We start from the raw sequence: 56,153 nt of genomic DNA, 5'->3' as shown, positions 1-56,153 counted from the left end.
CCGCCGCGACCAGCATGGCGCGCACCTTGGCGTAGCTCGCGAGCGCGAAGCACGCGGCGGCGCCGGCCCCGCCGAGCACGACGAGCGGCAGCTGCTGCGGCGTCGACCCGGTCACTTCGGGCAGCGGGGTGCGCGGCAGGCCGAGCATGACGGCGATCCGCAGGGCGAGCACGACCCCGGCGATCAGGCCCGCCGACATCAGCGCGGTCTCCATGGTGCGGCCGGCGGCGGTGACGTTGTAGCCGGTGATGGCGTCCTGCACGGCCGAGACGGTGGACAGCCCGGACAGCAGGACGGTGACCGCCGCCGCGACGACCAGCGTCGGCTTGTCGGTGGTCAGGACGTTGCTGCTGACGATGACCATGGCCGACAGCGTCGCGACCAGGCCGCCGACCACCTGCTGGAAGAAGAACGGCAGCCCGTAGCGGTTCACCACCCGGCCGACCCGGTCGATCACGCCGCTGATGACGAAGGCGACGAGCGCGATGTCGAAGCCCCCGCCGAGCAGGATGGTGACGAACGCGGCGACGCCGCCCCAGGACAGCGTCGCGACCCAGCGCGGGTACGGGTGCGGGGCGGAGGTGATCCGCTCCAGCTCGGTCTGCGCCTGCTCGGCACCCATGTGCCCGCGGACGATCTTGCGGACGAGCTTCTCGGTTTCGGTCAGCCGGGTGTAGTCGAGGCTCCGGCTCCGCACGACGCGCAGCGCGGTGATGGGCGTCAGGTCGGTGCCGCGGTGGCAGGTGACGGTGATCGACGTGAAGATGACGTCGACCTCGCAGTGCGGCAGCCCGAGCGCGCCGGCGATGGCGATGATCGTCGCGGTGACGTCCGACGCGCCCGCGCCGCTGGCCATCTGGACCTCGCCGATGCGCAGGCTCAGGTCGAGGACGAAGTTGACGGTGGCCTCGTCGGGCAGCTGCGGCCCCATGGCCTCGTCGGCGTCGACGGCGGGCAGCTCACCGGTCGGCGCTTCGAGGACGTGCCACGGACGGCGCTTGAGGAGGTTGGGCCGGTGCGCGCGGGGCCGCTGGGTCTGCTCGGGTGGTTCGAGGAGCGGCCATCTGGTCGCCCGGCCCCCGTTGGTGCGCTCGCTGATCTTCATGATCCATCCACCTCCTCGCTCTACTCCTCCCGGACCATCGACGGCTGCGCTCCGACCGTTGCACGGATCATGGAGTGGCGTCCACCACGTTGCCCCATGGTGACCTGGACCTGCGGATCCTGCCTCCCGAACGGATCACGGGAGGCGGCTCGGTACACTGTGTCCGGCGCCTCGGTGCCAGGCCGCTATAGCTCAGCTGGTAGAGCATCTGTCTTGTAAACAGAAGGTCAGGGGTTCGAGCCCCCTTGGCGGCTCCGCAAGGCACGCCTGACGCGCCCGGATCCGCGGCGCCGGGCGTCCGGGTCGATCGTGGTGCAGGTGAGCTTGCCGTCGGGCGATGCCGGCGCGCATTCTGTTTCCGGGTCGGCGCGTGAGCGAATCCGGCCACTGGCGCTTGCGGACAGGTCCTAAATGCGTTGACGCTCGTGGCCGGGTGCCCGATCATGGTTTCACCGGAACGAACCAGGAGTGATCATGACGCATAGGTGGACGCGAGAGACGTGGCGCACCGCGGCGGACGCCGCCACGCGTGCGTCGATGGCCGTCCTTGTCCGGCGGCATGGTCTTCCGGGCTTCCTGACCTGACGTAGTACTCGTCGCGTCACGGGAGCCGCCCTTCGGGAAACCGATTCGGGCGGCTTTCTCTTTTTCGTGCGGTCGCAATTCTCTATCGGCGTGCTTCGGAAGCGGCGCGGTCTCCAAAACCGTGACCCGGGGGTTCGACTCCTTCCGCCGGTGCCTTTTTTCCGCGCTCGTCTCGGCCGCAACAGTGCGGGCGATGCGGGTGCGCCCCCGTGGCTCAGTGGAAAGAGCAGCGGCTTCCGAAGCCGCAGGTCGCAGGTTCGATTCCTGCCGGGGGCTCGCTCGGCGCGTCCCGGACGCGCCGCCCGGGAGACGCGCCGGAGCGCGGGTGATCCTTGCACGATCGCCTCGGTGGGTTCGACACCCACGTCTTCCACCGTGGCCGATGCCGAAGGAGACGAGGCCCCGGGCTGTGGCCCCGGGCGAAGCCGGTGCGAGTCCGGTCGGCCACTCACGCGCGCGGTTCGGCAACCAGCGGGGCCTCATAAGCCCCGCCGACGTGGATCGACACCACGGCGCGCGACTTGCTCCGGCAAAACTGTCGGTGCCCCGGTCTAACGTCCCGAGGAGACCTGAACGGGGAGGAACCATGGCCACCACACACACGCTGGAAACACCCGGAGCCGACATCGTCTACGACGTCCACGGCCCGGCGCCCGCCGAGAGCCCGAGGCCACCGCTGCTCATGATCGGGCAGCCGATGACCGCCGAAGGGTTCAGCTCCTTGGCGGCGCACTTCGCCGACCGCACCGTGGTCACCTACGACCCGCGGGGGCTCGGGCGCAGCGTCCGCAAGGACGGGCGGGAAGACCACGTGCCCGCCGTCCAAGCCGAAGACGTCCACGCCGTCATCCAGGCGCTGGGGGCCGGCGCCGTCGAGGTGTTCGGGAGCAGTGGCGGAGCGGTCACCGCGCTCGCGCTCGTCACCGCCCATCCCGGTGACGTCCGCACCCTGGTCGCCCACGAGCCGCCGCTCATCGGGTCGCTGCCGGACGCCGCCGCGGCCGAGCGCGCCGGCCAGGCGATCCGGGACGCCTACCAGGCCAAGGGGTTCGGCGCCGGGATGGCGGCGTTCTTCGCGATGACCTCGTGGCAGGGGGAGTTCACCGACGCCTACTTCGCGCTGCCACCGGCGGACCCGGTGCAGTTCGGGCTGCCGGCCGACGACGACGGCCGCCGCGACGACCCGCTGCTGACCGACCGTTCCCTCGCGGTGACCACCTACCGGCTCGACGCCGAGGCGCTGGCCGCGGCGCCGACGCGCATCGTCGTCGCCGTCGGCGAGGAGTCCCGGGAAGTCTTCACCGGGCGGGCCGCGGTCGGGACGGCCGAGCTGCTCGGGCAGGAGGCGACCGTCTTCCCGAGCCACCACGGCGGTTTCCTGGGCGGCGAGTTCGGTTACGCGGGCCAGCCCGAGGCCTTCGCCAAGAAGCTGCGGGAGGTGCTCGAAGGCTGATCACGCTCTCTCCGGCGCCTGGCGGACACAATCAAACATTTGGTTGACAGAGTTGTATCTCTGGTTGACGATGGCTGCGTCACGGTCGTCGTGGGGAGAGAGGCAAGTCGTGGAGAAGCACGCGCTCAGGTGGTGGGCACTGGCGGTCGCGGTGCTCGCGGTGCTGGTGGACATGATCGACAACCAGATCGTCGCGGTGGCGCTGCCGACCATCCGGCGGGAGCTCGGCACCGGCGAGTCCGCGCTGCAGTGGATCTCGGCCGGGTGCGCGCTGGGGTTCGCGCTCACGCTGATCACCGGCGGCCGGCTGGGCGACCGCCACGGGCCGAAGAAGCTGTTCGTGGCGGGCATGCTCGTGTTCACCGCGGCCTCGCTGGCCGCCGGTCTCGCCGGGCACGTCGGCGTGCTGATCGCCGCGCGCGTGGTGCAGGGCGTCGGGTCCGGGTTGATGGTGCCGCAGGTCCTGTCGTTCGTCCACGCGGAGTTCGACGAGCGGGAGCGGCCGAAGGCGATGACCTGGTACGCGGCCGCGTTCCCGGTCGGCGGGCTCGCCGGGCCGCTGCTGGGCGGCGCGCTGACCGAGGCCGATCTGTTCGGCACCGGCTGGCGGGCGATCTTCCTGGTGAACCTGCCCATCGGCGTGCTCGCGCTGGCCGGTGCCCTGCTCACCATGCCGGGCCGGCCGGGGTTTCTCCGGCACCGCATGGACCCCGTCGGGCTGGCGCTGCTGACCGCCGCGCTGTTCGCGGTGTTCTACCCGCTGGTGCAGGGGCGCGAACTGGGCTGGCCGGCGTGGTCGATCGCGCTGCTGGCGGCCGCCGTTCCGCTGTTCGGCGTGTTCGCGTGGCAGCAGCGGCTTCAGTTCCGCCGGGGTGGGGAACCGCTGCTCCCGCCGGACCTGCTGCGGCACGTCGCCGGCAGCCAGGCCGTCCTGCTCTGCGTCAACACCGGGGTCGGCGTCTTCTTCGTCCTGACGTTGCACCTGCAGCTCGGGCTCGGGTTCTCGCCGTGGGAGGCGGCGTTGACGTTCGCGCCGTCGACGCTCGGCATCGTCGCGGGCAACGTCCTGGCCATGCGCCTGGCCCCGAAGTTCGGCCGGGCGTTCACCGCCGGCGGGGTCGCGGTGCTGCTGGCCGGGCTGGTGCTGCTCGCGGTCCTGGTGGCGCACGAGGACTCGGCGCTGAGCGGATGGGCGCTGCTGGTGCCCGTGATCGCCGTCGGGCTCGGGATGGGGGCGGTGCTGAACTCGTTGTTCGCCGCCTCGATGGCGGGGGTCCGGCCCGAGCGGGCCGGTGCGGCGTCCGGTGTCGTGAACACCACCGTCCAGCTGGGTACGGCCACCGGGATCGCCTTGTTCGGCACGGTCTTCTTCGCCCGGCTGGACAGCGGATCCGCCTCCGCGACGGCGGGCGCGCTCGCGGTCAGCGCCGGGGTGCTCGTGCTCGCCCTCGCCCTGACGGCCGCGCTGCCTCAACCTTCTGTTCCACAGAGTCAACCGGTTGGTTGACGTATAGTCGCGGCGTGACCGCGTCGAAGCCCCGCCGTTCGCCGAAGCCCCAGGAACGCCAACGGGATCCGGAGCGCACCCGCCGGCTGATCCTGGAGGCGGCGGGCGCGGAGTTCGCGGCCAAGGGCTACGCCGGAGCGCGGATCGCGGCGATCGCGGCGCGGGCCGGGGTGAACCAGCAGCTGATCTCCTACTACTTCGACGGCAAAGAAGGCCTGTACCGCGCGATGTCGGAGGCGTGGGGGGAGCGGCAGAGCGAGCTGATGGCCCCGGACCTGCCGCTGTCCGAACAGGTGCGCCGGATGGCGCTGGAGGCACTGGCGAGCCGCGACGGCGCCCGGCTGCTGGCGTGGTCGGGCCTGGAGTACGAGGGCCCGGACGCCGACCCGGACCACGCGCCGCGCACGCGGCGCCTGGCGGGGACGGTGACGCAGATCGAGGCGCTGAAGGCCGAGGGCCGCCTGCCGGAGTGGGTCGACCCGGCGTGCCTGACGGTGCTGCTGATGGCGGCGGCGATGGCCCCGGTGACGTTGCCGCACGTGGTCGACGGGCTGACCGGCACCGACGGGGACTCGCCCGAGTTCGTCCGGCGTTACGCCGACCAGCTGGCCAAGCTGGTGGAGCACCTGGGGCCCTGACGGTCTTCAGTGCGTGACGGGTTCCGCGGTGGTGGCGGGGGACCCGGCCGGCCCGGAACCGGGCGTGCTCGACGGCGCGGCGAGCGCCAGCCCGGCCACCAGCGCGAGCATGACGACGAACAGGGTCGTGCGGACGAGAGCGGAAACGGAACAGACGACCACCATGGCAGGCTCCTCGGAATTCCCCGTCGAACGGGATGCGATTGATTTCGCGGTATCCGCGAAATCCGGTCTGCATTGATGGTGCGCCCCGGAACCGGTGGGCGACAACCCGTTTCCCGTTGCCTGGCAAGGCTTTCCCGGGAAACCCGGTCGGTGGCACGGGCCATCGGCCGGGCACTGCGGCTGCCCGGTCTGCGGAACTCAATGCGTAGTCATGATGACCTCACCACGGTTTCGGCTTCCCGGCGTTGATCGCCGCGCGGGGTGCCTTCGCTACCTTGATGAGTGCCGTGGCCGGTAAGTGTCCTGCTTTTGACCCGTTTCCGGCGGCCCGGGTGGGCCACCCGCCGGTCACTCCGCGAACGCCGGCCGGTTCCGGTATTCGGCCTCGCCGAGCACGGCCGGGTCGAGCTTCACCCGGTACGCGGCCGCCTCCGCCCACCAACGCCGTGCCTCCGGCCGGTCGCCGCGGGCGGCCGCCGTGTTGCCCCGGCCCGTCAACGCGCGAGCCCGTTCGTACTCGCTTCCCGCGTCGTCGGCCACTTCGGCCGCTCGCCGGTAACTGCGCGCGGCTTCGTCCCAGTGGCCGGCGCGGAAGTGGACCCAGGCCTCGCAGTTGACCGCCATCGCCAGGTCGACCGGCAGCTGGGCGAGCCCGGTCGCCTCCTGCGCGGCGGCCAGCGCCTCGGGGAAGCGGTCCAATGCCGCGGACGCCAGGGCGAGACCCCGGAGCGCGATCACCACGTTCCGGGTGCGGCCGGTCCGGCGGTAGCCGGCCAGCACCGTCGTCAAGTCGGCCACCGCCGGCTCGGCTTCGCCGCGGTACAGGCGCGCCCACGCCAGGCTGGACAGCGCGTCGATCGCGCCTCGGTCGTCGCGGGCCAGCGCGAACTGCTCCTGGGCCTGCTGGTGGAAGCGGACCGCGTCGCCGGGGCGGCCCGCCTCGACGTGTGCCATGCCCAGGTTGTTGAGGATCATGCCCGTCGCCCCCGGGTCGCCGGCCGCTCGCGCGGCTTCGAGCGCGCGCTCGTGCGTGCGGATCCAGGGTTCGAGCAGCCGCTCGCGGAAGAAGAACGCGCGGAGCACGAACGCCAGCTGCCAGCAGCGGTCGTACAGCCGGTGCCGGGCCGCGGAATCGACGATGTCCGCGAGCGCCGGCCACTGCGCACCCAGCCAGGCGAGTGCGCCGTCGGCGTCCGAGAAGGGCACGCCCGCCGGCGCCGGCAGGCCGGTGGCCGGGCGGAACCGGTGGGGTTCGGCGAGCTCGTCGGCCGCCACCGCCAGCGCGACGAGGTGCTCGACCAGCCGGCGCACGGCGGCTTCGCGGTCGTCCGGCGGCACCTGGGGCAGCGCGTGCTTCGCCGCGAAGGTGCGCATCAGGTCGTGGAGCTCGACGTACCCCCGTTCGTCGCGGACGACCAGGTGCGCGTCGTGCAGCCGGTCGACCAAGCGGTCCGTTTCGCCCGCGCCGAGACCGGCGAGCGCTCCGACGGCGCCGGTTTCCGCGGCGGCCGCCGGGTGGAGGGAGAGCAACCCCAGCAACCGCTGCTGGTCGCCGGGCAGCGCTTCGTACGAGACGGCGAACGCGGTCGCGACGCTCCGCTCGCCGTCCTCCAGCGCGCCGAGCCGGGTGGTCTCGTCGGCCAAGCGGTCTCGCAGCTGCGCCGCCGTCCAGCCGCCGGCGACGAACCGGGCGGCCACGATCCGCACCGCGAGCGGTAACTGCCCGCAGTGCCGGACGATCCCGGTCGCCACCGTGTCGTCGTCCGGTGCGTGGTCGCCGGCGACGGACCGCAGCAGCCGGACGGCGTCGCCGAGCGGCAGCACCCCGACGGGGAAGTGCCAGGCGTCGTCGAGCGCGGGCAGCCGGCCCCGGCTGGTCACCAGGATCCGCGACGACGTCTCGCCGTCGGCGATGGCCCGGATCTGTTCGGCGGACCGGACGTTGTCGAGCACGAGGATCATCCGGCGTCCGCGCAGCTGGTCGCGGACCAGGTTGGCCAGGCCGTCTTCGTCGGCGGGGAGCTGTTCGGCCGAGACGTCCAGCAGCCGCAGCAGCCGGTGCAGGGCCTCGCCGGGCGAAAGCTCGACGGCGCCGGGGGTGTGGCCCCGGAGGTCGAAGAAGAGACAGCCGTCCGGGAAGGCGCCGGCGACCTGCCGGGCGGCGGCGACGGCCAGTGCCGTCTTGCCGGCTCCGGCCATCCCGTGCACCACGCCGACCCGGGCCTCGTCCGGCCCGAGGAGCAGTGCGGACAGCGCTTCGAGTTCGGTTTCGCGGCCGACGAAGTACCGGCCGTTGTCGGGAAGCCCGACGATGCCGCCGGCGCTGCGGCGCGCGGGAAATGCCGATTCCGCGACCAGGGCGAGCAGTTCTCCGCCGGCACCCAGTGCCAGGTCGCAGGCCTTGGCGAGGTCCCGGTTCACGCGGACCTTGCCGTTCTCCACCTTGCTGAGGTAACCCTTGGTGAAATGGACGGAGGCAGCGAGTCCGGTCAGTGACATGCCGACCGACATCCGTCGACGTTTCAATTCCGCTCCAAAGTCCGGCATGGCTCGATCATCCTGTAATCGGCGAACGGGGGGAAGGTCCGCCGGCGGCCCGGGCCCGCCGGCAGTACTGGTCAGCCCAGCAGGGAGACCAGCTGGCCGAGCACGATGACGAGGTGCGTGTGCATCGCGTTCCCCTTTCCGGATCGCCGTCACCGCGGTTTCGCCGCGGTGACTTCCTTGGTTCGCCGAAGGATTTCGGCGAACCAAGCTTGACCCGGTGAATTGGCCCGCGACAGACGTTTCCCGTTGCCACTCGGGAGAAATCGCCGACCTGCGCTGTTTCCCGGATCCGGAAACGGCCGGAAACGGATGACGGCGTCGTGCGGCGCGGCGAAGGTGGGTAGACTTCCACGAAACGAGCAAGACGGAGGTGACGGCTTGGCTCAGGAGGCGGCCGAAGCGAAGATCAACGCTCTCTCAGCGGAGCTGAAACTGCTCCGCAAGGGGCTGGGCATCCAAGCGAAGACGCTGCCGGGGCTCGTCGGCGAACAGTTGCGCGAAGTGTGCGGTGTCCACGAAGACGACAGCCCGGGAACGGTGCGCGGCAAGGTCGTCGAAACCCTTCGCCGCTTGATCGAAAAGCTGCCCGAATCGCACCGCCGGACGGCGCGGATCGTCCTGGGTTTCGGCACCGGCGCGAACGAGCGCTACACCCAGCGCCTCGAACTGCTGGGCACGGGAGCCGACCGGAACGTGCGGACGATGCAGCGCCGCGCCGACGACGTCATCTACCTGATCGCCGAGGCCGCGTACGGGGCGCCGTCGCCGTACGGGGGCGCGGCCACCAGCGACGACGGCCCCTGGCACACGTCGGCACTGGCGGTCCGGCTGACCTTGACGGGCGTGGCCGCCGCCGAGGTCTTCGAGACCCGCCGGGTGGTCAGCCACGTCGCCGGGCTCGCCGACGTCGAGCACGCGATCTCCCTCGCCCGCCCCGCCAGCACCAGCGGCCAGCCGGACCTCTCGGGTCTCGGCATCGACGTCGTTGCCGGCGGAGAGGTGCATTCCGTGCGGATGGTCAGCTCGTCCCGGGTCGCCTTCAGCCTGCGGCCGCCGCAGCCGCTGGACGCCGGCGACGAGCACGAGTTCTTCTTCCGCATCCGGGTGGACGAGCTGCCTTCGCCCTTCTACTGCTGCACGCCGGAATTCCCGTGCGAGCGCTTCGACGTCAACGTCCGGTTCGACCGGCGGCAGCCACCACAGCGCGTCTGGCGGATCGACGGCGAATTCTCCAAGGACGCCCAGGACCCGCTGACCGCGCGCAAGCCGCTCTTCCTCGACAACGCGGGCGAGGTGCACACCGGCTTCCGCGACCTGCGGTCCGCGCGGTCCTACGGCGTGGGCTGGCAGCCCGCTTCTTGAGCCACCAGCCGCCGCGTCCCCGCGAGCCGGAGCGAACAGCCGGCTGTGCGGTGTCCGCTCCATGCTCCTCCTCGCCGTGACCGCCACCGTCCACGATGCCCTATCGGGCGGTGGCCGAACGCGACGAATCGTGGACAAAAACCTGCCACTTCCCCGCCCGTGCCGGACCGGCTGATCAGCGGCGTCCGTGCCATCATCGGGCATGGTCACCAGTGAACCCGAGCTCAACAGCGGGGTGCTGCCCGGGAACGTGCGCGCCGACGACTGGCTCATGCTCGTGCTCGCCGCCGGTTCGGTCGGGTTGCTGGGGTTCATGGTGCTCAGCCCGCCCGCGCGCGACGCCGGGCTCGTCATCTTTTACATCGACTGCGGGATCTGCGGGATCTTCCTGCTCGAGTTCCTGTGGCGGTGGCGGAAACGGCGGTGGGCCAGGAAGTTCCTCGTGCGCAACTGGTACGAGCTGTTCGCCATGATCCCGGTCGCCCACCCCGCGATGGCCGCGCACAAGTTCGTCAGCGTCGTGCTGCTGCTCGTGCGGATCGGGCGGGCCGCCGACCGGGCTGTCGGCGAGCAGTTCACCTACCGGCTCGTGGACAAGCTCTCCGAGCCGATCGTGAAGGCGATCAAGAAGCCGGTGACGATCGCGGTGCTCGACGAGGTCGTCAAGGTGCTGGAGACCGGCAACTACCCGGAGAACCTGGCCAAGTCGCTCGGGGCGCACAAGGACGAGCTGCGCACGATCATCGCCGAGAAGATCGCCGCGGACCCGCAGCTCGGGAAGCTCAAGCGGCTGCCGTTCCACGACGAGATCGTGCGTGCCTGCGTCGACACGTCGTTCCGGGTGCTGCTCGAAGTCCTCCTCGACCCGCGGATCGACGACTTCTTCTCCGCCGTGGTCCGGGAAAACCGCGAGCAGATCCGGCTGGCCGTGCAGCTGGGGCTCAACGAGGTCGACGACGAAGCCGGGGAGACGGCGCTGCCGGTGCGGACCCAGCGCGCGGCCGCGCACGAATACGACCGGCTGCACCCGGGCTCACGGCCGTGACGCCAGGTACGCGCTGAGCCGGCCGGCCGCGTCGAGCATCGCCAGGCCACGCGCGGTCAGCCTGTCCTGCCAGGTTTCGAGCGCCTCGGCCAGCGACTCGGTGCCGCCCGCGGTGCGAACCTGCTCGACCACCGTCGCGATGTGTGCCAGGGGGTAGCCGCCGCGGCGGAGCAGGTGGGTCAGTTCCGCGTCCCGGATGTCGGCCGCCTGGTAGACCCGGTAGCCGGTCGCCCGGTTCCGCGAAGGCACCAGGATGCCGGCGCGTTCCCACGCCCGCACGGTCGCCGCGGTGACGCCGAGGCGGTGCGCGAGTTCGCCGATCGACCAGCCGGCCGTCGCCGGTTCGGGTGCCGTCCCGGTCGTCAGGTGCCCGATCGCCTTCCGGACCGTGTTGAGGGTTTCGCGGTCCCGGAGCAGCTGCTCGTGGCCGCGGTCGACGAGCGTGAGCGCGCGGCCGAGGTCGTCTTCGTTGACGGCGTGCATGATCCCGCCCGCCGTCGCGTGTCCGTAGGCCGGGACCAGGGCGAGGAAGGAACGCAGGGCCGCGGCGTGCGTCTCGGTGTAGACCCGGTAGCCGCTCGCGGTGCGCGCGGCCGGCGGGAGGAAGCCGTCGCGCTCGTAGTTGCGGACCGCCTGCGTGGAAATGCCGTGCTCGCGGGCGAGGTCAGCAGGTCTCAATCGGGTCTTCAAGGATACGATTCAACCACATGGACATCACGGACTTCACCGCCGAACTGCTCGCGTTCGGGGAGCCGACGCACTTCGAACCGGCCTTCGCGCGGATCCGCAACGAGCTGTTCGCCCGGCTCGTCGAGCACGGCTTCCGGTCGATCGCGCTGGAGACCGACCGCGTCGCCGCGCTCGACGGCGGGTTCTCGCACGGCTTCGGCGAAGTGGCCGCCAACCGGCAGTTGCTCGACTGGCTGCGCGAGTACAACGAGACCGCCGGCGAACCGCTGACCTTCCACGGCTTCGACGCCCCGACGGAGATGTTCAGCGCGCCCAGCCCGCGTCGCTACCTCGAACACGTTCGCGACCACCTGGGCCTCGACGTCGACATCGCGACTCTGACCGGCGAGGACGAACGGTGGAGCCGGTCCGAAGCGATCCTCGACCCGGCCGCGTCGCCCGGCGCGTCACCCGAGGCCCGTGAGCTGCGGGTCATCGCGGACGACCTGCTCATGGCCCTCGACGCTCGCGCCGAGACGACCTCGGACGCCGAATGGAACCGTGCGCGGATCCACGCGACCGCCGGGCTCGATCTGCTGCGCTACCACGCGGCCTCGGCGCTGCCCGGGGACCGGGACACGAGGATCGCCCGCCTCGCGCGCGCCCGGGCGGTCATCATGGCCCGGAACCTCCTGGACATCCACGGTTCGCAGCCCGGCCGGACCCTGGTGTTCGCGCACAACGCCCACCTGGGCTCCGGCGCGGGGGCGATCGTCGCGGCGCGGCTCGGCGACCGGTACGCCTTCGTCGCCGGCAGCCTCGGCCACAGCGAAGCCCTCGGCCTCGGCGAGCCGGCCGCGGACACCTACGAGGGCTCGCTGCAACGCGAAACGAAGACCTGGCGCCTGACCACGGAGATCCCGGCCGGTCGCACCCGGGAGGACACCGACCACCGGTACGCACCGCTCACCCGGGAGCTGCTCGAGAACGCCGACGCGGTCCTGCACGTTGCCTGAAAACAGCGAGGCCCCGCACCGGGTCGGGTCCGGTGCGGGGCTCGCTGTTCACCCGGGTTACGGGTAGCTGACCACGTTGACCGGCACCGTGCCCGAAGGCGTGACGCCGCCGGTGTCGTTGATGACGTGCGTGATCGTGCCGCGGTAGTTGAGCGACACCGTCAGCAGGCTGTGGAACCGGACGCCGCTGTTGTTCGGCACCTCGAACGCGTGGTAGCTGGACACCGCCGGGTTCGTGTCGAAGAAGCAGTAGCTCCCGAGTCCCCAGGCCTCGTGGGACGTCACGTTCGATGCGACCTTGTACGCGGCATACCCGGCGACGCCCGATGGCGCGTTCCACGACGCCTGGTTCGGCACGTCGTAGGGCATCTCGTTCTGGAAGAAGATCGTCCGGCCGCCCTGGCCGTTCCAGATCACCTGGTACTTCTGGTAGTGCTCGACGAACAGGCCGGTGGCCAGCACGTTCGCCCCGTTCACGACCAGCCCGGTGTCGGCGGTGTTCGTGTTCCAGCCGACCGTGCCCGCGTTGCCGTGGTCGGCCCGCCACGCCCAGATGTGGTCGATGATCGTGTTGGCGCTGTTGACGATCAGGCTGTTCGTCGCCTTGCCGGCGATCGCGCCGCCGATCCGGAAGAACACGTCCTGGACCGTCGTCGGGTTCGACGCGTGCGACGCCGACGACCCGGACTGGCCGACCGTGAGCAACGCCTGCGAGTTCGTCGTGCCCGCGTCGAACAGCAGGCCCTTGAGCCGCACGCCGTCCACATCGGACACCTGCATGGCGTTGACGCCGTTGTCGGGCACCAGCGTCGGGTAGCCGATGCCGAGGATCGTCGTGCCGGCCTTGGTCACGTTGAGCGTCTGGTTGAGGTGGTAGACGCCCGGCGTGAAGAACAGGTTGCAGCCCGCCGCGAGCGCGTTGTTGATCGACGAGGCCGTGTCACCGGACTTGACGACGTAGAACTGGCTCATCGGCGCCGACGTGCCCGGGGTGCTGCCGTTCGCCCAGCTCGGGCCGGACGCGTTCGTGCGCAGGGAAGGCAGGAACACGCGGTACTTGCCGGTGCCGTCGACGTAGAGGTAGGGGACGTCACGGGAGACCGGCGTCGTGGCCAGCGTGGTCTCCGGCGGGTTCGGGAACGTGGTCGCCGGCGCGCCGCTGGTGCCGGAGAAGACCATGTTCCACACGCCGCCGTTCCAGCTGCCCAGCGCGGAGTCGCGGGTGTACCACTGCTGCTGCGACACCGACGCGGCTTGGCCTGCCACCTTCGTGTCGGCGATGTAGCCGCCGCTGGCGTAGCCGTAGCTCGCCGGGTACAGCTGCAGCCCGCCGCGGACGTCCATCCGGCGGAACGGCGCGGCCTGCGCGACCGCCCAGCGTTCCTGGCCACCGGAGGGGTTGACCGCCAGGTTTTCCGCCGAGCGCCAGAAGTTCTGCAGCGCGACGCCGTTGTCGGAGGCGTTGAAGGCGTCGACGGTGACGTCGCCGTTGATCAGGACGTCACCGGGGTTCTGGCCGAGGCCGGCCACCGAGGTGTAGAAGCCGACGTTGTCGTGCACGCCGTTGTAGGTGCCCGGCTTGAAGAGGTGGGCGACGCGGCGATCGGCGAACTGCGCGGTGAGAGTGTCCTTCTGGTTGTTGAAGTCGGTGTCCAGCTGGGCCTGGATCGTCGCCGCGGACATGCCCGGGTCGAAGATCCGCACGTTCGGCCCGAAGTTCGGGGTGTCGGACTGCGTCGGGCAGCCCGCCTGGGTGCCGATCGTGTAGCTCGCGCTCGACACCGGCGAGGTCGTCGACCCGGACTTGAGTGCGATCGCGTTGACCGTGCGGGAGTTCGGGACGCTGATCGGTCCGCTGTAGAGCGCCGAGGACGCCGTCGGCGTCGAGCCGTCCACGGTGTACCGGATGGTGGCCCCCGCGGTGGCGCTGCTGATCGTCACCGTCTGGGCGGACGAGTACGTGCCGCCGGGCGGGCTGAACGTCGGAGCCGCGACCGTCGTCGTGCCGCCGCCGACGGTGTAGCTGAAGTGCGGGGTGTCGTACTGCGGGCCGTTCTTCTCGTAGGTGAACCAGTAGTCGAGAACGTTTCCGCTGCTCAGGCCGTTGACGGTCGTGCGCCAGGTGCCGGAGCCGTTGGTCATCCGGACGTTCTGCTGGCCGACGCCGGGCACGCCGGTGTAGTGGACGTCCACGTACAGCGCCGGGGTCGTCGGGGTGAAGTTGATCTGCGCCTGCGTCGAACTCGGCTGCGTGACGCTCTGCGTGTAGTCGTCCGCGGCGAGCGCGGCGGGGGCGGTGAGCCCGGCCGCCACCAGCAGTGCCGAGGCGACGAGCGCGAGCACCGGGCCGCGTCGTCGTAGCTTGTCCAAGGTCCGGTTCACGCCGTGACACCTCCGCCGTTGGGGATCCACGAGGTATTTGTTGCCAGTCGCAACAAAGTAGCTCCCAGTCAGCGGTGCTTCGGTCACGGTTGGATAACACTTGTCTGGACCAATGCGCAAATGAGTGAGGCGGTTCGTCACTCGTCGTCGGATTGCCGCCACGGTGGGCGATTGACTGAACCGAGAAACCTTCTTCTGTCGGGTGAACTCGATCTAGTGACATGCGACGATCCGCTGCCTCACCTCGTCCCCTACCGAGGAGTAGGCCATGGTGCCTCCACGGTTGTTCCGGTCCCTCGTCGTCCTCTCTCTGATCGCGGCCCCGCTGACGGTGGCCACGACCTCGACCGCCGAAGCCGCGCCGCTGCGGAGCGGCGGCGTCGTGAACTTCGGCTGCGCCAATTCCGGCAAGCTGCACTGCCTCGGCAAGGCGATCCGGTCGCCGAACGGCACCGGCCCGCTGGTCGTCTCGACCCCGGTCGGCTACGGCCCGGCCGAGATCCAGGCCGCGTACCACCTCGGCGGGCTGCACGCGAACGGCCGCACGGTGGCCATTGTGGACGCTCAGGACGCGCCGACCGCGGAAGCCGACTTGGCCAAGTTCCGGTCCGCGCGCGGGCTTTCCCCGTGCACGACGGCCAACGGCTGCTTCAAGAAGGTCAACCAGAACGGCGCGGCGAGCCCGCTCCCGGCGCCCGACTACGGCTGGGCCGAGGAGATCAGCCTCGACCTCGACGCGGTGTCGGCGGCCTGCCCGGACTGCCACATCCTGCTGGTGGAAGCCGACTCCCCGGACACCGACCCGCTGATGACGGCGGTCGACACGGCCGCGGCGACGCCGGGCGTGGTGGCGATCTCCAACAGCTACGGCGGTGCCGAGGACTCGACGATCCTCGCCGCGGACGCCCACCTGAACCACCCGGGCATCGCGGTCACGGCGTCCTCGGGCGACTCCGGTTACGGCGTCAGCTGGCCGGCGTCGTCGCCGTACGTCACGGCGGTCGGCGGCACGACGTTGAAGAAGGCGGCGACCACCACGCGCGGCTGGACCGAAACGGCGTGGAACGGCAGCGGCAGCGGGTGTTCGGCCCTGGAGGCAAAACCGTCCTGGCAGCACGACAGCGGGTGTGCGAAGAGGACGGTCGCGGACGTCTCGGCGGTCGCGGACCCGGCCACCGGGCTCGGCGTCTACGACACCTACAACAGCTGCGGCAGCTCGTCGTGGTGCGACTTCCTGCTGTCGCTGGGTTTGGCCCAGGGCGCGGACGGCTGGGTGCAGGTCGGCGGGACGAGCCTGTCGTCACCGGTGATCGCGAGCGTGTACGCGCTGGCGGGCAACTCGGTGACGTCGGGGTCGTACCCGTACGCGCACACCAGCGGGCTCTACGACGTCACGTCGGGCTCGAACGGCAGCTGCGGCGGGAGCTACCTCTGCACGGCCGGTGCCGGGTACGACGGGCCGACCGGGCTGGGCACGCCGAACGGCACCTCAGGGTTCTGAGCGCCGGATCGGCTCGCCGAGCGCCGCGCTCAGCTCGGCGTCGATCCGCGTGAGCAGGTCGCCGAAGACGCAGATCGTCGCCTCCCACGGGTGCCCGAAGGTGCCCAGGCGGAGGTCGCCGGTCAGGTAGATGTGGTAGTCCCCGTCCGGGAAGACGCCGCCGGGCCAGCGCGGTCCGGCGCCGTCGACCCGGGCGGGGTCGAAGCGGTAGCCGACGTGCTGCCAGTCGAGCCAGTACAGCTCCTCGCCTGGCTCGACTGACTCGCGAAGTCCCTTGTGGACGATGTCGTACAGCGCGTCCAGCTGCGGGTCGTCGAGGTCGCCGACGTGCCAGGTCACCGAGTGCGCGGGTTCGGTGATGCCGGGGAACTCCCGCGTGTCGGGCCGGAAGGCGAACCTCTCGCGGAAACGCGCCCAGATGTCGTCGTACTCCGGCTCGGAGAACAGCCGCCGGACCGGCCGGGTCCGCGCCGGTTCGCCGGGCGAGGCCAGGTGGTAGCGGGTGACCGTGGTGACCTCGCGCATCCCGGCGGCTTCGAACGCGTCCCGCAGGTCGCCAGTGGCCTCGACGAGCAAGAACCGCACCTCCGGATGGCGCCAGTCGTGGGCGGCGAGCGTGGCGGCGAGGCGGGGGTCGGTGACCCCGCCCACCACCATGAGCTCCCCGGATCGTTCCAGCCAGGCGGCGCGATCGCCGTCGAGGACGACCGCGGCCGACTGGTTCAAGTAGGCGGAGTCGGCCAGGAACTCCGAGAACGGGCGGCGGTGCGGGCCGGTCTTCGCGGCCAGCTCCGCGACCCGCTGGTGCCCGGTCCAGTCGTGGCCGACCAGGGGGAGCGTCGTGGTGTCCGTCCCGATCGGACCGCGGAGTACCGCACGGTCCGGCTCCGCGGTGAAGCCGGCGGCGAGCAGGGCCCCGGCGAGCCGGGCGTCGCCGTAGACCGGCCAGAGCACCGGCTCGCTGCGTTGCGCGAAGGCATCGACCTGCCGGGACACCAGCGCTGCGAGGTCGCACTCGGGCAGCGGCCCGTGACTCACCTCGCCGTGCGTGCCGTAGTGAGTTCGCACGACCGGGCCGTCGCGGTCGACCACCGCGCCCACCGGTGGGAGCGGGGGCCGGCGGTTCAGTGCCTCTTCCACACCGCCGATCTTCCCCGGTCGGGTGACGTTCGCCCAGCGCATTTTCGCCGGTCAGCCCGCGGGGTAAGGATGTCTGCATGCTGGACACCGAAGTCCTGTCGCGGACGGCTCCGCGGGCGCTCGACGTCGTCACCCCGCTCGGGGACGTGCGGTTCGCCGTCCGCGTCGGCGGCTGGGACGTGCCCGCGAGACCCGAGCTGACCTGGGGCCTCGAGTCCGGCGCCCGGCTGTGCCGGTGGCGGCACAGCTCCGTGCGGCTCGACGTCGTGTCCGGGTCCACCGTGTCCGGGCTGCCCGGGGTGACCCGGGAGACCACCGTCCTGCGGGTGCTGGCCCGGGAGGACGTCGGCGAGTTCGTCGTCCAGGCCGAGCTGGCCGGCGCGCCACACGAAGACCGCATCTGGGAAAGCGCCTTCACCGCCGAGACCGCCGACGCCGCGGTGAGCGTCGGCGGCCCCGGGGCCGAGCTGCTGCGGCGGTGTTCGCGGGCCGGGCAGCACGTGCCGCCGTACTGGTCCCGGCTGGTCAGCGGGAACGCCGTCGAGCGCACCGGGGGCCGGCTCACCTGGCGGCTGCCGCGCATCGACCGCGGCGACTACGCCGAGCTGTGGGTGTCCGTCGCGTGGAGTGCGGCGGGCGGGGACCCGGGCCGCGCCGTCGACATCGACGCGGCCCGGGTGCTGCGGGAGCTAACCCAGTGAAATCCGGTCCAGATCCGGAGCCCCGGCGTGGTCGTTGCCGATCCGGACGGTATTGGCGCCCGCGGTCAGCGTCACCGGGACCGAAGTGGTGTACGGGGTGTTGTTCCCGGCGCCGCTGACCTTCACCTCCGCCGGCGCGCCGCCGTTCACCGAGACGAAGTACGACCGGTCGCCGTTGACGGTGAAGTCCAGGTACAGGGTGTACTGACCCGGCGCGGACACCGTCACGCCGGGGAAGGTCACCGCCGCTCCCGGGCCGATGTTGCGCACCTTCTGCCCGCCCGAGCACGGCGAGCAGCTCGTGACGCCGGCGTCGCCGATGTCGTTCGCCGAGTCCTCCGCTTCGCGCATGAACACCCGGTCCGCGGGCCGCGGCCTGACCTGAACCGGCTTGCTCACCGACTTCGCGCGCCCGAGCGTCCGGAAGGTCGCCGTCACCGGGATGCTCACGTCCTGGGCCGCCGGCGCGGTCACCGTCCACGAGCCGCTCAGCACCTGGCCGAGCCCCATGGCGGACGCCGTCACCGGGCCGCCCGTGACCGTCCAGCCCGCCGGGACGACCGGGGTCAGCGACACCTGGTCGATCGGGTCGTCGACGTCCAGCCGCAGGGAGGCGGTGATGTTCAGGGACTGTTGGCCGGGCGAAACCCATTGCACGCCGGCGGGTTGCACGGTCAACGTCGTCTTCGGCGTGTACGACTCGGGCGGCATCGGCGCCACCGCGATCCGGTCGAGGTCCGCCGTTCCCGACACCTTGATCGTGTTGGCGCCGGCGTTCAGCGGCACCGGGATCGCCGCCGGTGCGGTGACCGCGATCGGGGCCGCGCCGTTGACGCTCACCGCGAGCGTGCCCGGTCCGGTGGTGTCCAGCTGCAGCCGGGACGGACCCGTGGCTCGGACGTCGCGGAAGACGACCGCGCCGCGGTCGAGGCCGGTCACCGCGTTCGTGCCCGAGCACGCCTCGCACCACACCGGCGTCGCCTTGCCCTCGAAGCCGTTGCGCCACGACTCCGCTTCCAGCGGCACCTCGCCGCGTGGGTCGGGGTAGCCGTAGGCGACGTCGATCTCGTCGAGCGCCAGCTGCCGGTAGAACGGCTTGGCCTGCGGCCCCGACCACGTGTTCAGCACCTCGAGCTTCAGGTACCGCGCGTGCACCTCGCCGACGTCGATGAACTGGACGCCGCGGTTGCTGGGCAGGGCGCCGGTGCGCACCGTGCGCCAGTTCTTCCCGTCGTCACTGGCGTGGACCCGGTAGTCCTTGATCCGCGCGGAATCCTCGGCGCGGCCGAAGGACTCCCGGGCGTAGGTCGGCGACGACTCCCGCTCGTGCACCGCGAGGTAGGCCGTCGACCGCTTCCGGCCCAGGTCCAGCGTCACGGAGACCGGCAGCTGACCGCCCGCGTCCCAGTAGTTCAGGTAGCTGCCGTCGACGAGGTTCGCCGCCGAAGACGCGTTCGAAGACGCGGTCGCCTTGATCGTGCTCTTGTCGTAGAAGTACTGCTGCCCGGCGGTGTCCACTTTGAACACGGTGTCGTAGGTGTCCCAGTCCTTGATGTCCAGAATGGACAGGTAGCCGCCGGACTGGGCGAACCGCACCGGCTTCCCGGTGCGCAGGTCGGCGACGCCGGTGACGCGGTAGCCGTTGTCGCGCAGGCGGACCAGGTTCGTCGACGGCCGCGTGACGACGTGCACGTACTGCGTCCGTGCCCCGGGCTTGACGGTGATCACGCCGTGGGCGCCGTCGTTCCAGAAGCCGGGCTGGAGGCCGCCGTACATGTATCCGCCGCCCTCGGTGCCTTCGAGCGATTCGCGGATCGGCTGCGTCCAGGACGCCATGAAGGCGTTGAACGCCTCCTGCTGCGGCGGGAACTTCCCGTTCAGCATGGCGGTTTCGGCCATCAGCGACTTGATCGACGAGCCCGCGTTCGTGATGTACCGGCCGGTGGAGAGCCGGAAGTCGACGGCCTGGTCGCCGCCGCTGTACCACCAGTCGCCGTTGGTCGGCAGCTTGTAGTCGGCTTCGGTGAGCCGCGGCATCGGCGTGTAGACCGCCTGCGGGTAGTCGTACGAGGGGGTCATGCCGGTCTTCTGCTCGTTGCTGACCGTGTCCATGATCGGCGTGTCCTCGTTGTTGTTGCTCAGCAACACCGACGGCCGCTTTTCGCGGATGTGCGCGTAGAGCCCGTGTTGCTCCCAGTACTCGTTGTCGTTGTCGATCCAGAACCCGGCCAGGTCCGAGTAGCGGTCCATCACCTCGTCGAACAGGTCGTAGGAGAACTCGCCGAAGCCGGGCCGGGTGGTGAGGTCGACCGGCTTGCCCTTGTACGCCGAGTAGGCGGCCGAGTCGAGGGACTCGTGCCCGGTTTCGTTGTGCCACTGGGGATCGTCGGTCATGTAGAGCATCACGCGGACGCCCTTGGCCCGGCCCGCGGCGATCAGCTCGCCGAGGAAGTCGCGCTGCGTCGAGCAGCTGCCGGGGATCTTCGACGGCCACGGCCGCGCGTAGCCCAGCCGGCTGTGGAAGGTGGTGAGGACGACGTAGGACGCGCCCAGCTTCTTCGCCTCGTCGATCCAGTAGCCCGGCGTCCAGCCGCCGTCGGTGACGTCGCGTTCCCAGGCGGCGCAGTCGGTGTGCCGCGGCGCGGTGAACATGCCCCAGTGCAGGAACAGCCCGGCCGTCGAGCCCCGCAGCCAGTCCTGGCGCGGGTGGTAGAGCTCGGCGTTCGCGGGGCTGACCAGGCTCGCCACCAGCGCGACGGCGGCGGCGAGGCAGGCAAGCAGTCGGATTCTCAAGGGACCTCCTCGTCCGGAGAGATCCGATGATTAGTTCCTGATATATCGTACGTCAAGGGAAGATGCCGCTCATCGGCACACAGTCGTCTGATCTGTCGGCTATTGCTGGTCGCCGAGGTGTCACGCGGTCGTGGCGATCCCTCCGTCGACGGGGACGACGGTGCCCGTCAGGTAAGCGCCTGCCCGGCTGGCGAGGAACACGGCGACACCCGCCATGTCGTCGGCGCGGCCGATCCGGCGTAGCGGCGCTGCCGCCGCGATCGCCTCGCCCAGCTCGTCGAGGGTGGCCGCCATCATCGCCGACGGGAACGGTCCCGGCGCCACCGCGTTCACCGTGATGTGCTGCGGGCCCAGTTCCTTGGCGAGCACCCTGGTGAGCTGGTGCAGCGCGGCCTTGCTGCTGGAGTACGAGTAGTTGGGCCGCTGGGGGATGTGGATGGCGGCGATGCTGCCGATGTTGATGATCCGCGCGGGATCGTCGGCGGTCCCGGCGTGGCGAAGGGCCGGCAGCAGCGCCTGCACCAGCCAAAACGGCGACTTCAGGTTGAGGTCGAGGACGGTGTCCCAGGCCGCGTCCGGGAACGTCGCCAACGGCTCGTCCCACATCGCGCCCGCGTTGTTGACGAGGATGTCGAGACTGCCGGCGTCGGCCGTGACGAGGTGAGCCAGGCGCTCACACTCTTCGTGCCGGGACAGATCGGCGGGGACCGCCCGGACGTCGCCGTACTCGGACAGCTGTTCCTGCGCCTGAGCGCACGCTTGCGCGTTGCGTGAGCTGATGACCACGCGGGCGCCCGCCTGGAGGAGCCCGCGCGCGATCATCATCCCGATGCCCCGGGTGCCACCGGTGACGAGGGCGCGCTTACCGCTCAGATCGAAAAGCTCTGTCTGCGTTGCGAATCGGCTGTTCACCGCTTGTCGCCTTTCTCGTTGGTCGGAGCGGTCATCGGCAGCAACCCGCGCTCGCCGAAGACCTTCTTGGCCGTGAAGGTCGCGTTCAGCGCCTTGGGGAATCCACAGTAGACAGCGGAGTGCAGGAGGGCTTCGACGATTTCCGCCGGCGTGAGGCCGACGTTGAGCGACGCGTTGACGTGCACTTCCAGTTGCGGCTCGCAGCCGCCGAGGGCGGTGAGCATGCCGAGGGTGACCAGCTGCCGGTCGCGCGGCGCCAGCCCCGGCCGCGAGTAGATTTCCCCGAACCCCCAGGAGACGACGGCCTCGCCTAGCGCGGGGGAGACGTCGGCGAGCGCGTCGATCACCCGCTGCCCGCTCTCGCCGTCGATCTCGGTCAGGGTCTTCAGGCCACGTTCGAAGCGCTCGTCGGTCATGTCGGGTTCCTTTTCCCAGCGATCTTGTCTCGGACGACGCTAGGTGCTGGAGCGCGCTCCAGGTCAAACGTGTCACAAACATCCGCCCGCGTTCGTCAAGGTGGTGATCGCACCGCGAAAGGACGAACCCCCGTGAACGACGAGCTCCTGGCCCGCAGCTTCGAAGCCCACCGCGCCCACCTGCGGTCCGTCGCCTACCGGATGCTGGGTTCGCTGACCGAGGCCGAGGACGCCGTCCAGGAGTCGTGGCTGAAGCTGAGCCGGAGCGACACCGCGGCCGTCGAAAACCTGGCCGGGTGGCTCACCACCGTCGTCGGGCGGGTCTGCCTCGACATGCTCCGCTCCCGCAAGGCGCGGCGCGAAGAGCCGTGGGAAACCCTGGTGCCCGACCCGATCGTCAGCCGCGAGGACGACGGCCCCGAACACGAAGCGCTGATGGCCGACTCGGTCGGCCTCGCGCTGCTGGTCGTGCTCGACACGCTCACCCCGGCCGAACGGCTGGCGTTCGTGCTGCGGGACATGTTCGCGATGCCGTTCGAGGAGATCGCCCCGGTCGTCGGCCGGTCCGAGGCAGCGACCCGGCAGCTGGCCAGCCGCGCGCGGCGGCGGGTCCAGGGTGCCCCGGTCGCGCCGGACCCCGATCTCGCCCGGCAGCGCGAAGTCGTCGACGCCTTCCTGGCGGCCGCCCGCGGCGGCGACTTCGACGCGCTCGTCTCGGTTCTGGACCCCGAGGTCGTGCTGCGCGCCGACCGCGGCGCGGCGCAGGGTGGCTCGACCGAGGTCCGCGGCGCCGCGGCGGTGGCGAACCAGGCGCTGACCTTCTCGCGCCTCGGAGCCGGCGGCGGCGTGGTGCACCGGGCGCTGGTCAACGGCGCGGCGGGCGTGGTCGCGACGCGCGAGGGCCGGCCGTTTTCGGTGCTGGGCTTCACGGTCGCGGGCGGCCGGATCGTCGAGATCGACATCCTCGCCGACCCGGACCGCCTCAGCCGGCTGGACCTGGCCGTGCTGGACTGACCACACCGGCAAGACCGACAGCACCGACAAGTCCGACAAGCCCGACAAGACTGACGTCCTCGGCGACGGCGCCGGTTTCGTCCGTCACCAGGGCGATCCCGCCGGCGTCGTCGAAGTGCAGGTACCGGGTGCGGCCGTCCGCGTACCGCCGCACCGCGCCCGCCACCACGACCACCAGCTCGCCGTCTTCGATGGCGTACCGGTCGTCGGGGGTCAGCACCTCGTGGATGTGCGAGCCGTGGGTGACCAGGGTGCGGACGCGGCGGCCGGTGTGGTCGTAGCTGTACAGCGCGTTGGCGCCGTCGTCGCCGTGCACGCCGCGCAGCCGGCCGAACGCGTCCCGGATTTCGCTGCCGGGCGGCAACACCGAGGGGGCGGGCCCGGGCTCGATGTCGCGCACCAGCCCGTTCGGGCCGGTGAGCAGGTGCCGCCCGCCGGCCCAGTGCTCGCTGACGCCGTTCGCGTAGTGCACCGCGGTGCGGCGCCCGCTCAGGTCGTAGGCGACGGCGTCGACGAAGCCGGGCACGCTGACCAGCCTGCCGACCTCGTCGTACTGGTGGTGCACGGTCAGCCGCCCGTCACCGGCGTCGGGGTAGGCCACCTCCGACACCCGCCCGTCGGCCCGGCGGGTCACGTCGAGCCGGTACTCGACGGCGACGTGCGCCGGGCGCCAGCGCAGCTCCGCCGGCCGGCCGAGCGCGTCGTAGCCGAACTGGGTCACCCCGCATTCGTCGGTGACGCGCACCAGGCGACCGCAGCTGTGCGGCCCCGCGCCGCGCGGCACCGTGAGCCCGCCGTCGTGGTAGGTGAACGTGGTGACCGGCGTGCCGCGCGGGTCGTCGACGAGCACCGCGACCACCCGGCCGGCCGCGTCGCGGACCCGGAACACCGTGTGCCCGCCCGCGGTCCGCGACTCGACGACGTCCCCGGCCGCGTTCCGGACGTGCACCACACCGTCCTCGCCGCGCAGCTCCCGCCCAAGCAGATCGTGCACGCCGCTTTCGGGGTGGTGGTCTTCGCGGATCTCCAGCGGGCGGCCCAGTGCGTCGTACCGGAACTCCGCGGGCGGGGGCAGCGGATCGCCGTCGCGGAACGCCCGGCTCGTGCGGCACACCAGGCCCCGCGCGCAGTACTCGTGGTGCTCGTCGACGACGTCGCCGAGCAGTTCCGCGTGCCGCCGTTCCAGCAGCCGCCCGGCGCCGTCGCGCAGCTCGGCGGTCACCAGCACCTCCGCCTCGCCGGACACCGCGCGCTCCTCGGTGGTGACCCGCACCGGCCCGCTGTGGTCGTAGCGGTACCGGACGGTCGGCAGGTCCGCCGAGTCGCCCGGCCGCACCACCGTTTCGGGCCGTCCCAGCGGGTCGTGGGTCAGCGTGGTCACCGCCCCCGCCGGATCGGTCACCCGGCACACCTGCGCCGTGCGGACGTCGTGGCGCGTGATCGTCACGTTCCCCAGCGGGTCCGTGGTCACCTCGGGGAAGCAGTGGTCGGCGGAATACCGGACCTCCCGGGTGTGGCCGAGCGGATCGGTCGTCGTGGTGCGCAGGCCGGCGACGGTGCCGAGCCGCCCGTGGAACGTCGTGACCCACCACCCTTCCTCGCCGGGACGGCGGTGGTAGCCGTGGTGGCGCAGGTCGGGCGGGTGCGAGCCGTAGACGTCGGCGACGAGCGCGTCGGTGAGCACCAGCTCCTCCTGCGCGGTGCAGAAGCCGTGCGAACCGGCGAAGCCGTCGGGCTCTTCGTCGTACCGGAAGATCCTGTCGGACAACACCTTTCCGGTTCCGTCGACCTGGCGGACCCGGGCCGGGAGTGCGGCGAACCGGCGTTCGGGATCGACCGCGTACTTCGTCCGCGTCTCCCGCACGACCGGCTCGCGGCCGGGCCGTTCGGTCGTCTCCACCTCCCGGGCCGGGTTCCCGGCCGTGTCGAAGGCCGTCTCCTTCGTGGTGACCGAAACCGGGACCTCCCGGCGTTCGAACACCGTCGTCACCGAGCGCGTCCACTGTGGACGGCGAAGGTGCTCGACGCGGCGGTACGGCCGGTCCGCCGCCGTCGAGCCGTCGAGGCCGTAGGTCTCCTCCTTGTCCAGGAGCCCTTCGTCGCCGAACCAGCGCACGGTCCGCAGGGTGGGCGCGTACTCGTCGCCGAGGTCGTCCTGGACCACGCGGCCGAAGACGGGGAGCCGGCTGTCGTGGTACTCGAACTCCGTCACGCCCACGTGGCCGGTGGCCGCTTCGCGCCGGGAGACCCGCCGGACCACCGGCACCGTGGCGACGGTCGAGTACTCGATCGCGGTCCGCAGCCCCGTCCCGTTGTCGATCTCGCACAGCCGTCCGGTGCGGGGCAGGTCTTCGAAGGAGTGGTACGGCACGGCGTCGAGCACGGACACCCCGCCGCCGGTCCGCGCCCGCGCGGTCAGCCGGACCCGCCGCGGTGCCGGGGCCGCCACCGAGGCGTAGGCCAGCCGCAAGACCGGAGCGGCGGTTTCGGTGCCGTGGGTGTCGAAGCCGGTGAGCGCCACCGACGTCAGCAGGGACGCGCCGGTGACGTCGTCGGCGTCGTAGCCGAGGGTCCACCGCCGCACGAGCGGCCGCGTCGAGGCGGGCACCCGCAGATCGATCCGCGCGCACCGCAGGGCCGTCGTGACGAGGGTGCCGTCGTGGCCCCGGCGCAGCACGTCCGGCCGCGGTTCGTAGGCGAACTCCACTTCGTACGGGCCGTAGGAGACGCGCGTGAGGTAGGCCTGGCCGCTGTGGTGCGCCCAGCCGAACGTCGCGGTGGTGCCGAACGCGTCCTCGGTCCGGTCGAGGTACCAGGTGGCGCCGTCACCGGGGCCGAGGAAGTGCCGCAGGCCCGCGTCCGTGGTGAGCAGGAAGCCGTCGCCGCGGCGCACGAGCCGGCCCGCCGCCCCGGACGGCGCGTGCTCGTCCGCCGGCCCGACGTGCGGCAGGGGAAGGGTGAACCCGCCGCCGAACGGGCCGTTCGGCGCGCCGGTCGCGTACCGCAGCGCGAGCGCGGGCGCGCTGCCGCCGGGACCGGGCGGCAGGTCGAGCGGCACCGTGAAGCAGCCGCCGCCGGTCGCCGGTTCCGGTGTGAAGGCGGCTTCGTGCGTGCTCGGCCGGAGCACAACCATGGTGATCTCCCCGCAGGTGGATCCGTGACTTCCGGAGGGCCAAGTGGGTGAGCCGGGGGCGCCAGATACGTCGTCACCCGTTTGCCGTCGCCGTTATGCATTCGTGATGTTCGTGTCGTATCCCAATGGCGGCCCGCGGGTCTTTCCCGGTGCCGTTGGTGATCAGTGGCGGGGGCAGAGGCAGCAGGAGGGTGGACCCGATGGTCGTCAGGTTCGTACGGGACGAGACCGCGGAAGCAGCGGTGGAGGACGCGAGCACGCTCAACGAGCTCCCGGCCCCGCCAAGGCAGTTGCTGGACCGGCACGGCGCCCGCGTGCTCGATCCGGCGACGGCCGTCGTCGCGGCCGGGCAGCCGGCCCCGCGCACCACCGTGTACCGGCCGGGCGTGTTCCTCATCCCGCAGCGGTACCTCCGCGACCAGCAGACGCTGGCCGCGATCAACGGCGTCCTGGCCCGCATCGGCCTCTACGCCGAGCCGGCCGGCGTGGGCGACACCAAGGAGGCCGACCGCGTCCGGCAGCTCGGCGAACTGCCCGTCCGCGCCCTGCTGCGCGTCCGCGATGACGCCGGCCCGGTCGTCGTCGACTGCTGGAAAGCGCTCCAGCTGCTGCGGTCCGCGTCGGCGGGCGAGCGGCCCGAGCTCGACCCGAAGGTTGCGGCCACGATCGCGCCGGAGCACCTGCTGTTCACCACGCCGGTGTTCGGCGGGGTGCCGTGGGAGACCAGCGGCCTCGGCGGCACACCGTGGGAGACCAGCGGGTTCGGCGCGGGCAGCTCCTACGGGCGCACCCGCGGCGCCAACCGGATTCCGGTGACGCTGGCCGCGGCGCCGCCCTACCGCAGCGAGGAGCCCGGGCACCGGCGGCCGGTGATCGCGGTGCTGGACACCGGCATCGGCCCGCACCCGTGGTTCGGCCTCACCGACCGCAGCGGCCCGCCGCCGGCCGGCTCCGGGCTCGCCGTCGCGCCGGGCATCCAGGCGGCGATCCTGCAGGCCGAGCTCGCCTCCGGCCCGGCGTTGCCGACGCAGCTGCTCTCGGACCACTGGGACGCGCCGACGACCGGCCAGCCGCTGATCGGCGACGTCGACACCGACACCGGGCACGGCCTGTTCATCGCCGGCATCGTCCGCCAAGCCTGCCCCGAAGCCGACACCCTCGCGATCCGCGTGGTGCACAGCGACGGCGTCGCGTACGAAGCCGACGTGCTGCTCGCCCTGCACCTGCTGGCCGACCGCGTCCGGGCGGCCCAGGCGGACAACCGGCCCGACGACATGGTCGACATCGTCTCGCTGTCGCTGGGCTACTACGAGGAAAACCCGGCGGACATCGCGTACACCGGCCAGTTCGGCGCGGCTATGGCGGAGCTGCTGGGCCTCGGCGTGCTCGTCGTCGCCGCGGCCGGCAACGACGCCACCACCCGCCGGTTCTACCCGGCGGCCTTCGCCGACCAGCCGCTCGGCGGCGGCAGCGGCCCGCAGGTGATCAGCGTCGGGGCGCTCAACCCCGACGTCACCGCGAGCAAGGCGCTGTTCTCCAACGAAGGCCCGTGGGTGCGGGCCTGGGCGACCGGCGCCGGCGTCGTCAGCACCTACCCGACCGACGTCCGCGGCACCGCGGCCGCCGACCACGAGGTGCCGGGCTTCGGCCGCAACTCCTTCGACCCCGACGACTACAGCGCCGGCTTCGCGGTCTGGGACGGGACGTCGTTCGCCGCGCCACTGGCCGCCGCCGAGCTCGGCAAGGCCCTGCTGCAGTCCGGGGACCTCGACACGGTCGACCGCGAAACCGTCGTCAAGCGCGCCTGGACCGCGCTGGGCTCGCTGTGAACGTGGCCAGGACCGACCACGCGCGCGTGGCGACGTTGTTCGACGCCGCGCGGGAGGGCGACCGCGCGGCGCTGGACGAGCTGATTTCCCTGCTCACGCCGTTGCTCTGGCAGGTGGCGCGTGATCAGGGACTCGACGCCGAGCACGCGGCCGACGTCGTGCAGACGACGTGGCTGCGGCTGCTCGGCTCGTTCGCGGAGATCCGCTCGCCGGTCGCGCTGACCGGCTGGCTGATCACCGTCACCAAGCGGGAGGCCTGGCGCACGGGGGAAAAGCGCCAGATCGAGCGGCCGCTGCCGGACCTTCCGGAGCGGCTTTCCGAAGCATCGCCGGCACCCGAGGAGGGGGTGCTGCGCGAGGACCAGCGCGTGCGGTTGTGGCGCGCGGTCGACAACCTGCCCGAACGCTGCCGCAGCCTGCTGCGGATCGTGGCGTTCGTGCACCGGCCGGACTACGCCGAAGTCGGCGCCCGGCTGGGCATGCCGAGGGGGAGTATCGGCCCGACCAGGGGACGTTGCCTCGCGCGCCTGCGCGAGCAGCTACTCGCCAACGGCGAAGGAGATTGGCTGTGACGACCGTCGAACCACCAGGCGCGAACGAGCCCTTGGACGAGCTCGACCTCCGGTTGCTGGCCGGCGTGCGCGAGCTGTGGGAAGACGCCGACCCGATGCCCGCCACGCTGGTGGACCAGATCCGGTTCGCGATCCGGCTGGAGGACGTCGACCTGGAGGTGATGCGCATCCGCGACCTGGAGCAGCTCGCCGGTGCGCGCAGCGCCGCCGAACAGGGCAGGCTCATCACGTTCGACAGCGAGAGCCTGACGATCATGGTGAACGTCAGCCCGGAACCGGGCGGCACGATCCGCCTGGACGGCTGGCTCACCCCGCCCGCCGGGCACCCGATCGAGGTCCGCACCAAGGACGGGACGCTGACGACGACCTCGGACGCCGAAGGCCGGTTCGCGGTCAGCGGGGTGCCGCACGGCATGGTGCAGGTCCTCGTCCGCACGGTGGACCGGTCGAGGACGGTGAGCACGCCGGCGATCGAACTCTGACGCGGGGCGGGTCACCGCTCGGCGAGGTCCTCGGTGGGCCACCGCTCGAGGAACGCTCCGAGCGCGTCGTCGATGAGCGCGCCCCGCGGGGTGGGTTCGTCCCACGGGCCGAGGTGGTCGACGAAGGCGTCGGCCAGCACCTCGAGCACGGCTTCCTGCTGGACGAGCGTCGGTTTCGCCTGCGTTCGCAACGCGGCCAGCAGGTCCGGGGCGCGGTCGTCGAGCAGCTCCACGACAATCCCGCGGTACCGGGGCGGCAGTGCTTCGATGACCGTCGGCACGGGAAGGGGCATTCAGCCACAGTATTGACCCGGTGTCCGGGAACTGCCTGGTACCTCTGACTCGGAGGTACGATCCGGGGCGTTCTTCCCCGGCCGAAAGGGCAGCCCGTGGTCGCGTCGCCGAGGGTCGAAGACCGGGTCCGCGACCTGCACCGGCGGGCGGTCGCGGCGACCAACAACGGCCAGCCGGTGGTCGGCGGCCGGCTGATCCGGTCCGCCGCGCGGCTGCTCGGCCTGCCCACCACCGAACCACCGGAAGGGTGGCCGGCGTGGCCCGATCTCGCGACGCGCGTGCTCGGCACCTACGCGGCCGTCGAAACGGCGCTGGGTCACAGCGCCCGCGGGCTCGCGCTGCTCGACGAGGCCGACGCCCTCGTGTCGGACGCCGGGCGCGGGATCCTGCGCCAGCAGCGGGGTCTCGTGCTCATCCTGATCGGCCGGATGGACGAAGCCCTGGTGTGCTTCGACGAGGCCATCCCGCTGCTGCGGCAGGCCGGCGAGTTCGTCGTGCTCGCCAGGACGCTGCTCAACCGCGCGATGCTGCACCAGTACGCCGGGCGAGTCCGGCTCGCGCTCGCCGACCTCGACCAGTGCGAGCAGATCGGGGCCGGCCATCCCGAAGAAGACGGCCTGGCCCGGATCTTCGCCAAGGCCGCGCACGGCCGCGGCCAGGCGCGGGTGCTCACCGGTGACATCCCCGGCGCCCTGCGCGACTTCGACGCGGCGAGCGGGTTCTACGCCGAGCGGAGCGTCGGGATGCTGCCGGTGCTCGCCGTCGACAAGGCGCGGGCGCTGCTGGCCGCCGGGCTGCCGCACGAAGCCGCCGCCGAACTGGACGCCGCGCTCGAGCAGTTCCCGCGGCTGCGGATGAACCAGGAACACGCCGAAGCCGAGCTGACCAGGGCGCTGGCCGCGCTGGCGAGCGGTGATCCGGCGGCGGCGCGCAGCTGGGCCGGGCGGGCCGAACGCCGGTTTCGCCGTCGCGGCAACGAAACCTGGGCGGCGGTGGCGCAGCTGACGGTGCTGCGCGCGGACTTCGCGGCCGGGCGGCGGATCGCCCGCGTCGGCGCGGAGGCGACCGCGCTGGCCGACCGGCTCACCGCGCTGGGCCTGCGCAACGACGCGGAGATCGCGGCCCTGCTGGCCGCCCGGGCCCGGATCGCCCTCGGCGACCTCGACGGCGCCCGAGCCGGGATCGCCCCGCGCGACCGCCGGACCGCGCCGCTGGAAAACCGCCTGGTCCGGCGGCTCGCGCTGGCCGAGCTCGGGGCCGCGACCGGCCACCGGCGCATCACGTTCGCGAACGCGCGGGCCGGGCTGACGCAGCTGCAGCGGCACCGCAGCCGGTTCGGCAGCGTCGACCTGCAGACCGGGACGACGTCGCTGGGCAAGGAACTCGCCGACGCGGGGCTCGCCGCCGCGCTCGCCCAGCGCTCGCCGGGCGTGGTGTTCCGCTGGCTCGACCGCTCCCGCGCCCAGGCGTTCCGGTTCCGGCCGGTGCGCCCGCCGTCCCACCCCGAGATCGTCGACGCCGTCGCCGAGCTGCGGTTCCTCTCGATGCAGATTCGCGCGGGCGAGCTCGCCGGGAAGCCGGACACCCAGGCCGTGAAGCGGTGTGCCGCGCTGGAACGGGAGATCCGCGCCAAGGGCTGGCAGGCCGAAGGCGTGGACGTCGACCACGCCGAAGCGAAGCTGCGCGAGATCGGCGACGAGCTCGCGGCGACCGGCAGCGCGATGGTCTGCTTCCTCGCCGACCGCGGCGCGTTGTGCGCGCAGGTGCTCGCGAACCACCGGGTGGCGCTGGTCGAGCTCGGCCCGGCGTCGGCCGTGGCGGAGCCGGTCGCGCGGCTGCACAGCGACCTCGACGCGTTGTGCGGGCGCCAGCTGCCGCCGCAGCTGGACCGGGTCATCCGCCGTTCGGTGCGGACGCAGGTCACCGCGCTCGACGCGGTCCTGCTGGCCCCGCTGGCGTCCCGGCTCGGCGACCTCGACGTCGTCGTCGTGCCGACCGGTGCGCTTTCAGCGATCCCGTGGGGACTGCTGCCGACGCTGCACGGCCGCCCGGTGACGGTCACGCCGTCGTCGTCGGCCTGGTTCGACGCGGGCCGCCGGTCGGGCCGGGCGACCGGAGCGCCGCTGCTCGTCGCGGGCTCCGACCTGACCCACGCGGAGGCGGAGGTCACCCGGCTGGCGCCGCTGTACCCGGACGCCGAGGTCCTGATCGGCCCGGACGCCACGGTCGCGGCCACGCTCAAGGCGTTCGACGGCTGCCGCCTGGCCCACTTCGCCGCGCACGGCCACCACGAGCAGGAGAACGTGCTGTTTTCCCGGCTCAACCTGGCCGACGGGCCGTTGATGGCCTACGACGTCCAGCAGCTGGCCACGGCACCGGAGCAGGTGGTGCTGTCGTCGTGCGACGTCGGACAGGCGGTGGTCCGCGCGGGCGACGAAGTCCTCGGCTTCACGGCGGCGCTGCTCTACGGCGGCAGCCGCACGGTGGTCTCGAGCGTGGCCCGCGTCGACGACCGCACCGCCGGCGGCGTGATGCTGGCGTTCCACCAGGCGCTGGCAGTCGGCACACCCCCGGCCCGGGCCCTGGCGGACGCGGCCAAGGCGGAGCCGCTGATGCCGTTCGTCTGCTTCGGCCGCAGCTGATTCCCTTTCCGACGTCTTCCGGCGTCGCGGCGACCGGCAGCCGCTGCCCGCCACCCACCCGGGCTCGTATGTCAACGGGAACCTGGCCGATCCGGCCTGACGTCACTCGATCGAGTGAAGCCGGGGGCCGCGCGTCATTCCTGGCGCAGGGTTCCCTCTTCCTCGGTGCGGCGGTAACCGGCTGGCACGCCCCCCGACTGGCCGGTTACCGCTGCGAGTTCCCTACTCACGGTGGAGCAGCACGACGGAGTCCGTCCGTCGACGCGCAGGTCCTGTCCGATGGCCGTGCCGGAGTGCGGGTCGGCCGGACAACGGGCTCGACCCCGGCGTCGAGCAGCCCGGAAGACAACCGCACCTTCGAAGATCCGGGCCGGTGTGCCCGCGGGTTAGCGTCGAAAGCCGTGACGGTCGAACAGTGGCACCAGGTGCGCGCGGCCCTGCCCGAGGTCGGCGGCCGGTTCGCCGACCTGCTGACCGGGGTCGGGGACCCGCACGCGCGAGCGCTCGGCGAGTGGTCGATCGCCGAAGCGGCGTCGCACGTGGGGATGATCGCGCTGATGTACACGGCGATGATCCGCGGCGACGGCGGCCCGCTCCCGCTGCCGGGTCTCGAAGAGCCGATCGACACGGCGAGCGTCGACACGATCTCCCGGATGAACGCGCTCGCGCTGGAGCTCCACCCGGAACGCGACCCGGTCCGGCTGGCCGCGCGGCTGCGCGCGGACATCGCCGAGGTGCTGCTGGTCAGCGCGGACCTCGACCCGGAGAAGCCGGTCTGGTGGCTGGGCGGCTCCCGGGTGCCGGTGGCGGGCGTCCTCGCCCACCTGGTCAACGAAATGCTGATCCACGGCCTCGACATCGCCCGCGTCCTCGGGCAGCCGTGGCGCATCCCCGCGCGGCTGGAAGCGCTGTTCCTGGAGCTGTTCCTGTTCGGCATGGTCCGCAACGACATGGGCCACCTCCTCGACGACGCGACGCCGTCGCCGCGTCGCATCGCGGTGGAGTTCCGGTCGGCGTACACGAGACCGGCGGTGCTGGCGCTCCAGCACGGAGGGCTGCGGTACGAGGAGCCGGACGGCACCGCGGACGTCCGGCTGCGGTTCGACCCGGCGGTGCTGGTACCGATGATGTTCGGCCGGATTTCCCACCTCCGCGCGGCCTTGCTCGGCGGCGTGCGAATCGGCGGCCCGCGGCCGTGGCTGCTGCCGGCGTTCCTGCGGACGGTCCGGATGCCCTAGTTCCGCACGCGGAACTCCGAAGACCAGCCGTCGCCCCACTCGGCGTCCCGGGCCGCCCGGTACCGCGGGCCCTGCTTCTTCGAGACGGCGACGCCGGGCTTCAGGCCGTCCGGCGTGCACAGGTCGAGCGCCACCCAGCCCTTGTGCTTCTTCGGGTGCCGGATGATCCGCGCGTCCGGCCGCTCCGGCGTGGTCCGCGACGCGACGACGTAGGCGAACTTCTCGTCCTCGAACCCGAGCGTGCCCGCCTTGAGCTTCCGGTGCAGTCCCGAGCGGGGGAGCCGTGTGGCGAAGTGGCACCAGTCCTCGCCGGGCACGATCGGGCACGCGGCATCGTGCGGGCACGGCGCGACGACGTGCCGGCCGAGCTCGATCAGCTGCGCGCGGGCGGCGCGGATCCGCTCGTAGCCCGCCGGCGTGCCGGGCTCGATCAGCGCGACCGTTCCGGACTTGGCGGCCAGCCAGCGCACGACGTCGGCCCGGGTGGCGTCCGGCAGTTCACCGAGCACGTAGGACAGCGTGACGAGGTCGGCTTCCGGCGCCGGCGCGGCGGGGTCGACGAACCCGCGCCGCCATTCGGCGTCCCGGACCACGGCTCGTCCGGCGCCGGAGGCGAGCCGCTTGCCGAGCCCGACGGCCCCGGCAACCTGCTCCAGCACGGTGCACCGGACCAGCGAAGGCCACACGGCCGCGGCCGCCCAGACGGCGGCACCGGTACCCCCGCCGACGTCGACCTGGGTACGCGGCTCGAAGCCGGGAGCGCGTGACGCGGCTTCGGCGAGCACAGCGTGCACGGCGGCGTAGGTCGCGGGCATGCGATAGCCGGCGTACGCGGCGACGTCGGCTTCGGAGCTGAGGATCGGCGAAGTGGCCGCGTCACCTTGGCGGTAGCGCGTGCTGAGCCGGTCGACGGCCTGGGTCAGCCGGGCCACGGGGTGCCGGGCCAGCTCGGCGTCGAGCGCGGAGGAGAGATCGTCGGGGAGTACCGCCACGACGGGCAGATTAGCCGGGGGCTCATCGGGGCCACGGAGGTAGCTTGGGCGCATGGGGGAATCGCCGTATCAGGACCTCGTCGACGCCGGTGGTCTCGAGGCCGTGCTCCGGGCCGCGTGTCCCGGCTGCGACATCGATCTGCTGGACGCGCGGGGCGCCTTCGGCGGCTTGGTGGCCACGGTCAGCAAGGGCGACCGGGCCGTGAAGGTCTTGCCGCTCGTGCGCGAGCGGCTGTTCCGCGTGCGGCACCTCTTGCGCGGGACGCACCTGAGCCGGCCGGCCACGACCGACCTGACGGAGGTCACCGGCTCCGCCGCGGCTTGGCTCGGCGGCGCCACCGCGCGGGAGCTGGCCGCGGCGTGGCCGTTCGCCGACTTCGCCGACATCGCGGACGCGTACGAGAGCGGCGACCGGATCGAGCTCGCGTGGCAGTTCCGCCGCGCGTACGACCGGCACGACCTGGGCGAGTTCGTCGAGGCGGCGATGCGGGAGCCGAGGCTGCGGCGGATGTACCCGTTCACGTCGATGTACTGGATGTCCTTCCGGCCGACCGCGGACGAGTACCGGGTGCCCGGCCCGTGGGTCCGGTCGGCCCGCGACGGCCGGTTCACCGTCGTCGCGAAGGATCGGCGGGAGGAACCCGACGTCACGTACGACGCCGCCGAAGCGGTCCGGGTGTGCGTGGCCGAGATGGACCGCCTCGGCGTGCCGTCGCCGGGGGAGGTCGGGCGCCCCCCTGTCCGGATTGTCCCCACGGATCCGCGCTGAGCTGCTAGTTTTCCGGCGCGAAAAGTTTTTTGCGGGAGCTGTCGATCCGGGGCCGGGCCGTTCGACGCGTAGGCAAGACCAGACCGAGAGGAGACCGCGATGCGGTTCATGGTGATCGTCAAGTCGAACGAAGACTCCGAGGCGGGCCAGGGCCCCAGCGCCGAGCTGCTGGAGCAGATGGGGAAGTTCAACGAAGAGATGGTCAAGGCCGGCATCCTGCTCGCCGGCGAAGGGCTCACGCCGAGCTCGCAGGGCGCGCGGGTCGTCTTCTCCGGCACCGAGGAGCCCAAGGTCGTCGACGGTCCGTTCGCCGAGACCAAGGAGCTCGTCGGCGGCTTCTGGATCCTGCAGTGCCGCGACCGCGAAGAGTGCATCGAGTGGATCAAGCGGATGCCCAACCCCGACGGCCAGGCCGGTGAGGTCGAGATCCGCCGCGTCGCCGAGGCCGCCGACTTCGAGAACATGACGCCGGAAGTCGCCGAACTGGAAGGCCGGCTGCGGGCGCAGTCCGCCGGCCAGGCGTGACGCCGTGCGGTTCCTGGTGATCGTGAAGGCGAGCCCCGAGTCGGAGGCGGCCGGGTTCCAGCCCAGCGCCGAAGAGCTGGCCGAGATGACGAAGTTCAACGAACGGCTCGTCGCCGAGGGCCGGATGGAACTCGCCGAGGGGCTCACCTCCAGCGCGGACGGCTCGCGCGTCGTGTTCCAAGGCGACGCGGAGCCCAAGGTCATCGACGGTCCGTTCGCGGAGACCAAGGAACTCATCGCGGGGTTCTGGGTGCTCAAGGGCGAATCCCTCGGCGAGATCGTCGAGCTGATGAAGCAGGTCCCGAACCTCGGTCCGGGGGAGGGAGTGCTGGAGATCCGCCCGATCAGCGAGTAGTGGGTTGCACCGCGCAAGATCACCCTGTCTGATGGCCGGGTGACGGTTGCGGACACCCGGAGAACGGTCGAAACGGTCTGGCGGATCGAGTCGCCGCGGCTCATCGCGGGCCTGGCCCGGATGGCCCGCGGTGACGTCGGTCTCGCCGAGGAACTGGCGCAGGACGCCCTGGTCGCGGCGCTGGAGCAGTGGCCGGATTCGGGTGTCCCCCGCAACCCCGGCGCGTGGCTGATGACCATCGCCAAGCGCCGCGCGGTCGACCAGTTCCGCCGCAACGAGCGGTACGCCGAGAAGCTCGAGGAAGTCGGCCGCGACCAGCAGCTCGGCGAGGGCGTCCTGCTCGACTTCGACGCCGCGCTCGACGACCACATCGAGGACGACGTCCTGCGCCTGTTGTTCGTCGCCTGCCACCCGGTGCTGAACACGCAGGCGCGGGTCGCGTTGACGCTGCGCATGGTCGGCGGCCTCACCACCGACGAGATCGCGCGTGCCTTCCTGGTCCGCGAATCGACGATCGCCCAGCGGATCGTCCGGGCGAAGAAGGCGCTCGCCGCGGCGAAGGTGCCGTTCGAGGTGCCGGAGGGCGACGAGCGCGTCGCGCGGCTGTCGTCCGTGCTCGAAGTCCTCTACCTCGTGTTCAACGAGGGCTACTCGGCCACTCGCGGCGACGACTGGATGCGGCCGGCGCTCTGCGAAGAGGCGATGCGGCTCGGCCGCGTGCTCGCCGGGCTGATGCCGGGCGAGTCGGAGGTCCACGGCCTGGTCGCGCTGATGGAGCTGCAGGCGTCCCGCGCGAAGGCCCGCACCGGCCCGAACGGCGAACCGGTGCTCCTGCTGGACCAGGACCGCTCCCGCTGGGACCGCTTCCTGATCCAGCACGGCCTCGCGGCGCTGACGTTGTCCGAGCAGATCGCCGAGGGCGCGTACGGCCCGTACTCCGCCCAGGCGGCGATCGCGGCCTGCCACGCGCGGGCGCGCACGGCCGAGGAGACGGACTGGGCCCGCATCGCGGCGCTCTACGAAGGCCTCGGCAAGCTCCAGCCGTCCCCGGTGATCGAGCTGAACCGCGGCGTCGCGGTGGCGATGGCGTACGGCCCCGAGGCGGGCTTGGCGGTCGTCGACGCCGTCGCCGGGGAAGCGGCGTTGAAGGATTACCACCTGCTGCCGAGCGTCCGCGGCGACCTCCTGGAGAAGGTCGGCCGGCTCGAGGAAGCCGAGCAGGAGTTCCGGCGGGCGGCCGAGATGACGGAGAACTCCCGCGAGCGCGCTCTCCTGCTGGACCGCGCGACGGCGGTGGGTCGTTAGCCGTTCCGATTTGCCGGATCTGGTCGCTATGCTCCCGCGATGGCAGGCGGAAGACGTCGCGCGGACGTCCGCATCGGACACGACGCCCGCGCTGAGGTCACCGGCACGCTGGACAAGGCGTTGCGGGAGGGCCGGATCGACCTTGCCGAGTACGAACGGCGGCTGGTGGTGGTGCAGGCCGCCCGGGTGCGGAAGGACCTGACGCCGGCCGTCGCCGATCTGGCCGCTCGGGTTTCCACGGCGGACCGGGAGCGGGCGCTGGTCCAGCTGGCCGACGCCTTGACCGACGGGCGGCTCCGAGCAAGCGCTTACGCCGACGCCGAGGAGCTGCTGAACCGGGCGGTCACGTACGCCGACGTCGAGGCTGTTGTCGGCGATCTGGACGCGAAGGCGAGCCACGTCGAACGCGATCAGGCCATCGCGCGCATCGAGGCTGCGGTGGCCGGTGGGCTGCTGGATCCGGCCGAACAGCACGACCGGTTGGCGGCCGTCCGGCGGGCGGGCACCGATGCCCAGCTCGCCGCGTTGGTGGCCGACTTGCCGACGGGTGCGGGCGCGGCTCGCTCACCACGTGCGTCCCACGCCGACCGGGAAGCCGTTGTCGCGCAACTGCAAGACGCCGTGGAGGCGGGTCTGATCGAGCTGTCCGAGTTCGACGAGCGGGTGCGTGCGGTGTATGCGGCGCGGTTGCGTGACGAGCTGGCGAGGGTGGTGGCGGACTTGCCGCCGCCGTCGACCTCCGCGGAGCCCGCGCCGCCTGTCGAGGTCGCCAAGACGCGGTGGGTGCCGACGGTGCGAGCCGGCCAGCGGGCCGCCGTGACCGCCGGTATCGGCTTCCTTCCCTTGTTCTACCTCGTACTCTTCCTGGCGAACTCGGGTTTCGCGTCCGCCGCGATCGTGACGGCGGTGGCCTCGGTGATCGTGATCGTCGGGCTCCTGGTGTGGGGCGCCCGCACCGTCGCGGCTGCCAATGCCCTGGAGCGGGCTCGGCCTTCCTCGGAGGAGGCAGAGCCGGCTCCGGCCGAACCGGAGCCGGTTGCCCGGCGGAAGGAGACGCCGCCACGTCGGCGGTCGCTGGGTGGGCACAAGGCCGGCCTCGCGTCACTGACGGCTCTGATGCTGCCCGACGGCACCCCGGTGGCGATCACCGGCGGTCGGGACAACACCGCGAAGGTATGGGACCTCACGGACAACACGCTGCGGCACACGCTCAGCGGTCACACCCACGACGTGCGGGGTGTCGCGGCCATGGTCCTCCCGGACGGTGTCCCGGTCGCAGTCACGGTCAGCCCGAACCGGACGGTGAGGGTGTGGGACCTCCGTGACGGATCGCCGCGCGGGGCACTGCCGAAACCGGCCAGGAACTCGTGCGCGGTGCGGTGCTTGTCGCTGGCCAACGGCACTCCGGTCGCGGTCACCCACAACGGGAGCAAGGCGATCCAGACGTGGGATCTGCGAGACCACAAGCTGCTCCACCACTGTTCCGACGACTACTCCTTCGGCAAGGCGGTCCCCGTGGTGCTCCCCGGCGGCACGCCGGTCGTGGTGGTCGCGGGCGGGGACGGACACCTCAGGGTGCTGGACCTGAAGACGGGGGTGATGCGGTTCCGGCTGACCGGCCGCACCCAGCCGGTCAGCTCGATCGACACCGCGGTGCTCCCCGACGGCACCCCGGTTGCCGTGTCCGCGAGCACGGACAAGAAGATCCGGGTCTGGGACCTGCGGAGCGGCGCCCTGCGCCACACCATCACCGGCCTGGTCCACGCGAAAGAAGCCGTGGTGTGCACTTCCTTGCCGGACGGTACCCCGGTCGTGGTCGCCGCCGGCTCCGCGGAGAACACGATGGCGTGGGACCTGCGGGACGGTGCTGTCCTGCCGTACCGGCGCGCCCTGCGGGGCGACATCCTCAGCGCCGTCGCGCTCCCGGACCGGACTTTGGTCCTGGGGCTGGCCACCGACTACGCCACGGTGGGGGTTCGCCGGCTGGCTTAGCGACCTCGCCAGGACAGCGGCGAGAGCGTCAACGCCGCCTCGGCGATCTTCCGCGCCGTCTCGGTCTTGAGCCCCTTCCGTGCGGACTCGATCCACTCGTCGACCGGCCGCACTCCGATGTCCCGGTACTCCAGCGCCTGCAGCAGCATCTCCAGCTTGTCCGCGTCCTTGGCGCACAACGCCTCGGCCGACTCGCGGGTCTCGTACTCGTCGACGGCCTCGCGAACCAGGTCCCGGGACTTCTCCGGCAGCGACGCCGTCTGGTCCGCCGTGATCTCCCTCGGCTCCGGCTTGCGCAGGTAGTCCACGGCCGTCAGCGGCAGGTCGCCCGTGCGCGTCTCCTGCGTGTCGTGCCAGACCGCCAAGAACGCCGCCCGCTCCGGCGACGCTCCTTCCTCCGCCGCGAGCAGCGCCGCGAGCTGGGCCGCGCGCAGGCTGTGCTCGCCGACCGATTCCGGGTCGCGGACCCCCGCGTGCCACCAGCCCGACCGCCGGACGCGCTTGAGCAGACCCAGCTCGTAGCCGAAGGACGCCAGTGACTCACTCATGCGGCCCAGCCTAGGGCGAGGGAATCATCGCCGTCAGGATCGTCGCCTGGAGCAGGGAAATCACCCCGACCACCGCGGTCAGCAGCAGCGACCACAGGAACGTCTGCCGCAGCAGCGAGCCCTCCTTGCCGCTCTGGCCGATCGCCGTCGCGCCGATCGACAGGTTCTGCGGCGAGATCATCTTGCCCATCACGCCACCCGAGGTGTTCGTCGCGCCGGCCAGGATCGGGTTGAGGTTCAGCTGCTGCGCCGAGATCACCTGCATCGGGCCGAACAGGCTGTTCGTCGACGCGTCCGAGCCGGTGAGGAACACGCCCAGCCAGCCGATGTACGCCGAGAACAGCGGGAAGACCACGCCGGTCGTCGCCAGGGCCAGGCCCAGTGTCTGCGTCGCGCCCGAGTAGTTCATCACGAACGCGATCGCCAGGATCATGAAGATCGTCGCCAGTGCCCAGCGCATCTGGTGCAGCGTCTTCCGGTAGGTCGTCAGCAGCAGTTTCGGCCGCCCGCCCATCGCGAAGCCGGCGATCACCGCCGCGAGCAGGGCGACCGTGCCCGGCGAGAACAGGAAGTCGACGGTCAGTGTCGCCGCGTACGGCGCGTTCTTCGCGGTGATCGGCGGGTGCTGGACGACGTGGTTGTGCAGCCCCGGCCAGGCGAAGATCCAGTCGGCCTTGTGCAGCAGCTTCGTCAGGTCGAGCCAGACCGGGAGGTTCTTGAAGATCGTGCCGATCCGCGACAGGAAGATGGCCAGGATCAGGATGATGTAGGGCATCCACGCGTACAGCGCCCCGCGCTCGGCCTGGGCGGCGCCGAGGCTCTTGGCCGCGGGGGCTTCCTCGCCCTCGAAGCGCCAGACCGTCGCGGGCTGCCAGAACCGGGTCAGGATCCACAGCGCGGCCATCGCGGTGAGCGCGGCGAGGACGTCGACGAGGCTGGCGCTGATGTAGTTGGACGCGACGAACTGCATGGCCGCGAAGGCGAGCCCGGCGGTCAGCACCGCCGGCCACACCTCGAGCATGCGCTTCCAGCCGGCCAGGACCACGACCAGGAACGCGGGGATGATCAGCGCCAGCACCGGCACCTGACGGCCGACCGCCGCCGAGAACAGCTCGGTCGCCCGGTCCGGCTTGAGGTGCATGATCGGCGCGGTCAGCCTGCCGAGCACGATCAGCGGGTTGCCCAGGCCGCCGAACGCGACCGGCGCGGTGTTCGCCAGCAGCGCCAGCACGACGGCCTTCACCGGCGGGAACCCGAGCGCGGCCATCATCGCCGCGGTGATCGCGATCGGCGATCCGCCGCCCGCGACGCCTTCGAGCAGCGCGCCGAAGCTGAACGCGATGAGCAGCGCCTGCAGCCGCCGGTCCTCGCTGAACCCGGCGAGCACCCGCTTGATCGCGTCGAACCGGCCGGTGGCGACGGTGACGTTGTGGAAGTACACGGCGTGGAAGGCGATCCAGGCCACCGACCACACGCCGAACACCACGCCCATCGCCGCGGAGTCGAACGCCAGCGCGGCCGGCATCCGGTAGAGCAGCAGGGCGACACCGAGCGCGGTGACCAGCGCCAGCGCCGCGGACAGGTGCGCGGAGAAGCGGATCACCCCGAGCGAAACGAGCAGCACGATGATCGGGAGCGCGGCGAGCAGCGCGGAAACCCACAGCCCGCCCGCCGGCTGGTAGTCCTGGATCCAGGTCACGTCGGCTCCTTTTGCCGGGTGGGGTGCTCAGGCCGGCCGGCTCCGGACGTACCCGAGCCGCAGGGAGAGGGCGGCGGCGGTCCCGGCCACGGAGGCACCGAGTTCGTCGAGGCGGCGCAGCACGCGCGGAGCGGGCCCGGCGATGCTGATGGCGGCGATCGGCCGTCCCGAGTGGTCCCGCACGGCGGCGGCGACGCAGCCGACGTCCGGCTCGTTCTCGACCTCGTCGATCGCCCAGCCGCGGCGGCTGGTCTTCGCGAGTTCGTCGAGCAGCCGGTGCGGGTCGATGATGGTCTTGAGGGTGAGGGAATCGAGCTTCATCCGCCGGACGCGTTCGAGCCGGTCGCCCTCGGGCAGCGCGGCGAGCCAGGCCTTCCCGAGCGACGTCGCGTGCTGCGGCCGCCGCGTCCCGAGCCGGCAAGCGAGGGTGACGGCGCTGGCACTGCGTTCGGTGGCGACGTAGACCATGGTGTCGTTGTCGGGAACGGCGAGGTAGGTGGTTTCGCCGGACCGTTCGGCGAGCGACGCGAGGTACCGCGGAGCACACCGGTGCAGATCGGTCGCGGCCATCGCCCGCGCCCCGAGTTCGACGAGCCGGGTCCCCAGCCGCACCCGCCCGGTGACCTGGTCGGCTTCGAGGTACTCGAGGTTCTTCAGGGTGCCGACGATGCGGTAGGCGGCGCTGCGGGAAAGCCCCAGTTGCCGCGCGATCGCATTGGTGGAAATCTCCTGGTGCCGCCCGACGTGCTCCAGCACGGCGAGCCCGCGTTCGAGAGTTCCGCTTTGTTCAAGCCCGCGCTCCGGTCCCACGTTGCCCTCCGTTGGACAGATTCCCGCTCAGCGGTACGCCTTTCCGCTGGCTGGGGTTGGACGGTAACACCTCCGATGTATCTGGGGAAGATCTTGGAATGACTCGCAACAATGCGAGTAGTTGCGGAAGCTAATTGGTTCAACATCCGATGGTTAAGTTTCCTACCTATGGCGGTTGCGCGGCTGTCATCGGGGGATTTCGACGGGTTCGACGGGGGGGGGTGTTCAGATGTGTGAATAGTTGAGCGGGCATCAACAGGCCGGCCGCAATGTGGACAAACCGGCTCGGGCTCGCGTTCTTCCGCGGTTCTTGTCGGTCGGCGTCGATACGCTGGACCCGGGGGGGCGCCCCCGCGGGGAGGGTGGTTTCCGCGGCCCAAGCCACTCGATGCGAGTGCACCCGGGGAACGCGGTTTCCGGCTTCGGGGAGCGGCTTACCGCCCGATGGCCGCCTGCACCTCGTCAAGCGCCCGCCGCGCGGCGTCGCCGAAGTCGTCGGCCGTTCCGTCGATCCACCGGCTGTAGGCGATCTTCATCGCCAGCGCCCCCAGTTCTGCGGCCACGCTCGCCGTCACCTCGGGCACCCCGCGTCGCCGGAGCGCGTCGGTCATCGCCGCCGTCAGGGCCAGTCCCTTCAGTGCCTCCCGCTCCTGCAACTCCGGGTGTGCCCCGATCACCGCCCGTCGCTGGGCGCTGAACTCGCGTCGCTCGGCCGTGAACGCCTCCCGGCCGGCCGCGTCCATGGCGCAAGCCACGGCCTCGAGCGGCGCAGCCGTCTCGGGCGCGGCGGCCACCGCCGCGGCCAGCAGGTCCGCCAGCGTGCTCGCCCCGAAGAGCACTTCCCGCTTGTCCTGGAAGTGCCGGAAGAACGTGCTCTTCGTGAGTCCGGCGCGCTGCGCGATGTCGATCACCGTCGTGTTCTCGTAGCCGCGCTCCGCGAACAGTTCGAGGGCGGCCTTGCTCAGCCTTTCCGGTGCGTTCGGTTCCCAGCGGGCCATGCGGCACAGTTTACGGCACTTGGTCCCGTCATCGGGTGTACGGTGACGGGACCAAGTCCCATAACTGGAGGTTTCGATGAGCCGAGCCGTCGTCTACGAGAAGTTCGGTGGCCCCGAGGTGCTCGAACTGCGCGAAGTCCCCGAGCCGCACGCCGGCCACGGTGAGGTGCGCGTGCGCGTCACGGCCGCCGGGCTGAACCCGATGGACTGGGGCCTCGCCGCGCGACCCGAGGCCGCCGCGCGGTTCGGCATCACCCTGCCGTCCGGCTTCGGGTACGACTTCGCCGGCGTCGTCGACGAAGTGGGACCCGGGGTGGGAGGAACCGCCGTCGGCGATCGCGTCCACGGCGGCGCGCTCGGGCGGGCCGTCGCCGACTTCGTCGTCCTCAAAGCGTCCGACGCGTTCTTCCCCACTCCCGACGGCATCAGCGACGAGGTGGCGAGCACCCTTCCGGTCGCCGGCTCCGCCGCGGCCGCCGCGCTGGCCGCCGTCGGCCTACGGGCCGGGGACACCCTCCTGGTCGGCGGGGCCGCCGGCGGGGTGGGCATCTTCGCCGTCCAGCTCGCCAGGCTCGCCGGCGCCACCGTGATCGGCACCGCCGCCGAGGGCACCTTCCCCTTCCTGCGCAAACTCGGTGCCGAACCCGTCACCTACGGACCGGGCCTGGCCGGCCGGGTCCGCGAACTGGGCGACATCACCGCGGCGACCGACCTCTTCGGCACGGAGACGGTGGAGGCCGCGCTCGAACTCGGCGTCCCGCCCGAGCGGATCTCCACGATCTCCGTCGGCCCGAACCCGCCCGGCGGGGTGCGGGCCACCGGGGGCGCCGACGCCGAGCCGGGCGCACTGGCGAAGATCGCCGATGCCATCGCGGCCGGCCGGCTCACCGTGCCCGTCGCCGCGGTCTTCCCCGTCGAAAAGATCCGCGACGCCGTCGCGCTGCAGGCCGCGCGGCACGTCCACGGCAAGGTCGTCGTCACGCTCTAGAGACCCGCGCCACTGACTCAGGAAAATCACAGCGCCCGGCGGGCACCATCCAGCCGGTGTCCGTCCGAAGTCCCCTCCGCACCCGCGCTTCCGTGGCCGCCGGGCGGCTGACCGCCTGGCTGTCACGCAGCTCGGGGCTCGGCCGCGGCGGCATGATCGGTGGCCGCGTCACGCTCGCTCTCGATCCGGCCGCCCTGCGCCGCCTCGGCCGCGAACGCACCGTCGTGCTCGTCACCGGCACCAACGGCAAGACCACGACGTCGCTGATGCTCACCCGCGCGCTGGAGACACTCGCCGAGGTCGCCGCGAACAGCGACGGCTCGAACATGCCCGACGGCGTCCTCGCCGCGCTGACCGCCCGCCCCGACGCGCCCTACGCGGTCCTCGAGGTCGACGAGACGTACGTGCCGTGGGTGGCCGACCAGGTCCGGCCCGCCGTCCTGGTGCTGCTCAACCTGAGCCGCGACCAGCTGGACCGGGTCGGCGAGGTCCGCGCCACCGAACGCGACCTGCGGGCCGCCATCGCCGGACTGCCCGGCACGGTGGTCGTCGCGAACTGCGACGACGTGCTGGTGACGTCCGCGGCGAGCGTGGCCGCGAAGCTCGTGTGGGTGAGCACGGGCCGCCGCTGGACCGGCGACTCGACGGCGTGCCCGCGCTGCGAGGGCCGCGTCGAAACCCACGAGCGGCACTGGAGCTGCGAGTGCGGACTCGCCAGGCCGGAACCCGCCTGGACACTCGACGGCGAACTCGTCCTCACCCCGGGCGGCCGCCAGGTCGACCTCGACCTGCGGCTTCCCGGCGAGGCCAACCGCGCGAACGCCGCGCTCGCGCTCGCCGCGGCGCACCGGCTCGGCGTGCCGCCGCACACCGCAGCGGCCCGGCTGCGGACCATCACCGACATCGGCGGCCGCTACCGGACGATCCGGCGGTCGCGGCACTCCGTGCGGGTGATGCTGGCGAAGAACCCGGCCGGCTGGGTGGAAACGCTGCGCGTGCTGGACGAGGACACCCCGGTCGTCGTCGCGGTCAACGCCCAGGAAGCCGACGGCCGGGACCTGTCCTGGCTGTGGGACGTGCACTTCGAACGGCTGCGCGGGCGCCAGGTGGTCGTCACCGGCGAGCGCGGCGCCGATCTCTCCGTCCGGCTCTGCTACGCCGAAGTCGCGCACTGGGCCGAGCCGGACCCGGTCACCGCGATCGACGCGCTGCCGCCCGGTGCCGTCGAACTGGTCGCCAACTACACCGCGTTCCGCGACCTGGTGGGCAGGCTGCCGGGTGGCTGACTCGATCGTCCACATCGGACTTCTGCTGCCGGAGGTGCTCGGTACCTACGGCGACACCGGCAACGCCCAGGTGCTCGGGAAGCGGCTGCAGTGGCGCGGGCTCGACGCCGAGGTGGTGCCCGTCGGGCTCGGCGAGCCGGTGCCGTCCACTTTGGACCTGTATCTGCTCGGCGGCGGCGAGGACGGCGCCCAGGTGCTCGCGGCCGCGCACCTGCGCAAGTACCCCGGCCTGCGGCGGGCGGTCGCGGGGGGCGCGGTCGTGTTCGGCGTGTGCGCCGGCCTCCAGGTGCTCGGCACCCGGTTCCGCGGCCTCGACGGCGTCGACCACGACGGCCTCGGCCTGCTCGACGTCACCACCGAACCGGGCCCGCAGCGCTCGGTCGCCGAACTGGTGGCGACGCCGTCCCGGCTCCTGGCCGGGGAAGCCCTGACCGGGTTCGAAAACCACCTGGGCGTCAGCAAGCTCGGCGACGGCAGCGAGCCGCTCGGGCGGGTCGTGCGCGGCACCGGCAACGGCGACGGCACCGAGGGCGCGGTGACCGACCGGGTGGTCGGCACCTACCTGCACGGCCCGGCGCTCGCCCGCAACCCCGCGCTGGCCGACCTGCTGCTGGCCTGGACGATCGGGCACCCGCTCGGCCCGTTGAGCCTGGCCGAGGTCGAGCGCCTGCGCGAGGAACGGCTCGCCGTCCCGCGCCGCCGCCGGGGCGCGTGACCCGGTGGCGGCGAGCGTCCCGTCGCTGGTCCACCCGCGCGCCCGCCTCGTTCGTGGTTACGCTGCGTTGGTGAAACTGGGCAGGGTGATCGCCGCGACCGGCGTCCGGATGCGCACCACCGCGGTGGCGGTGTTCGCGCTCGCGCTGGCCATCGCCGTCGGCTGCGTGGTCGTGGTGCTGCTGCTGGAAGAGTCGCTCGACCGCAGCGTCACCGAGAGTGCCCGCAGCACCGGGCGGCAGGTCGCCATCCAGCTCATCCGCGAGGGCGCGCGCGACCTGAGCGCGAGCGACGTCGCCAGCACCGGCGACACCGAGGCCGTCACGCAGGTGCTGGACGCGCGGCGGACGCCGATCGCGAGCGATCCGGCGATCGTCGGGCACCCGCCGCTGACCGCGGCCCGCCCGGCCGCCGGGCACGAGATCGTCGAAACGCTACCGCTCGGGCTGAACGGCGACAACGACGACTACCGCGTGGTGTCACAGGAGGTGAACGGCCCGGGCGGCCCGTTCACCGTGATTTCCGCGCGCTCGCTGGAACCGGTCACGGAGGCGTCGACGCGGTTGACGCTGCTGCTCGGCCTGATCGCGGTGCCGCTGCTGGCGATCGCCGGGCTGGCGGTCTACCGCGCGGTCGGTTCGGCGCTGCGGCCGGTCGAGCGGATGCGCCGGACCGTCGCGGAGATCTCGACGCGCGACCTCGCCGCGCGCGTGCCGCTGCCGCCGGGCGGCGACGAGGTGCACCGCCTGGCCGTGACGCTCAACGAAATGCTGTCCCGGCTCGCGTCGGCCCAGGCCGCGCAACGCCGGTTCGTCGCGGACGCCAGCCACGAACTGCGCTCGCCGCTGTCGACGATCAGCACCGCGCTCGACGTCTCCGGGCGGCACCCGGAGAGCGCCGGGGACCTGGTGCCGGTGATCGGCCGGGAAACCGCGCGGCTGCGTGAACTCGTCGACGACCTGCTCATGCTGGCCCGCACCGACGACGCGACCGACCGGCCGCAGCGCACCGAGGTCGACCTCGACGACATCGTCCGCGCGGAGGCCGAGCGCGTCCGGGGCGAGAGCACGGTGGACGTCGAGGTCCGCGCCGGGCCGGCGAAGGTGTACGGCAGCGAGACCCAGCTGCGGCGGGCGGTGCGCAACCTGGTCGACAACGCGCGCGGGCACGCGCGCTCGCGCATCCGGGTCAGCAGCGCGGTGCGTGGCGACTTCGCCGTCGTCGAAGTGAGCGACGACGGACCCGGCGTCGGGCCGGCCGACCGGGAGCGGATCTTCGAGCGGTTCGTCCGGCTCGACGCGTCGCGGCAGCGCGGGCACGGCGGCACCGGGCTGGGCCTGCCGATCGTGGCCGGCATCGCGGCCCGCCACGGCGGCCGCGCGCGCTACGCCGAGTCCGCCGAGCCGGGCGCGCGGTTCGTGATCGAGCTACCGGTGATCGAACTGCCGAAGGAGGAGTAGTGCGCCTGCTGATCGTGGAGGACGAGCGCGAGTTCGCGGAAACGCTGCGGCGGGGACTGGTCGCCGAAGGCTTCACCGCCGACATCGCGCACACCGGCCGTGAGGGCCTCTGGCGGGCGACCGAGCACGAGTACGACGTCGTGGTGCTCGACATCATGCTGCCCGAGCTGTCCGGCTACGAGGTGCTCAAACGCCTGCGGGCGGCGGAGAACTGGACGCCGGTGCTGATGCTGACGGCCAAGGACGGCGAGTACGACGAAGCCGACGCGTTCGACCTCGGCGCCGACGACTACCTGTCCAAGCCGTTCTCCTTCGTCGTGCTCATCGCCCGGCTGCGGGCGTTGCTGCGGCGCGGCGCCCCGGCCCGGCCGGCTGTGCTGGAGGCGGGCGACCTGCGGCTCGACCCCTCCGCCCGTACCGTCCACAGGGGACAAAGCCGGATCGAGCTCACCGCGCGGGAGTTCGGGTTGCTGGAGTTCCTGCTGCGGCGGGCCGGCGCGGCGCTGTCGAAGAACGAGATCCTGAGCCACGTCTGGGACGCGCACTACGACGGCGACGAGAACGTCGTCGAGGTGTACATCGGCTATCTGCGGCGCAAGATCGACGCGCCGTTCGGCACCCACACCATCGAGACCGTCCGGGGCGTGGGCTACCGCCTCGTGGACGTTACTCGATCGTAATCAATCGGCTGTTTTCGGGAAATTGGTTCCCCTGGGTGTCCGCGCGTTGCGCCGTTCGTCTCCGCCGGTTGCCGCGGATCGCCCAATAGTGCGCGCGAACCGGTGAAAAATGCCGTCCCTTGACGGCGCTGCACATGATCCTCCGTGTTGCTACGGTGGGCACCCTACCTGCGACGAGGAAAGCGATGCCGGAATCGCCACTGCCGCTCCCTGCCCAAAACAAGAATTCCCCCGAAGCCGCCGGGAAATCCGTTTCCCGGCTGCGTGCCGCCGACGCCATTCGGACTGCCAAGGACCAGTTCGCCATGGTGACGGGGCTCACTCCGCATGCCGTGACCGGGATCCGCAGCCGGGGTGACGGGGGCTGGTCCGTGCTCGTCGACGTCGTCGAGCTGGCCCGGATCCCGGACTCCACCAGCGTGATGGCCACCTACCGGGTCGACGTCGACGCCGACGGCGAGCTCGCCGCGTGTGAGCGGCTGCGCCGGTTCACCCGGGGTACCACCGATTCCTGAAAGGAAGGTCGACACGATTGGGCACTTCGTCTGATTCGTTGGCGGACATTTTGGAACGCGTGTTGGACAAGGGCGTCGTCATCGCCGGTGACATCGGCGTCAGTGTTGTCGACGTCGAATTGCTGACCCTGCGGATCAGGCTGTTCATCGCGTCCGCGCAGACCGCCCGGGAAATGGGCATGGACTGGTGGACGAACGATCCGTTCTTCGCCCCGAATGCCGCGCGCGCGGAACTGGGGACGACCGATCTGGCGGCGCGCGTCGCCGAACTGGAGGCCCGGCTACCCGCGCCGGGCGGGAGGGAAGAACCCCGGTGAGCACCGGAAACTGGCTGTGCGCGTACGCGATCACCCGCAACCGTCCGGCCACGTTGGACATCGGTCCGGTACCGCGGCTGATCGGCTACCGCGACCTCGGCGTGGTCGTGGCCGAGGTGGCGCCGGCGCGCTTCGACCGCATCGACACGCTCGACCCGGTCGACGGCACCCTCGCCGAGCTGGCCCGCGAGCACGACACCGTGGTGCGCGCGGTGTTCCGCAGCGAGCCGGTGCTGCCACTGAGGTTCGGCACGGTCCTCGACGGCGAGGATGCCGCTCGCCGGCTCCTGGAGGCGGGCTACGACCAGGCGCGCGACTGCCTCGACGAGGTGGCCGGCCACCGCGAGTGGGGGGTGCGGATCCGCCACACCGAGCCGGCGGCGACGACCCGGCCCGACGCGACGGGCCTGACGGGAACGCAGTACCTCGTCCGCAGGCGCGAACGGCTGAAGGCGATCCAGCGGGCCCGGGAGGACGTGGCCGGCGCGGCCGGCCGGCTCGCGGACGCGCTACGGCGGCACGCGGCGGACAGCGTGGAGCGCGCGCGGCCGCACGGAGTGCTGATGAACACGGCGTTCCTGGTGGAGACGGGCCGGGAGGCGGCCTTCCACGCGGAGGCGGAGTGGTTCGCCCGCGAGCTGAGCGCGGCGGGGGCGACGGTGGAGACATCGGGGCCGTGGCCGCCGTACTCGTTCACCGACGTCGAGCTCGGAGCGACGGCGAATGGCTGAGCCGGACCTGCTCGCCGAGGTCTTCACGCCCACCGGCACCAACGCCGCCGAAGCCATCGTCGATCTGCTCGACCGGGTCGTGCACCGCGGGGCCGTCGTCACCGGGGACGTCATCATCTCCCTCGCCGGCATCGATCTCGTGCGGCTCGACCTGCGGTTGCTGCTGCTCGGGCTGGACGGGACACCCGGATGACCCAGCGGATCGCCGCCGATGCCGGCCGCGGGCTCGGGCACCTCGTCGTCACCGTGCTCGACGTCCTCAAGGAAGTGCTGGAGCGGCAGGCGCTGCGGCGGCTCGACGCCGGCACCCTCACCCCCGCCCAGGTCGAAGCGCTCGGCCAGGCCCTGATCGCGCTGGAACTCCGGTTCGCCGAGATCCGCGCCGCCCTCGACGACATCCCCACCACCGAAGGAGTGCAGTGACCAGACCGGGACAGGCCGGCGGCGGCCTCGCCGACACGCTCGACATCCTGCTCGACAAGGGACTCGTGATCGACGCCTCGGTGCGGGTGTCGGTGATCGGGATCGAGCTGCTGGCGATCGAAGCACGGATCGTCATCGCCAGTGTCGACACCTACATCCGGTACCTCGAAGCGATGCAACGGCTGCAGAACACGACGGCGCCCGGGCAGATCTCACAGGGCCTCGGCCAGACGACGGGGCTGATCCCGCCCCCGCCGCCGACACCGGCCGTCGCGGTGCCGGTGGAACCGGCCATCCCCGTCGAACAGCCGTGACGCTGCAGCTCTACGGCGTCGTGCGGGCCGGGCACCCGCGGGCACCGCGCTCGGTCGGCTGGGAGGACCTCGCCATGGTCGTCGGCGACCCCGAGCCCGACCCGGCGGTGCACCTGGCGATGGTGTCCGCGCTCGTCGAGGGCGGCCCGGTGCTGCCGGTCCGGTTCGGCACCGTGGCCGAGGACGAAGACACCGTCCGCACCGAAGTGCTCGCCCCGGCCGCCGACACCTACCGCGCCGACCTCGACCGGCTCGACGGCCTGGCCGAGGTGCACGTCTGCCTGCGGTTCACCGAACCCGGGTCGGCGTGGCGGGCGGCCCGCTCGGACGTCCTGCTCGCCCAGGTCGCCGAACGCGCCCGCGACTCCGTGGCGCTGCCGGCGGGCGAGAGCGCCGACGAGCGGTGGGCGTTCCTGGTCGGGCTGGGCGACCTGCTGGTCGTCCGGGACACCGTGGCCGCGCTCGCGCCCGGCGACGGCGTCCAGGCCGACTGGCTCGGGCCGCTGCCCGCGTACAGTTTCCTCGACCGGCGGACGTGCTCCCGCTGGAGCTGGTGAGCGGGGGCGGAACAATCGCTGAACACTCGTCCGGACGCTGGCCGCCGTGGCTTGCGGCCGGTGATCCTGGTGCCGTGACCAGCAGTGAAGTCGCCGCGCTCCCGCGTGCGTTCGGCGGACCCGGCGCCGGACCGGGGCAGTTCCGCGAGCCGTCCGGGATCGCCGTCGACGTCCGCGGCCGCGTGTGGGTGGCCGACACCGGGAACGACCGGGTCCAGGCGTTCACCCGCGACGGCGCGCTCGTGCGCGTCCTGGCCGGGCGGCTCAAGGCGCCGGAAGGGGTGGCGGTCGACGCGTCGGGCAACGTCTACGTCGCCGACACCGGCAACCGCCGCGTGGTGCAGTTTTCGTGGCAGGGCGGGTTCGTGCGCGAGTTCGGCGGCCTGGCCCGGCCCCGCGGTGTCGCGCTCGACCACGCCGGGCGGCTGCTGGTCGACGACACCGGGCGCGTGGCCCGGTTCGACACCCGCACGGGCGCCGAGCTGCCCGGCACGGCCGAGCCGATCAGTTCACCGAGGGACATGGCCGACGACGGCGCGGGCGGTGTCTGGGTCGCCGAGCCGGGCAACCACCGGATCGTCCACTTCGGAGCGTCCGGCTAGCTCTTCGAGATCGAGGCGGTCGCGCGGACGACGGCGGTGCAGCGGTCCTCGACGTAGGCGAGCCCGCCCTCTTCGGCGATGCGGCGTGCTTCGGCGGAGACGATCCCCTGTTGCAGCCACAGCGCCTTGGCGCCGATCTCGACGGCGTCCCGGGCGATGCCCGGCGCTTCGGGGGACGGCCGGAAGACGTCGACGAGGTCCACCGGCTCCGGGATGTCCTTCAGCGACCGGTACACCTTTTCGCCGAGCAGCTCGGTCGCGGTCGGGTGCACCGGGATGATCCGGAAGCCGTGGGCCTGCAGGACCGCCGGGACGCCGTGTGCTGCCTTCGCCGGGTCGCGGCTCAGGCCGACCACGGCGATCGTGTTCGCGCCGGCGAGGATCTCCTCTGCGTTCATACCGGTGGAACGCGCGGTGGGCGTCAAAGCTTCCAGAGCCGCAGGCCGCGCACGCGGTAGACCGGCCACACGATGTGCCACGGCTTCCGGCGGGCGAAGGTCGCGGCGCAGGTCAGGATGTTGCGGGCGGACGTCGTCGCGACTTCGTGGCGGTCGGCCCAGGTCGCGCCCTTGGCGCCGACGGCGATCCGGAACACGGTCAGCAGGCCGCGGCCCTGCAGGTCGTACTTCGCGCCGGTGTCCCCGGAGCCGGGGGCCAGTTCGGCGATCTCGGCGCCGAACGCGCGGGCCGCCTGCGGCGCCACCTCGGCGGGAACCGCGCCGACACTGCGGCTGATCGCCTTGCCGTGCATCCGTCGCGCGTAGCGGAACAGCAGGACACGTTCCCACCACGGCAGCAGCCGGTGGTGCGCGAGGAGGGCGGCGCACTCGCCGTGCCCGATCGCGAAGATGCTCGTGAGCTCGTCGTAGGCGCCGTTCGTCGCGGGCTCGTTCAGGTGCAGGCGCACCTCGAACCGGGTGCGCGCGGTGAGTTCGTCGAGCCGCTCGCGGTGATCGAGCCGCGCCTTCGCGCGGGAGAGGGACCAGTCGGACATCGGACCTCCAGGCGTCGCGCACAGGCTAGTTGGCGCGCGACGCCCGGACCACGCTTTCAGCCGATCTTCTCGCCGTACATCTCGCCGAGGGGGTCGGAGATCAACTCGACGCGGGCACCGTCCGGATCGGACAGGTAGATGGAGGTCTTGCTCTCCAGCAGGTACTGGACGCCGGCTTCGTCGAGCTTGTCCTTGATGGCGCTCCACCGTTCGGGCGTGACGGACAGTGCCAGGTGGTGCAGTCCACCGAGGACTTCCGCGTACGGGCCGAGGTCCAGACCGGGCAGGTCGAAGAACGCGACCGCGTTGCCGTTGCCGACGTCGAAGAAGAAGTGGCTGGAGCCGGGGTAGTCGCGGTTCTCGATCAGCTCGGTGAGCGGGAAGCCCAGGATGTCCTGGTAGAACTCGATCGTCCGCTCGACGTCGCTGGAGATCAGCGCGGTGTGGTGGATGCCGCGGCCGTTCGTCGCCGGGCGTTCGGCGGCCGGGCGCAGGTGGCGCTCGCGCAGCGCGTCGCGGACTTCGGCGAGCTTGGTGACCTCGGCCTGGGTCGGTGCCATGTCCCTCACGTCCCTTCCTGGTGGTGTCGTCCACGCTACGCCCGATTTATCTCGCGCGCAAGAGATTGTCTGGCGAGAGTTCCGTTGAGCGGAACGTCGTTGCTTGTGCCCGCGGGGTGCGCGCGGCAGAGTTCCGGTGGTGGACGTCAGTGAGGTGCAGGAGGCCGCTTCGGCTTTGGCGCGGGCTTATGCCACGCGCGAGCCGATCGAGCCGCTGATCAAGACGTATCCGGACGCGGGCGTCGAGGACGCGTACCGGATCCAGCAGGAGCAGGTCCGGCAGTGGGTCGAGGGCGGCGACGCCGTCCGCGGCCACAAGGTCGGCCTCGCGTCGGCGGCGATGCAGCGGCAGATGGGCGTCGACCAGCCCGACTACGGGCACCTGACCGGCAGCATGTTCCACCTGGAGCACCAGCCGATCCCGACGTCGGCGTTCCTGCAGCCGCGGATCGAGCCGGAGATCGCGTTCGTGCTCGGCTCGGCCCTGCGCGGCCCGGGTGTGACGGTCGCCGACGCGGTGCGGGCGGTCGAGTTCGTGCTGCCGTCGCTGGAGATCGTCGATTCCCGCATCCAGGACTGGAAGATCTCCCTGTTCGACACGATCGCGGACAACGCGTCTTCCGGCGGGGTGGTGCTGGGGAGCAGCCCGACGGCCTTGGGTTCGGTGGATCTGCGGCTGGCCGGCTGCGTCCTCTACCAGAACGGTTCGGTGGCGGCGACGGGCGCGGGCGGCGCGGTGCTCGGGTCGCCGTTGAACTCACTGGTGTGGCTGGCGAACACGGTGGGGCCGCTGGGGGTCACCCTGGAGCCAGGGCACGTCGTGCTGCCGGGGTCGATGACCCGGGCGATCCCGGTGTCACCGGGCGACACGATCGTCACCACGATCGCCGGGGTCGGCAGTGTCACCGCGGTCTTCGCTCCCGCTTCTCCGGAGGAATCGTGAACGTGCGTGAGGCGGCCGCTGCGCTGCTGGGGACGGTTTCGGAGCGCGAGCCGCTCTCGGCTGACTGGCCGGATCTGGACGTCGACACGGCGTACGCGATCCAGGACGAGGCCCTGCGGCAGCGCCGGGCCCGCGGCGAGACGCTGATCGGGGTGAAGCTGGGCCTGACGTCCCGGGCCAAGCAGCAGCGGATGGGCATCGACGCGCCGCTGCTGGCCTGGCTGACCGACGCGATGGTGCTGCCGGCGGGCGCACCGGTGCCGCACGACGCGCTGATCCACCCGCGCGCGGAGCCGGAGCTGGTCTTCGTGCTGGGCCGCCGGCTGGCGGGCCCGGGCGTGACGGCGGCGACGGCGCTGTCCGCGGTCGACCGCGTGTACGGCGGCATCGAGGTGATCGACAGCCGGTACGCGGACTACCGGTTCACCCTCCCGGACGCCGTCGCGGACAACGGCTCGTCGGCGTACTTCAGTGTGGGCCCGGTGGGGCTGCCGCCCTCTTCGCTGGACCTCTCCTTGGAGGCCGCCCTGCTGGAGGTCGACGGCCAGATCGTCGACACCGCAACGGGCGCGGCGGTCCAGGGCCACCCGGCGGAAGCCCTGGCCCTGGCGGCGAACAGCCTCGCGGCACGGGGCCTGGCCCTGGAGCCGGGCTGGCTGGTCCTGACCGGCGGCATGACGGACGCGGTCCCGGTCCGCCCCGGCTCCCGCCTCGCCGCCCACTTCTCCCACCTGGGCTCCCTCACCCTGGCCACCTGACCCGTGTCGTCCCCCCAATCACGCGAGATGACCCTTCAATCACGCGAGATACGCGCCCAATCACGCGAGATACGCGCCCAATCACGCGAGATACGCGCCCAATCACGCGAGTGACGTGCCCAATCACGCGAGTGACGTGCCCGATCACGCGAGTGACGCGAACCGGACCGGCGAACGCGCGTGCCTGGAGGGTCGGCTTGCGTGCCTGGAGGGTCAGTTCGCGTGTCTGGGGGGGTCGGCTCGCGTGTCTGGAGGGTCAGTTCGCGTGTCTGGAGGGTCAGTTCGCGTGTCTGGAGGGTCGGCTCGCGTACCTGAAGGGCCGGTTTGCGTGCCTGGGGAGTTGGCCGCGAGCCGACCGCCCGGATACGTGGGCGACCGGCTGGGTACCCGGGCTGACCGCCTGGGTGCGCGGGCGACCGTGTGGGTGCGCGGGCTGACCGGGTGGGTGCGGGTCGGCTGGGTGGCTCAGCTCGCCGCTTTGTGGCCCGGCGGGGTGGGGGTGCTGGCGGCGTCGGGTGGTTGGGTGCGCCGTCATGGTTGTCCGTTGCGGTAGGCGCGGGCCTGGATCTCGTACAGCTCGTGGTAGAGGCCGCCCGCGCGGATCAGCTCGTCGTGGGTGCCTTCCTCGATCAGTTTTCCCTTCTCCAGCACCAGGATCCGGTCCGCCGAGCGGATGTTGGCCAGCCGGTGGGTCACCAGCACCGTCGTGCGGCGGCCGCGGTCCGAGCGGCTCGCGTGCTGGAGCCCGGCGAACACGCGGGCTTCGGCGCGGGCGTCGAGCGCCGCTGTCGGTTCGTCGGCCACCAGGACCGAGGCGTCCCGGTAGATGCCGCGGGCGATGCCCATGCGCTGCCACTGGCCGCCGGAAAGGTCGTGGCCCTCGTCGAACTTCTTCGACAGGACCGTGTGCTCCTTGGCGGGCAGGGAGCTGATCACCTCGTCCGCGCCCGAGTAGTCGACCGCTTCGCGCCACGCCTGCCTGTCCGGGTCCGGCCGGCCGAGGCGGCCGACCGTGATGTTGTTCGCCGCCGTCATCGGCCACTCCGCCGGTTCCTGCGCGATCACCGCGATGTTCGCGTGCACCGATGCCGGGTCCGCCCGCGTCAGGTCGACGTCGTCCCAGTGGACCGTGCCCTCGTCCGGCGGGTAGAGCCCGGTGAGCAGCTTGCCGAGGGTG

General features: G+C 72.0%; 54 protein-coding genes and 3 tRNA genes (2 of these 57 running past the window's edge). 37 read left to right on the top strand and 20 right to left on the bottom strand.

Features of this window, described 5'->3' with window-relative positions; translation table 11 throughout:
* A protein-coding gene (locus ACFVYA_RS10075; protein WP_387044230.1) for a threonine/serine exporter ThrE family protein crosses the window boundary here: on the bottom strand, positions 1-1,105 show its 5' portion. It extends 401 nt beyond the left edge of the window; 1,105 of the gene's 1,506 nt are visible here — the first part of the coding sequence; it begins with the start codon at positions 1,103-1,105; the stop codon falls past the left edge of the window.
* A 181-nt stretch (positions 1,106-1,286) separates the two neighbouring features.
* On the opposite strand from ACFVYA_RS10075, the gene ACFVYA_RS10070 reads away from it, so the two are divergent.
* The 6 genes from ACFVYA_RS10070 (at position 1,287) to ACFVYA_RS10045 (ending at position 5,288) form a co-directional block, all read left to right on the top strand.
* Positions 1,287-1,359, top strand: a tRNA-Thr gene (locus tag ACFVYA_RS10070).
* A 415-nt stretch (positions 1,360-1,774) separates the two neighbouring features.
* Positions 1,775-1,843, top strand: a tRNA-Trp gene (locus ACFVYA_RS10065).
* A 50-nt stretch (positions 1,844-1,893) separates the two neighbouring features.
* A tRNA-Arg gene (locus ACFVYA_RS10060) sits at positions 1,894-1,966 on the top strand.
* A 310-nt stretch (positions 1,967-2,276) separates the two neighbouring features.
* Entirely contained in the window at positions 2,277-3,143 is an 867-nt protein-coding gene (locus tag ACFVYA_RS10055; protein ID WP_387044228.1) for an alpha/beta fold hydrolase, read from the top strand.
* Between the two features lie 109 nt (positions 3,144-3,252).
* Complete coding sequence (locus tag ACFVYA_RS10050; protein WP_387044226.1) at positions 3,253-4,650, top strand: MFS transporter; 1,398 nt, start codon at positions 3,253-3,255, stop codon at positions 4,648-4,650.
* Between the two features lie 14 nt (positions 4,651-4,664).
* A complete protein-coding gene (locus tag ACFVYA_RS10045) occupies positions 4,665-5,288 on the top strand; it encodes a TetR/AcrR family transcriptional regulator (protein WP_387044224.1) in 624 nt (207 codons plus the stop codon).
* A 6-nt stretch (positions 5,289-5,294) separates the two neighbouring features.
* On the opposite strand, the gene ACFVYA_RS10040 is transcribed toward ACFVYA_RS10045, so the two are convergent.
* Positions 5,295-5,453, bottom strand: coding sequence for a hypothetical protein (locus tag ACFVYA_RS10040; RefSeq protein ID WP_285986898.1), 159 nt, complete (start codon positions 5,451-5,453; stop codon positions 5,295-5,297).
* A 348-nt stretch (positions 5,454-5,801) separates the two neighbouring features.
* Positions 5,802-8,000 carry an NB-ARC domain-containing protein gene (locus ACFVYA_RS10035; RefSeq protein WP_387044222.1) on the bottom strand — a complete coding sequence of 733 codons (2,199 nt, stop codon included), beginning with the start codon at positions 7,998-8,000 and terminating at the stop codon, positions 5,802-5,804.
* A gap of 378 nt (positions 8,001-8,378) precedes the next feature.
* On the opposite strand from ACFVYA_RS10035, the gene ACFVYA_RS10030 reads away from it, so the two are divergent.
* Both ACFVYA_RS10030 and ACFVYA_RS10025 read left to right on the top strand, forming a co-directional pair.
* Positions 8,379-9,362, top strand: coding sequence for a hypothetical protein (locus tag ACFVYA_RS10030; RefSeq protein ID WP_387044221.1), 984 nt, complete (start codon positions 8,379-8,381; stop codon positions 9,360-9,362).
* A 202-nt stretch (positions 9,363-9,564) separates the two neighbouring features.
* Positions 9,565-10,407 carry an ion transporter gene (locus ACFVYA_RS10025; protein ID WP_387044219.1) on the top strand — a complete coding sequence of 281 codons (843 nt, stop codon included), beginning with the start codon at positions 9,565-9,567 and terminating at the stop codon, positions 10,405-10,407.
* On the opposite strand, the gene ACFVYA_RS10020 is transcribed toward ACFVYA_RS10025, so the two are convergent.
* Positions 10,396-11,097, bottom strand: coding sequence for a TioE family transcriptional regulator (locus ACFVYA_RS10020; RefSeq protein ID WP_387044217.1), 702 nt, complete (start codon positions 11,095-11,097; stop codon positions 10,396-10,398). The genes ACFVYA_RS10025 and ACFVYA_RS10020 overlap by 12 nt on opposite strands.
* Positions 11,098-11,114: 17 nt before the next feature.
* On the opposite strand from ACFVYA_RS10020, the gene ACFVYA_RS10015 reads away from it, so the two are divergent.
* Positions 11,115-12,092: an erythromycin esterase family protein gene (locus ACFVYA_RS10015; RefSeq protein WP_387044215.1), complete on the top strand. Its 978-nt coding sequence runs from the start codon at positions 11,115-11,117 to the stop codon at positions 12,090-12,092.
* A 57-nt stretch (positions 12,093-12,149) separates the two neighbouring features.
* Here the strand turns inward: ACFVYA_RS10015 and ACFVYA_RS10010 are convergent, their stop codons facing one another.
* Complete coding sequence (locus ACFVYA_RS10010; protein ID WP_387044213.1) at positions 12,150-14,474, bottom strand: chitobiase/beta-hexosaminidase C-terminal domain-containing protein; 2,325 nt, start codon at positions 14,472-14,474, stop codon at positions 12,150-12,152.
* A gap of 268 nt (positions 14,475-14,742) precedes the next feature.
* Here ACFVYA_RS10010 and ACFVYA_RS10005 point away from each other — a divergent pair, with 268 nt between their 5' ends.
* Complete coding sequence (locus ACFVYA_RS10005; protein ID WP_387044211.1) at positions 14,743-15,975, top strand: peptidase S8; 1,233 nt, start codon at positions 14,743-14,745, stop codon at positions 15,973-15,975.
* Here the strand turns inward: ACFVYA_RS10005 and ACFVYA_RS10000 are convergent.
* The gene (locus tag ACFVYA_RS10000; RefSeq protein WP_387044210.1) at positions 15,964-17,115 is read right to left on the bottom strand and encodes a DUF2716 domain-containing protein; all 1,152 of its coding nucleotides are present in this window, start codon (positions 17,113-17,115) and stop codon (positions 15,964-15,966) included. The two genes, ACFVYA_RS10005 and ACFVYA_RS10000, sit on opposite strands and share 12 nt — an antisense overlap.
* 77 nt (positions 17,116-17,192) lie before the next feature.
* On the opposite strand from ACFVYA_RS10000, the gene ACFVYA_RS09995 reads away from it, so the two are divergent.
* Positions 17,193-17,816, top strand: coding sequence for a hypothetical protein (locus tag ACFVYA_RS09995; RefSeq protein WP_387044208.1), 624 nt, complete (start codon positions 17,193-17,195; stop codon positions 17,814-17,816).
* On the opposite strand, the gene ACFVYA_RS09990 is transcribed toward ACFVYA_RS09995, so the two are convergent.
* The 3 genes from ACFVYA_RS09990 to ACFVYA_RS09980 form a co-directional block, all read right to left on the bottom strand.
* A complete protein-coding gene (locus tag ACFVYA_RS09990) occupies positions 17,805-20,609 on the bottom strand; it encodes an alpha-L-fucosidase (RefSeq protein ID WP_387044206.1) in 2,805 nt (934 codons plus the stop codon). The genes ACFVYA_RS09995 and ACFVYA_RS09990 overlap by 12 nt on opposite strands.
* A 120-nt stretch (positions 20,610-20,729) precedes the next feature.
* Complete coding sequence (locus tag ACFVYA_RS09985) at positions 20,730-21,521, bottom strand: SDR family oxidoreductase (protein WP_387044204.1); 792 nt, start codon at positions 21,519-21,521, stop codon at positions 20,730-20,732.
* A complete protein-coding gene (locus tag ACFVYA_RS09980; RefSeq protein ID WP_387044202.1) occupies positions 21,518-21,937 on the bottom strand; it encodes a carboxymuconolactone decarboxylase family protein in 420 nt (139 codons plus the stop codon). The genes ACFVYA_RS09985 and ACFVYA_RS09980 overlap by 4 nt, the downstream gene beginning before the upstream one ends.
* A 132-nt stretch (positions 21,938-22,069) precedes the next feature.
* On the opposite strand from ACFVYA_RS09980, the gene sigJ reads away from it, so the two are divergent.
* Positions 22,070-22,951 carry an RNA polymerase sigma factor SigJ gene (gene sigJ, locus ACFVYA_RS09975; RefSeq protein ID WP_387044200.1) on the top strand — a complete coding sequence of 294 codons (882 nt, stop codon included), beginning with the start codon at positions 22,070-22,072 and terminating at the stop codon, positions 22,949-22,951.
* On the opposite strand, the gene ACFVYA_RS09970 is transcribed toward sigJ, so the two are convergent.
* The gene (locus ACFVYA_RS09970) at positions 22,920-26,084 is read right to left on the bottom strand and encodes a SpvB/TcaC N-terminal domain-containing protein (RefSeq protein WP_387044198.1); all 3,165 of its coding nucleotides are present in this window, start codon (positions 26,082-26,084) and stop codon (positions 22,920-22,922) included. The genes sigJ and ACFVYA_RS09970 overlap by 32 nt on opposite strands.
* Before the next feature lie 200 nt (positions 26,085-26,284).
* Here ACFVYA_RS09970 and ACFVYA_RS09965 point away from each other — a divergent pair, with 200 nt between their 5' ends.
* Genes ACFVYA_RS09965 through ACFVYA_RS09955 form a run of 3 tightly spaced genes read left to right on the top strand, consistent with a single transcriptional unit; the run spans position 26,285 to position 28,967 of the window.
* Positions 26,285-27,913, top strand: a complete 1,629-nt coding sequence (locus ACFVYA_RS09965; protein WP_387044196.1) for a S8 family serine peptidase — start codon at positions 26,285-26,287, stop codon at positions 27,911-27,913.
* On the top strand, positions 27,910-28,485 hold the full coding sequence (locus ACFVYA_RS09960) for a sigma-70 family RNA polymerase sigma factor (RefSeq protein ID WP_353068011.1): 576 nt from the start codon (positions 27,910-27,912) through the stop codon (positions 28,483-28,485). Before ACFVYA_RS09965 ends, ACFVYA_RS09960 begins: the two co-directional genes overlap by 4 nt.
* The gene (locus ACFVYA_RS09955; RefSeq protein ID WP_285986882.1) at positions 28,482-28,967 is read left to right on the top strand and encodes a hypothetical protein; all 486 of its coding nucleotides are present in this window, start codon (positions 28,482-28,484) and stop codon (positions 28,965-28,967) included. Before ACFVYA_RS09960 ends, ACFVYA_RS09955 begins: the two co-directional genes overlap by 4 nt.
* Before the next feature lie 11 nt (positions 28,968-28,978).
* On the opposite strand, the gene ACFVYA_RS09950 is transcribed toward ACFVYA_RS09955, so the two are convergent.
* The gene (locus ACFVYA_RS09950) at positions 28,979-29,260 is read right to left on the bottom strand and encodes a hypothetical protein (RefSeq protein ID WP_387044194.1); all 282 of its coding nucleotides are present in this window, start codon (positions 29,258-29,260) and stop codon (positions 28,979-28,981) included.
* A gap of 96 nt (positions 29,261-29,356) precedes the next feature.
* Here ACFVYA_RS09950 and ACFVYA_RS09945 point away from each other — a divergent pair, with 96 nt between their 5' ends.
* Positions 29,357-31,903 (top strand): CHAT domain-containing protein, encoded by a 2,547-nt coding sequence (locus ACFVYA_RS09945; RefSeq protein ID WP_387044192.1) that lies wholly within the window; start codon positions 29,357-29,359, stop codon positions 31,901-31,903.
* Positions 31,904-32,304: 401 nt separating this feature from the next.
* Positions 32,305-33,141 (top strand): maleylpyruvate isomerase N-terminal domain-containing protein, encoded by an 837-nt coding sequence (locus tag ACFVYA_RS09940; RefSeq protein ID WP_285986879.1) that lies wholly within the window; start codon positions 32,305-32,307, stop codon positions 33,139-33,141.
* On the opposite strand, the gene ACFVYA_RS09935 is transcribed toward ACFVYA_RS09940, so the two are convergent.
* On the bottom strand, positions 33,138-34,187 hold the full coding sequence (locus tag ACFVYA_RS09935) for a small ribosomal subunit Rsm22 family protein (RefSeq protein ID WP_387044190.1): 1,050 nt from the start codon (positions 34,185-34,187) through the stop codon (positions 33,138-33,140). The two genes, ACFVYA_RS09940 and ACFVYA_RS09935, sit on opposite strands and share 4 nt — an antisense overlap.
* On the opposite strand from ACFVYA_RS09935, the gene ACFVYA_RS09930 reads away from it, so the two are divergent.
* The 5 genes from ACFVYA_RS09930 (at position 34,186) to ACFVYA_RS09910 (ending at position 39,079) form a co-directional block, all read left to right on the top strand.
* The gene (locus tag ACFVYA_RS09930; protein WP_387044188.1) at positions 34,186-34,902 is read left to right on the top strand and encodes a DUF6193 family natural product biosynthesis protein; all 717 of its coding nucleotides are present in this window, start codon (positions 34,186-34,188) and stop codon (positions 34,900-34,902) included. The genes ACFVYA_RS09935 and ACFVYA_RS09930 overlap by 2 nt on opposite strands.
* A gap of 99 nt (positions 34,903-35,001) precedes the next feature.
* Entirely contained in the window at positions 35,002-35,427 is a 426-nt protein-coding gene (locus ACFVYA_RS09925; protein WP_387044186.1) for a YciI family protein, read from the top strand.
* Between the two features lie 4 nt (positions 35,428-35,431).
* Positions 35,432-35,782, top strand: coding sequence for a YciI family protein (locus ACFVYA_RS09920; RefSeq protein ID WP_285986873.1), 351 nt, complete (start codon positions 35,432-35,434; stop codon positions 35,780-35,782).
* Positions 35,783-35,821: 39 nt separating this feature from the next.
* Complete coding sequence (locus ACFVYA_RS09915) at positions 35,822-37,087, top strand: RNA polymerase sigma factor (protein WP_387044184.1); 1,266 nt, start codon at positions 35,822-35,824, stop codon at positions 37,085-37,087.
* Positions 37,088-37,126: 39 nt separating this feature from the next.
* A complete protein-coding gene (locus ACFVYA_RS09910; protein WP_387044182.1) occupies positions 37,127-39,079 on the top strand; it encodes a DUF1707 domain-containing protein in 1,953 nt (650 codons plus the stop codon).
* Here the strand turns inward: ACFVYA_RS09910 and ACFVYA_RS09905 are convergent.
* The 4 genes from ACFVYA_RS09905 to ACFVYA_RS09890 all read right to left on the bottom strand — a co-directional run bounded on the left by ACFVYA_RS09905 (position 39,076) and on the right by ACFVYA_RS09890 (position 43,134).
* Positions 39,076-39,627: an HD family hydrolase gene (locus ACFVYA_RS09905; RefSeq protein WP_387044180.1), complete on the bottom strand. Its 552-nt coding sequence runs from the start codon at positions 39,625-39,627 to the stop codon at positions 39,076-39,078. The genes ACFVYA_RS09910 and ACFVYA_RS09905 overlap by 4 nt on opposite strands.
* Positions 39,628-39,637: 10 nt before the next feature.
* Complete coding sequence (locus tag ACFVYA_RS09900; RefSeq protein WP_387044178.1) at positions 39,638-41,326, bottom strand: L-lactate permease; 1,689 nt, start codon at positions 41,324-41,326, stop codon at positions 39,638-39,640.
* 27 nt (positions 41,327-41,353) lie between these two features.
* Positions 41,354-42,136, bottom strand: coding sequence for an IclR family transcriptional regulator (locus ACFVYA_RS09895; RefSeq protein WP_034284138.1), 783 nt, complete (start codon positions 42,134-42,136; stop codon positions 41,354-41,356).
* 434 nt (positions 42,137-42,570) lie between these two features.
* Positions 42,571-43,134 (bottom strand): helix-turn-helix domain-containing protein, encoded by a 564-nt coding sequence (locus ACFVYA_RS09890; protein WP_387044176.1) that lies wholly within the window; start codon positions 43,132-43,134, stop codon positions 42,571-42,573.
* Positions 43,135-43,210: 76 nt separating this feature from the next.
* On the opposite strand from ACFVYA_RS09890, the gene ACFVYA_RS09885 reads away from it, so the two are divergent.
* The 13 genes from ACFVYA_RS09885 (at position 43,211) to ACFVYA_RS09825 (ending at position 51,721) form a co-directional block, all read left to right on the top strand.
* Complete coding sequence (locus ACFVYA_RS09885; RefSeq protein ID WP_387044174.1) at positions 43,211-44,122, top strand: NADP-dependent oxidoreductase; 912 nt, start codon at positions 43,211-43,213, stop codon at positions 44,120-44,122.
* Between the two features lie 92 nt (positions 44,123-44,214).
* The gene (locus ACFVYA_RS09880) at positions 44,215-45,408 is read left to right on the top strand and encodes a MurT ligase domain-containing protein (RefSeq protein ID WP_387044246.1); all 1,194 of its coding nucleotides are present in this window, start codon (positions 44,215-44,217) and stop codon (positions 45,406-45,408) included.
* Entirely contained in the window at positions 45,401-46,123 is a 723-nt protein-coding gene (locus ACFVYA_RS09875) for a type 1 glutamine amidotransferase (RefSeq protein ID WP_387044172.1), read from the top strand. Before ACFVYA_RS09880 ends, ACFVYA_RS09875 begins: the two co-directional genes overlap by 8 nt.
* Before the next feature lie 70 nt (positions 46,124-46,193).
* Positions 46,194-47,582: a sensor histidine kinase gene (locus tag ACFVYA_RS09870; protein ID WP_387044170.1), complete on the top strand. Its 1,389-nt coding sequence runs from the start codon at positions 46,194-46,196 to the stop codon at positions 47,580-47,582.
* Positions 47,582-48,262 carry a response regulator transcription factor gene (locus ACFVYA_RS09865; protein ID WP_387044168.1) on the top strand — a complete coding sequence of 227 codons (681 nt, stop codon included), beginning with the start codon at positions 47,582-47,584 and terminating at the stop codon, positions 48,260-48,262. The genes ACFVYA_RS09870 and ACFVYA_RS09865 overlap by 1 nt, the downstream gene beginning before the upstream one ends.
* Before the next feature lie 134 nt (positions 48,263-48,396).
* A complete protein-coding gene (locus ACFVYA_RS09860) occupies positions 48,397-48,777 on the top strand; it encodes a gas vesicle protein (RefSeq protein WP_387044244.1) in 381 nt (126 codons plus the stop codon).
* Positions 48,778-48,794: 17 nt separating this feature from the next.
* Positions 48,795-49,094: a gas vesicle protein gene (locus ACFVYA_RS09855; protein ID WP_387044166.1), complete on the top strand. Its 300-nt coding sequence runs from the start codon at positions 48,795-48,797 to the stop codon at positions 49,092-49,094.
* A complete protein-coding gene (locus tag ACFVYA_RS09850; RefSeq protein ID WP_387044164.1) occupies positions 49,091-49,825 on the top strand; it encodes a GvpL/GvpF family gas vesicle protein in 735 nt (244 codons plus the stop codon). Before ACFVYA_RS09855 ends, ACFVYA_RS09850 begins: the two co-directional genes overlap by 4 nt.
* Positions 49,818-50,018, top strand: coding sequence for a gas vesicle protein GvpJ (gene gvpJ, locus ACFVYA_RS09845; protein ID WP_285986860.1), 201 nt, complete (start codon positions 49,818-49,820; stop codon positions 50,016-50,018). The genes ACFVYA_RS09850 and gvpJ (ACFVYA_RS09845) overlap by 8 nt, the downstream gene beginning before the upstream one ends.
* A complete protein-coding gene (locus tag ACFVYA_RS09840; protein WP_285986859.1) occupies positions 50,015-50,248 on the top strand; it encodes a gas vesicle protein K in 234 nt (77 codons plus the stop codon). The genes gvpJ (ACFVYA_RS09845) and ACFVYA_RS09840 overlap by 4 nt, the downstream gene beginning before the upstream one ends.
* Positions 50,245-50,562: a gas vesicle protein GvpJ gene (gene gvpJ / locus ACFVYA_RS09835; protein WP_285986858.1), complete on the top strand. Its 318-nt coding sequence runs from the start codon at positions 50,245-50,247 to the stop codon at positions 50,560-50,562. The genes ACFVYA_RS09840 and gvpJ (ACFVYA_RS09835) overlap by 4 nt, the downstream gene beginning before the upstream one ends.
* A complete protein-coding gene (locus ACFVYA_RS09830; protein WP_387044161.1) occupies positions 50,559-51,119 on the top strand; it encodes a GvpL/GvpF family gas vesicle protein in 561 nt (186 codons plus the stop codon). Before gvpJ (ACFVYA_RS09835) ends, ACFVYA_RS09830 begins: the two co-directional genes overlap by 4 nt.
* A gap of 74 nt (positions 51,120-51,193) precedes the next feature.
* Positions 51,194-51,721, top strand: coding sequence for an NHL repeat-containing protein (locus ACFVYA_RS09825; protein ID WP_387044159.1), 528 nt, complete (start codon positions 51,194-51,196; stop codon positions 51,719-51,721).
* Here ACFVYA_RS09825 and ACFVYA_RS09820 read toward each other — a convergent pair.
* Genes ACFVYA_RS09820 through ACFVYA_RS09810 form a run of 3 tightly spaced genes read right to left on the bottom strand, consistent with a single transcriptional unit; the run spans position 51,718 to position 53,275 of the window.
* Complete coding sequence (locus tag ACFVYA_RS09820; RefSeq protein ID WP_387044157.1) at positions 51,718-52,119, bottom strand: CoA-binding protein; 402 nt, start codon at positions 52,117-52,119, stop codon at positions 51,718-51,720. The genes ACFVYA_RS09825 and ACFVYA_RS09820 overlap by 4 nt on opposite strands.
* A gap of 23 nt (positions 52,120-52,142) precedes the next feature.
* The gene (locus ACFVYA_RS09815; RefSeq protein ID WP_387044155.1) at positions 52,143-52,715 is read right to left on the bottom strand and encodes a hypothetical protein; all 573 of its coding nucleotides are present in this window, start codon (positions 52,713-52,715) and stop codon (positions 52,143-52,145) included.
* A gap of 56 nt (positions 52,716-52,771) precedes the next feature.
* Positions 52,772-53,275, bottom strand: a complete 504-nt coding sequence (locus ACFVYA_RS09810; protein ID WP_387044153.1) for a VOC family protein — start codon at positions 53,273-53,275, stop codon at positions 52,772-52,774.
* A 139-nt stretch (positions 53,276-53,414) separates the two neighbouring features.
* Between ACFVYA_RS09810 and ACFVYA_RS09805 the strand changes: the two genes are divergently transcribed.
* The gene (locus tag ACFVYA_RS09805; protein ID WP_387044151.1) at positions 53,415-54,218 is read left to right on the top strand and encodes a 2-keto-4-pentenoate hydratase; all 804 of its coding nucleotides are present in this window, start codon (positions 53,415-53,417) and stop codon (positions 54,216-54,218) included.
* Positions 54,215-54,976, top strand: a complete 762-nt coding sequence (locus tag ACFVYA_RS09800; RefSeq protein WP_387044149.1) for a 2-keto-4-pentenoate hydratase — start codon at positions 54,215-54,217, stop codon at positions 54,974-54,976. Before ACFVYA_RS09805 ends, ACFVYA_RS09800 begins: the two co-directional genes overlap by 4 nt.
* Positions 54,977-55,507: 531 nt before the next feature.
* On the opposite strand, the gene ACFVYA_RS09795 is transcribed toward ACFVYA_RS09800, so the two are convergent.
* Positions 55,508-56,153 carry the end of an ABC transporter ATP-binding protein gene (locus ACFVYA_RS09795; RefSeq protein WP_387044147.1) on the bottom strand. It continues 1,268 nt past the right edge of the window, so only the last 646 of its 1,914 coding nucleotides appear in the window; its start codon lies beyond the right edge, outside the window; it ends in the stop codon at positions 55,508-55,510.

The organism is Amycolatopsis sp. NPDC058278, assembly GCF_042881395.1.
Classification (GTDB): Bacteria; Actinomycetota; Actinomycetes; order Mycobacteriales; family Pseudonocardiaceae; genus Amycolatopsis.
This window is presented reverse-complemented; position numbering and strand designations above follow the sequence as displayed.

Bases quoted from the DNA above. Each gene is read 5' to 3' on its own strand.
- ACFVYA_RS09950 (WP_387044194.1), bottom strand. From the start codon at position 29,260: ATGCCCCTTCCCGTGCCGACGGTCATCGAAGCACTGCCGCCCCGGTAC.
- ACFVYA_RS10025 (WP_387044219.1), top strand. From the start codon at position 9,565: ATGGTCACCAGTGAACCCGAGCTCAACAGCGGGGTGCTGCCCGGGAAC.
- ACFVYA_RS09910 (WP_387044182.1), top strand. From the start codon at position 37,127: ATGGCAGGCGGAAGACGTCGCGCGGACGTCCGCATCGGACACGACGCC.
- ACFVYA_RS09905 (WP_387044180.1), bottom strand. From the start codon at position 39,627: ATGAGTGAGTCACTGGCGTCCTTCGGCTACGAGCTGGGTCTGCTCAAG.
- ACFVYA_RS10055 (WP_387044228.1), top strand. From the start codon at position 2,277: ATGGCCACCACACACACGCTGGAAACACCCGGAGCCGACATCGTCTAC.
- ACFVYA_RS09980 (WP_387044202.1), bottom strand. From the start codon at position 21,937: ATGACCGACGAGCGCTTCGAACGTGGCCTGAAGACCCTGACCGAGATC.
- ACFVYA_RS09925 (WP_387044186.1), top strand. From the start codon at position 35,002: ATGCGGTTCATGGTGATCGTCAAGTCGAACGAAGACTCCGAGGCGGGC.
- ACFVYA_RS09970 (WP_387044198.1), bottom strand. From the start codon at position 26,084: ATGGTTGTGCTCCGGCCGAGCACGCACGAAGCCGCCTTCACACCGGAA.
- ACFVYA_RS09860 (WP_387044244.1), top strand. From the start codon at position 48,397: ATGATCCTCCGTGTTGCTACGGTGGGCACCCTACCTGCGACGAGGAAA.
- gvpJ (WP_285986860.1), top strand. From the start codon at position 49,818: ATGGCTGAGCCGGACCTGCTCGCCGAGGTCTTCACGCCCACCGGCACC.
- ACFVYA_RS09840 (WP_285986859.1), top strand. From the start codon at position 50,015: ATGACCCAGCGGATCGCCGCCGATGCCGGCCGCGGGCTCGGGCACCTC.
- ACFVYA_RS09890 (WP_387044176.1), bottom strand. From the start codon at position 43,134: ATGGCCCGCTGGGAACCGAACGCACCGGAAAGGCTGAGCAAGGCCGCC.
- ACFVYA_RS10015 (WP_387044215.1), top strand. From the start codon at position 11,115: ATGGACATCACGGACTTCACCGCCGAACTGCTCGCGTTCGGGGAGCCG.
- ACFVYA_RS09885 (WP_387044174.1), top strand. From the start codon at position 43,211: ATGAGCCGAGCCGTCGTCTACGAGAAGTTCGGTGGCCCCGAGGTGCTC.
- ACFVYA_RS09810 (WP_387044153.1), bottom strand. From the start codon at position 53,275: ATGGCACCGACCCAGGCCGAGGTCACCAAGCTCGCCGAAGTCCGCGAC.
- ACFVYA_RS09965 (WP_387044196.1), top strand. From the start codon at position 26,285: ATGGTCGTCAGGTTCGTACGGGACGAGACCGCGGAAGCAGCGGTGGAG.
- ACFVYA_RS09935 (WP_387044190.1), bottom strand. From the start codon at position 34,187: ATGCGCCCAAGCTACCTCCGTGGCCCCGATGAGCCCCCGGCTAATCTG.
- ACFVYA_RS09815 (WP_387044155.1), bottom strand. From the start codon at position 52,715: ATGTCCGACTGGTCCCTCTCCCGCGCGAAGGCGCGGCTCGATCACCGC.
- ACFVYA_RS09995 (WP_387044208.1), top strand. From the start codon at position 17,193: ATGCTGGACACCGAAGTCCTGTCGCGGACGGCTCCGCGGGCGCTCGAC.
- ACFVYA_RS10005 (WP_387044211.1), top strand. From the start codon at position 14,743: ATGGTGCCTCCACGGTTGTTCCGGTCCCTCGTCGTCCTCTCTCTGATC.
- ACFVYA_RS10040 (WP_285986898.1), bottom strand. From the start codon at position 5,453: ATGGTGGTCGTCTGTTCCGTTTCCGCTCTCGTCCGCACGACCCTGTTC.
- ACFVYA_RS10035 (WP_387044222.1), bottom strand. From the start codon at position 8,000: ATGCCGGACTTTGGAGCGGAATTGAAACGTCGACGGATGTCGGTCGGC.
- ACFVYA_RS09930 (WP_387044188.1), top strand. From the start codon at position 34,186: ATGGGGGAATCGCCGTATCAGGACCTCGTCGACGCCGGTGGTCTCGAG.
- ACFVYA_RS09820 (WP_387044157.1), bottom strand. From the start codon at position 52,119: ATGAACGCAGAGGAGATCCTCGCCGGCGCGAACACGATCGCCGTGGTC.